Annotated in this window: 63 protein-coding genes, 1 pseudogene and 1 other annotated feature (2 of these 65 only partly in view); of the genes and pseudogenes, 35 read left to right on the top strand and 29 right to left on the bottom strand. The window is 67.1% G+C overall.

The features are described 5' to 3' along the window. The 6 genes from ACZZZD_RS13560 to ACZZZD_RS13535 form a co-directional block, all read left to right on the top strand. Window positions 1–197: the end of an acyl-CoA dehydrogenase family protein gene (locus tag ACZZZD_RS13560; RefSeq protein WP_463436136.1), read on the top strand. It extends 967 nt beyond the left edge of the window; 197 of the gene's 1,164 nt are visible here — the last part of the coding sequence; its start codon lies beyond the left edge, outside the window; it ends in the stop codon at window positions 195–197. A 15-nt stretch (window positions 198–212) separates the two neighbouring features. Further along, on the top strand, window positions 213–542 hold the full coding sequence (locus tag ACZZZD_RS13555; protein ID WP_463435683.1) for a hypothetical protein: 330 nt from the start codon (window positions 213–215) through the stop codon (window positions 540–542). Between the two features lie 110 nt (window positions 543–652). Beyond that, window positions 653–898, top strand: coding sequence for a type II toxin-antitoxin system Phd/YefM family antitoxin (locus ACZZZD_RS13550; protein ID WP_463435682.1), 246 nt, complete (start codon window positions 653–655; stop codon window positions 896–898). Then, window positions 895–1,149 (top strand): Txe/YoeB family addiction module toxin, encoded by a 255-nt coding sequence (locus tag ACZZZD_RS13545; protein WP_463435681.1) that lies wholly within the window; start codon window positions 895–897, stop codon window positions 1,147–1,149. The genes ACZZZD_RS13550 and ACZZZD_RS13545 overlap by 4 nt, the downstream gene beginning before the upstream one ends. A 4-nt stretch (window positions 1,150–1,153) precedes the next feature. Continuing rightward, the gene (locus tag ACZZZD_RS13540; protein WP_463435680.1) at window positions 1,154–1,897 is read left to right on the top strand and encodes a 16S rRNA (uracil(1498)-N(3))-methyltransferase; all 744 of its coding nucleotides are present in this window, start codon (window positions 1,154–1,156) and stop codon (window positions 1,895–1,897) included. A 201-nt stretch (window positions 1,898–2,098) separates the two neighbouring features. Further along, window positions 2,099–3,460: a glutamate--cysteine ligase gene (locus ACZZZD_RS13535; protein WP_463435679.1), complete on the top strand. Its 1,362-nt coding sequence runs from the start codon at window positions 2,099–2,101 to the stop codon at window positions 3,458–3,460. On the opposite strand, the gene ACZZZD_RS13530 is transcribed toward ACZZZD_RS13535, so the two are convergent. Next, on the bottom strand, window positions 3,457–3,894 hold the full coding sequence (locus ACZZZD_RS13530; RefSeq protein ID WP_463435678.1) for a hypothetical protein: 438 nt from the start codon (window positions 3,892–3,894) through the stop codon (window positions 3,457–3,459). The genes ACZZZD_RS13535 and ACZZZD_RS13530 overlap by 4 nt on opposite strands. A gap of 415 nt (window positions 3,895–4,309) precedes the next feature. Between ACZZZD_RS13530 and ACZZZD_RS13525 the strand changes: the two genes are divergently transcribed. The 7 genes from ACZZZD_RS13525 (at window position 4,310) to ACZZZD_RS13495 (ending at window position 10,030) form a co-directional block, all read left to right on the top strand. Beyond that, window positions 4,310–5,893 carry an ATP-binding protein gene (locus tag ACZZZD_RS13525; RefSeq protein WP_463435677.1) on the top strand — a complete coding sequence of 528 codons (1,584 nt, stop codon included), beginning with the start codon at window positions 4,310–4,312 and terminating at the stop codon, window positions 5,891–5,893. Between the two features lie 42 nt (window positions 5,894–5,935). Continuing rightward, entirely contained in the window at window positions 5,936–6,190 is a 255-nt protein-coding gene (locus tag ACZZZD_RS13520) for a type II toxin-antitoxin system ParD family antitoxin (protein ID WP_463435676.1), read from the top strand. Continuing rightward, the gene (locus ACZZZD_RS13515) at window positions 6,187–6,495 is read left to right on the top strand and encodes a type II toxin-antitoxin system RelE/ParE family toxin (protein WP_463435675.1); all 309 of its coding nucleotides are present in this window, start codon (window positions 6,187–6,189) and stop codon (window positions 6,493–6,495) included. Before ACZZZD_RS13520 ends, ACZZZD_RS13515 begins: the two co-directional genes overlap by 4 nt. Beyond that, the gene (locus ACZZZD_RS13510) at window positions 6,492–7,241 is read left to right on the top strand and encodes a DUF72 domain-containing protein (RefSeq protein ID WP_463435674.1); all 750 of its coding nucleotides are present in this window, start codon (window positions 6,492–6,494) and stop codon (window positions 7,239–7,241) included. Before ACZZZD_RS13515 ends, ACZZZD_RS13510 begins: the two co-directional genes overlap by 4 nt. Window positions 7,242–7,316: 75 nt before the next feature. Then, a complete protein-coding gene (locus ACZZZD_RS13505) occupies window positions 7,317–8,378 on the top strand; it encodes an NAD(P)-dependent alcohol dehydrogenase (protein ID WP_463435673.1) in 1,062 nt (353 codons plus the stop codon). 121 nt (window positions 8,379–8,499) lie between these two features. Continuing rightward, entirely contained in the window at window positions 8,500–9,225 is a 726-nt protein-coding gene (phbB, locus tag ACZZZD_RS13500) for an acetoacetyl-CoA reductase (protein WP_463435672.1), read from the top strand. 49 nt (window positions 9,226–9,274) lie between these two features. Then, window positions 9,275–10,030, top strand: coding sequence for a DUF4908 domain-containing protein (locus ACZZZD_RS13495; RefSeq protein ID WP_463435671.1), 756 nt, complete (start codon window positions 9,275–9,277; stop codon window positions 10,028–10,030). A gap of 265 nt (window positions 10,031–10,295) precedes the next feature. Here ACZZZD_RS13495 and gloB read toward each other — a convergent pair whose 3' ends face one another. Next, the gene (gloB, locus tag ACZZZD_RS13490; RefSeq protein WP_463435670.1) at window positions 10,296–11,018 is read right to left on the bottom strand and encodes a hydroxyacylglutathione hydrolase; all 723 of its coding nucleotides are present in this window, start codon (window positions 11,016–11,018) and stop codon (window positions 10,296–10,298) included. 46 nt (window positions 11,019–11,064) lie between these two features. On the opposite strand from gloB, the gene ACZZZD_RS13485 reads away from it, so the two are divergent. The 5 genes from ACZZZD_RS13485 to ACZZZD_RS13465 all read left to right on the top strand — a co-directional run bounded on the left by ACZZZD_RS13485 (window position 11,065) and on the right by ACZZZD_RS13465 (window position 15,730). Beyond that, window positions 11,065–11,808, top strand: coding sequence for a methyltransferase domain-containing protein (locus ACZZZD_RS13485; protein ID WP_463435669.1), 744 nt, complete (start codon window positions 11,065–11,067; stop codon window positions 11,806–11,808). Window positions 11,809–11,856: 48 nt separating this feature from the next. Continuing rightward, window positions 11,857–12,381 carry a SixA phosphatase family protein gene (locus ACZZZD_RS13480; protein ID WP_463435668.1) on the top strand — a complete coding sequence of 175 codons (525 nt, stop codon included), beginning with the start codon at window positions 11,857–11,859 and terminating at the stop codon, window positions 12,379–12,381. After that, window positions 12,378–12,722 (top strand): DUF952 domain-containing protein, encoded by a 345-nt coding sequence (locus ACZZZD_RS13475; RefSeq protein WP_463435667.1) that lies wholly within the window; start codon window positions 12,378–12,380, stop codon window positions 12,720–12,722. The genes ACZZZD_RS13480 and ACZZZD_RS13475 overlap by 4 nt, the downstream gene beginning before the upstream one ends. After that, the gene (locus ACZZZD_RS13470) at window positions 12,634–13,776 is read left to right on the top strand and encodes a quinone-dependent dihydroorotate dehydrogenase (protein ID WP_463435666.1); all 1,143 of its coding nucleotides are present in this window, start codon (window positions 12,634–12,636) and stop codon (window positions 13,774–13,776) included. Before ACZZZD_RS13475 ends, ACZZZD_RS13470 begins: the two co-directional genes overlap by 89 nt. A 70-nt stretch (window positions 13,777–13,846) precedes the next feature. Continuing rightward, entirely contained in the window at window positions 13,847–15,730 is a 1,884-nt protein-coding gene (locus tag ACZZZD_RS13465; RefSeq protein WP_463435665.1) for an ATP-binding protein, read from the top strand. Here ACZZZD_RS13465 and ACZZZD_RS13460 read toward each other — a convergent pair. Both ACZZZD_RS13460 and ACZZZD_RS13455 read right to left on the bottom strand, forming a co-directional pair. After that, window positions 15,706–16,134, bottom strand: a complete 429-nt coding sequence (locus ACZZZD_RS13460) for a very short patch repair endonuclease (protein ID WP_463435664.1) — start codon at window positions 16,132–16,134, stop codon at window positions 15,706–15,708. The two genes, ACZZZD_RS13465 and ACZZZD_RS13460, sit on opposite strands and share 25 nt — an antisense overlap. A gap of 54 nt (window positions 16,135–16,188) precedes the next feature. Continuing rightward, window positions 16,189–16,674 carry a redoxin family protein gene (locus ACZZZD_RS13455; protein ID WP_463435663.1) on the bottom strand — a complete coding sequence of 162 codons (486 nt, stop codon included), beginning with the start codon at window positions 16,672–16,674 and terminating at the stop codon, window positions 16,189–16,191. A gap of 126 nt (window positions 16,675–16,800) precedes the next feature. Between ACZZZD_RS13455 and ACZZZD_RS13450 the strand changes: the two genes are divergently transcribed. After that, on the top strand, window positions 16,801–17,370 hold the full coding sequence (locus ACZZZD_RS13450) for a YqgE/AlgH family protein (RefSeq protein ID WP_463435662.1): 570 nt from the start codon (window positions 16,801–16,803) through the stop codon (window positions 17,368–17,370). Window positions 17,371–17,390: 20 nt separating this feature from the next. On the opposite strand, the gene ACZZZD_RS13445 is transcribed toward ACZZZD_RS13450, so the two are convergent. The 3 genes from ACZZZD_RS13445 to ACZZZD_RS13435 form a co-directional block, all read right to left on the bottom strand. Then, complete coding sequence (locus ACZZZD_RS13445; protein ID WP_463435661.1) at window positions 17,391–18,227, bottom strand: outer membrane protein; 837 nt, start codon at window positions 18,225–18,227, stop codon at window positions 17,391–17,393. A 138-nt stretch (window positions 18,228–18,365) separates the two neighbouring features. Beyond that, the gene (locus tag ACZZZD_RS13440; RefSeq protein WP_463435660.1) at window positions 18,366–20,066 is read right to left on the bottom strand and encodes a bifunctional protein-serine/threonine kinase/phosphatase; all 1,701 of its coding nucleotides are present in this window, start codon (window positions 20,064–20,066) and stop codon (window positions 18,366–18,368) included. A gap of 78 nt (window positions 20,067–20,144) precedes the next feature. Next, window positions 20,145–20,672 (bottom strand): TetR/AcrR family transcriptional regulator, encoded by a 528-nt coding sequence (locus ACZZZD_RS13435; RefSeq protein WP_463435659.1) that lies wholly within the window; start codon window positions 20,670–20,672, stop codon window positions 20,145–20,147. A gap of 158 nt (window positions 20,673–20,830) precedes the next feature. On the opposite strand from ACZZZD_RS13435, the gene ACZZZD_RS13430 reads away from it, so the two are divergent. Next, window positions 20,831–21,184 (top strand): VOC family protein, encoded by a 354-nt coding sequence (locus ACZZZD_RS13430; RefSeq protein WP_463435658.1) that lies wholly within the window; start codon window positions 20,831–20,833, stop codon window positions 21,182–21,184. A 3-nt stretch (window positions 21,185–21,187) separates the two neighbouring features. Here ACZZZD_RS13430 and ACZZZD_RS13425 read toward each other — a convergent pair whose 3' ends face one another. The 3 genes from ACZZZD_RS13425 to ACZZZD_RS13415 are packed head-to-tail and all read right to left on the bottom strand — an operon-like array spanning window position 21,188 to window position 24,088. Beyond that, entirely contained in the window at window positions 21,188–22,855 is a 1,668-nt protein-coding gene (locus ACZZZD_RS13425; RefSeq protein WP_159846184.1) for a putative bifunctional diguanylate cyclase/phosphodiesterase, read from the bottom strand. 31 nt (window positions 22,856–22,886) lie between these two features. Further along, window positions 22,887–23,465, bottom strand: coding sequence for a GNAT family N-acetyltransferase (locus ACZZZD_RS13420; protein WP_463435657.1), 579 nt, complete (start codon window positions 23,463–23,465; stop codon window positions 22,887–22,889). 35 nt (window positions 23,466–23,500) lie between these two features. After that, complete coding sequence (locus ACZZZD_RS13415; RefSeq protein ID WP_463435656.1) at window positions 23,501–24,088, bottom strand: TetR/AcrR family transcriptional regulator; 588 nt, start codon at window positions 24,086–24,088, stop codon at window positions 23,501–23,503. A 65-nt stretch (window positions 24,089–24,153) separates the two neighbouring features. Between ACZZZD_RS13415 and ACZZZD_RS13410 the strand changes: the two genes are divergently transcribed. Continuing rightward, window positions 24,154–24,990 (top strand): metal-dependent hydrolase, encoded by an 837-nt coding sequence (locus ACZZZD_RS13410; protein WP_463435655.1) that lies wholly within the window; start codon window positions 24,154–24,156, stop codon window positions 24,988–24,990. A gap of 60 nt (window positions 24,991–25,050) precedes the next feature. Continuing rightward, window positions 25,051–25,114, top strand: a sequence feature (sul1 is cis-regulatory element that is thought to sense ions involved in sulfur or methionine metabolism; They are found in Alphaproteobacteria). Between the two features lie 63 nt (window positions 25,115–25,177). After that, on the top strand, window positions 25,178–26,662 hold the full coding sequence (locus ACZZZD_RS13405) for a SulP family inorganic anion transporter (RefSeq protein ID WP_463435654.1): 1,485 nt from the start codon (window positions 25,178–25,180) through the stop codon (window positions 26,660–26,662). A 7-nt stretch (window positions 26,663–26,669) separates the two neighbouring features. Here ACZZZD_RS13405 and ACZZZD_RS13400 read toward each other — a convergent pair whose 3' ends face one another. Beyond that, window positions 26,670–26,897 (bottom strand): hypothetical protein, encoded by a 228-nt coding sequence (locus tag ACZZZD_RS13400; protein WP_463435653.1) that lies wholly within the window; start codon window positions 26,895–26,897, stop codon window positions 26,670–26,672. Between the two features lie 237 nt (window positions 26,898–27,134). Here ACZZZD_RS13400 and ACZZZD_RS13395 point away from each other — a divergent pair, with 237 nt between their 5' ends. Together ACZZZD_RS13395 and ACZZZD_RS13390 are read left to right on the top strand one after the other, a co-directional pair. Continuing rightward, window positions 27,135–27,347 (top strand): cold-shock protein, encoded by a 213-nt coding sequence (locus ACZZZD_RS13395; RefSeq protein WP_008260410.1) that lies wholly within the window; start codon window positions 27,135–27,137, stop codon window positions 27,345–27,347. 128 nt (window positions 27,348–27,475) lie between these two features. Then, the gene (locus ACZZZD_RS13390; protein ID WP_463435652.1) at window positions 27,476–27,916 is read left to right on the top strand and encodes a hypothetical protein; all 441 of its coding nucleotides are present in this window, start codon (window positions 27,476–27,478) and stop codon (window positions 27,914–27,916) included. Here the strand turns inward: ACZZZD_RS13390 and ACZZZD_RS13385 are convergent. From ACZZZD_RS13385 to coxB, 11 genes and pseudogenes are all read right to left on the bottom strand, one after another. Next, window positions 27,913–28,466, bottom strand: a pseudogene (locus ACZZZD_RS13385) (NADPH-dependent FMN reductase). The gene ACZZZD_RS13390 and the pseudogene ACZZZD_RS13385 overlap by 4 nt on opposite strands. A 220-nt stretch (window positions 28,467–28,686) precedes the next feature. Next, window positions 28,687–29,901 (bottom strand): M16 family metallopeptidase, encoded by a 1,215-nt coding sequence (locus ACZZZD_RS13380; RefSeq protein WP_463435651.1) that lies wholly within the window; start codon window positions 29,899–29,901, stop codon window positions 28,687–28,689. Window positions 29,902–29,951: 50 nt separating this feature from the next. After that, window positions 29,952–31,247, bottom strand: coding sequence for an SURF1 family cytochrome oxidase biogenesis protein (locus tag ACZZZD_RS13375; protein ID WP_463435650.1), 1,296 nt, complete (start codon window positions 31,245–31,247; stop codon window positions 29,952–29,954). Then, entirely contained in the window at window positions 31,244–32,152 is a 909-nt protein-coding gene (locus ACZZZD_RS13370; protein WP_159846219.1) for a cytochrome c oxidase subunit 3, read from the bottom strand. Before ACZZZD_RS13370 ends, ACZZZD_RS13375 begins: the two co-directional genes overlap by 4 nt. Window positions 32,153–32,266: 114 nt before the next feature. Further along, on the bottom strand, window positions 32,267–32,968 hold the full coding sequence (locus ACZZZD_RS13365; protein WP_463435649.1) for a hypothetical protein: 702 nt from the start codon (window positions 32,966–32,968) through the stop codon (window positions 32,267–32,269). A 78-nt stretch (window positions 32,969–33,046) separates the two neighbouring features. Beyond that, window positions 33,047–33,445, bottom strand: a complete 399-nt coding sequence (locus tag ACZZZD_RS13360) for an NUDIX domain-containing protein (protein ID WP_463435648.1) — start codon at window positions 33,443–33,445, stop codon at window positions 33,047–33,049. A 29-nt stretch (window positions 33,446–33,474) separates the two neighbouring features. Next, a complete protein-coding gene (locus ACZZZD_RS13355; protein WP_463435647.1) occupies window positions 33,475–34,011 on the bottom strand; it encodes a cytochrome c oxidase assembly protein in 537 nt (178 codons plus the stop codon). Then, window positions 34,008–34,181, bottom strand: coding sequence for a hypothetical protein (locus ACZZZD_RS13350; protein ID WP_463435646.1), 174 nt, complete (start codon window positions 34,179–34,181; stop codon window positions 34,008–34,010). Before ACZZZD_RS13350 ends, ACZZZD_RS13355 begins: the two co-directional genes overlap by 4 nt. Window positions 34,182–34,185: 4 nt before the next feature. Further along, complete coding sequence (cyoE, locus tag ACZZZD_RS13345; protein ID WP_463435645.1) at window positions 34,186–35,151, bottom strand: heme o synthase; 966 nt, start codon at window positions 35,149–35,151, stop codon at window positions 34,186–34,188. A gap of 90 nt (window positions 35,152–35,241) precedes the next feature. Next, on the bottom strand, window positions 35,242–36,927 hold the full coding sequence (gene ctaD / locus ACZZZD_RS13340; protein WP_159846231.1) for a cytochrome c oxidase subunit I: 1,686 nt from the start codon (window positions 36,925–36,927) through the stop codon (window positions 35,242–35,244). Between the two features lie 15 nt (window positions 36,928–36,942). Beyond that, on the bottom strand, window positions 36,943–37,938 hold the full coding sequence (gene coxB / locus ACZZZD_RS13335; protein ID WP_463436135.1) for a cytochrome c oxidase subunit II: 996 nt from the start codon (window positions 37,936–37,938) through the stop codon (window positions 36,943–36,945). A 260-nt stretch (window positions 37,939–38,198) separates the two neighbouring features. On the opposite strand from coxB, the gene ACZZZD_RS13330 reads away from it, so the two are divergent. From ACZZZD_RS13330 to ACZZZD_RS13310, 5 genes are all read left to right on the top strand, one after another. After that, window positions 38,199–38,543 carry a PadR family transcriptional regulator gene (locus tag ACZZZD_RS13330; protein ID WP_159846234.1) on the top strand — a complete coding sequence of 115 codons (345 nt, stop codon included), beginning with the start codon at window positions 38,199–38,201 and terminating at the stop codon, window positions 38,541–38,543. Further along, on the top strand, window positions 38,540–39,139 hold the full coding sequence (locus ACZZZD_RS13325; RefSeq protein ID WP_159846237.1) for a DUF1700 domain-containing protein: 600 nt from the start codon (window positions 38,540–38,542) through the stop codon (window positions 39,137–39,139). Before ACZZZD_RS13330 ends, ACZZZD_RS13325 begins: the two co-directional genes overlap by 4 nt. Next, entirely contained in the window at window positions 39,136–39,918 is a 783-nt protein-coding gene (locus tag ACZZZD_RS13320) for a GIN domain-containing protein (protein ID WP_463435644.1), read from the top strand. Before ACZZZD_RS13325 ends, ACZZZD_RS13320 begins: the two co-directional genes overlap by 4 nt. Window positions 39,919–40,189: 271 nt before the next feature. Further along, entirely contained in the window at window positions 40,190–41,218 is a 1,029-nt protein-coding gene (locus ACZZZD_RS13315; RefSeq protein WP_463435643.1) for a UbiA family prenyltransferase, read from the top strand. A gap of 14 nt (window positions 41,219–41,232) precedes the next feature. Next, window positions 41,233–42,057, top strand: coding sequence for a DUF3298 and DUF4163 domain-containing protein (locus ACZZZD_RS13310; protein ID WP_463435642.1), 825 nt, complete (start codon window positions 41,233–41,235; stop codon window positions 42,055–42,057). A gap of 130 nt (window positions 42,058–42,187) precedes the next feature. On the opposite strand, the gene ACZZZD_RS13305 is transcribed toward ACZZZD_RS13310, so the two are convergent. From ACZZZD_RS13305 to ACZZZD_RS13295, 3 genes are read right to left on the bottom strand one after another with little or no spacing between them, the layout of a single operon-like run. Beyond that, window positions 42,188–43,135: an alpha/beta fold hydrolase gene (locus ACZZZD_RS13305; protein ID WP_463435641.1), complete on the bottom strand. Its 948-nt coding sequence runs from the start codon at window positions 43,133–43,135 to the stop codon at window positions 42,188–42,190. Between the two features lie 37 nt (window positions 43,136–43,172). Further along, window positions 43,173–43,373, bottom strand: a complete 201-nt coding sequence (locus ACZZZD_RS13300; RefSeq protein WP_463435640.1) for a helix-turn-helix transcriptional regulator — start codon at window positions 43,371–43,373, stop codon at window positions 43,173–43,175. Then, window positions 43,370–43,777 carry a hypothetical protein gene (locus tag ACZZZD_RS13295; RefSeq protein ID WP_159846252.1) on the bottom strand — a complete coding sequence of 136 codons (408 nt, stop codon included), beginning with the start codon at window positions 43,775–43,777 and terminating at the stop codon, window positions 43,370–43,372. Before ACZZZD_RS13295 ends, ACZZZD_RS13300 begins: the two co-directional genes overlap by 4 nt. A gap of 127 nt (window positions 43,778–43,904) precedes the next feature. Between ACZZZD_RS13295 and ACZZZD_RS13290 the strand changes: the two genes are divergently transcribed. Both ACZZZD_RS13290 and ACZZZD_RS13285 read left to right on the top strand, forming a co-directional pair. Beyond that, window positions 43,905–44,864, top strand: coding sequence for a fatty acid desaturase family protein (locus ACZZZD_RS13290; RefSeq protein WP_463435639.1), 960 nt, complete (start codon window positions 43,905–43,907; stop codon window positions 44,862–44,864). Further along, window positions 44,861–45,511: a class I SAM-dependent methyltransferase gene (locus tag ACZZZD_RS13285; RefSeq protein WP_463435638.1), complete on the top strand. Its 651-nt coding sequence runs from the start codon at window positions 44,861–44,863 to the stop codon at window positions 45,509–45,511. Before ACZZZD_RS13290 ends, ACZZZD_RS13285 begins: the two co-directional genes overlap by 4 nt. Here ACZZZD_RS13285 and ACZZZD_RS13280 read toward each other — a convergent pair. Beyond that, window positions 45,508–46,071: a type 1 glutamine amidotransferase domain-containing protein gene (locus ACZZZD_RS13280; RefSeq protein WP_463435637.1), complete on the bottom strand. Its 564-nt coding sequence runs from the start codon at window positions 46,069–46,071 to the stop codon at window positions 45,508–45,510. The genes ACZZZD_RS13285 and ACZZZD_RS13280 overlap by 4 nt on opposite strands. A 106-nt stretch (window positions 46,072–46,177) precedes the next feature. Between ACZZZD_RS13280 and ACZZZD_RS13275 the strand changes: the two genes are divergently transcribed. The 3 genes from ACZZZD_RS13275 (at window position 46,178) to pgm (ending at window position 49,173) form a co-directional block, all read left to right on the top strand. After that, the gene (locus ACZZZD_RS13275) at window positions 46,178–46,567 is read left to right on the top strand and encodes a hypothetical protein (RefSeq protein WP_463435636.1); all 390 of its coding nucleotides are present in this window, start codon (window positions 46,178–46,180) and stop codon (window positions 46,565–46,567) included. 77 nt (window positions 46,568–46,644) lie between these two features. After that, entirely contained in the window at window positions 46,645–47,499 is an 855-nt protein-coding gene (ypfJ, locus tag ACZZZD_RS13270; RefSeq protein ID WP_463435635.1) for a KPN_02809 family neutral zinc metallopeptidase, read from the top strand. A gap of 36 nt (window positions 47,500–47,535) precedes the next feature. Continuing rightward, window positions 47,536–49,173 carry a phosphoglucomutase (alpha-D-glucose-1,6-bisphosphate-dependent) gene (gene pgm / locus ACZZZD_RS13265; RefSeq protein WP_463435634.1) on the top strand — a complete coding sequence of 546 codons (1,638 nt, stop codon included), beginning with the start codon at window positions 47,536–47,538 and terminating at the stop codon, window positions 49,171–49,173. 324 nt (window positions 49,174–49,497) lie between these two features. On the opposite strand, the gene ACZZZD_RS13260 is transcribed toward pgm, so the two are convergent. Continuing rightward, the gene (locus tag ACZZZD_RS13260; protein WP_463435633.1) at window positions 49,498–50,442 is read right to left on the bottom strand and encodes a retropepsin-like aspartic protease; all 945 of its coding nucleotides are present in this window, start codon (window positions 50,440–50,442) and stop codon (window positions 49,498–49,500) included. A 333-nt stretch (window positions 50,443–50,775) separates the two neighbouring features. Here ACZZZD_RS13260 and thrC point away from each other — a divergent pair, with 333 nt between their 5' ends. After that, window positions 50,776–52,185 carry a threonine synthase gene (gene thrC, locus ACZZZD_RS13255; protein ID WP_463435632.1) on the top strand — a complete coding sequence of 470 codons (1,410 nt, stop codon included), beginning with the start codon at window positions 50,776–50,778 and terminating at the stop codon, window positions 52,183–52,185. Between the two features lie 6 nt (window positions 52,186–52,191). On the opposite strand, the gene ACZZZD_RS13250 is transcribed toward thrC, so the two are convergent. Further along, window positions 52,192–52,506 (bottom strand): CsbD family protein, encoded by a 315-nt coding sequence (locus ACZZZD_RS13250; RefSeq protein WP_463435631.1) that lies wholly within the window; start codon window positions 52,504–52,506, stop codon window positions 52,192–52,194. Between the two features lie 468 nt (window positions 52,507–52,974). After that, window positions 52,975–53,064, bottom strand: the end of a protein-coding gene (gene thrB, locus ACZZZD_RS13245; protein ID WP_463435630.1) for a homoserine kinase. It continues 864 nt past the right edge of the window; only the last 90 of its 954 coding nucleotides appear in the window; the start codon falls outside the window, past its right edge — the gene reads right to left on this strand; its stop codon occupies window positions 52,975–52,977.

The raw sequence follows: 53,064 nt of genomic DNA, 5'->3' as shown, positions 1-53,064 counted from the left end.
CCGCCACAGCCTCCATGGCCAAATACTGGGTCACCGACATCCAGGGCGAGACCATCGACGAGATGCTGCAACTGCATGGCGGCTATGGCTACATGAACGAATACGCCATCGCTCAGTTGTACAAGGACGCGCGGGTCCAGCGCATCTACGGCGGCACCAACGAGATCATGAAGCTGTTGATCGCGCGGACGCTTTAGGACGACGACAGTACGATGGCGCTGATCGAAAAGGGGCCGTTCGAACGCTTTGGAGATTGGTTGGGTCAGCGACTGAAGCCCGTCGCCAAACCCGTCGTCGCGCCGTTCGTCCACCCGCCACGGGACATACTCCGGCGGCAGGATGGTGCAGGGCCTGGCGAATGGACGGAACTGGTTTGCCGCGCCGATGGACTTTACAGTTTCGCCGACTGGAAGCGACAGACGGTGTCTGCGCCGGGGATCGCGCCTTGGGAGACAGAGTTTCCGGTCTTCGAATCCGGCCTCTACGGGACCGAGGATGAAGCGCGACAGGCGATGATCGACCACATGGCGATCACAGGCTAGGCTCGCAGTCTGGCAGTCTGGCAGTCTGGCAGTCTGGCAGTCTGGCAGTCTGGCAGTCTGGCAGTCTTGAAATCATGTACAAAATATCGTACATAGACGTCATGAACGCCATGTCCGTCACCGAATTGCGCAAAAACCTCGCCTCGGCCATCGACCGGGTGACGGCGGATCACGACTACACCATCATCACGCGCGAGGGCGGCAAGCCGGCGGCGGTATTGATGTCGCTGGAAGATTTCGCCTCCTGGCAGGAGACGGAATATCTGCTGCGCAGCCCGGCGAACCGCGAACAGCTGATGGCGTCCATCGCGGAACTCGAAGCCGGCAAGGGTCAGGTGCGCGAGCTGATCGAGTGAATGTCGTCTTTTCCGGCCGGGCCTGGAGCCAATATATCTACTGGCAAGAAACTGATCGAAAGCTTCTCGCCAAAATCAACGCCTTGATCAAAGAATGCTCGAGAACTCCATTTACGGGATCTGGCCTGCCGGAGCCGCTGAGAGGCGACCTGAAGGGATGGTGGTCCAGGCGCATCAATCAGGAACATCGCCTCATCTATCGCATGACCGAAACGGGCCTGGAGATCATCCAGTGCCGCTATCACTACTGAGCCGATGATACGTTTGCATGTGAAGTCGGCATTGGCGGAAGGGTCCCCCGTCGCGCCCACCCTCGACCAGTCCCGCTATCTGACCCAAGTCATGCGGTTGAAGGTCGGGGACGACCTGCTGGTGTTCAACGGCCGTGAAGGCGAATGGCGCTGCACCATCGCCGAGGTGCTGAAGAAGGGCGTCATCCTGCGCGCCGAGGAACAGGTTCGGCCCCAGGCACACGGTCCCGATCTGGAGCTGATCGTCGCCGTGGTGAAGAAGGCGCGGGTCGAGACCATCGTCGAAAAGGCCGCCGAACTGGGCGCGCGCCGGGTGCGGCTGGTCCTGACCAAGCGGACCAATGCCGACCGCATCCGCCTGGATCGGCTGGACGCCATCGCCGAGGAGGCCGCCGAACAGACCGGCCGCATGGACGTGCCCGCCGTCGACGACCCGATGAAGCTGGACGCCCTGCTGGACGGCTGGGAGGCCAGTCCCGATTCTGGGCGCCGGCTGATGTTCTGCGACGAGACCGGCGGCGCGCCGGCGATGTCGGCGCTACGCGAGGCAGGCGAGGGTCCCCAAGACCGGAAATGGTCCATCCTGATCGGGCCGGAGGGCGGTTTTTCGCCGGAAGAGGGCGAGCGGCTGCGGTCCCTGCCCTTCGCCACCGCCGTCTCGCTGGGCCCGCGCATCCTGCGCGCCGACACCGCCGCCATCGCCGCCATGACCCTGTGGCAGGCGGCTGTCGGCGATTGGGACCGCTGATTCTCATTCCGCTCATCCCCGCGAAAGCGGGGACCCAGTGCTTTGGGCGATAGCCGCCCAAGTCATGCGACGCCGCCGATCCCACACATCGGCGGCGCGAAAGAACTGGGTCCCCGCTTTCGCGGGGATGAGCGGATTTTATCCAGCCTCTTGAGGAACGCTGCATTAGCCGCCATCTAGCCGCGACAGCAGGGGTTACAGATGGCCGAAAACGCGCCGCTTTCCAGAGACGCTCTCATCGAGGCCATGTCCAAGGGGGCCAAGCCCAAGGACCAGTGGCGGATCGGCGCCGAGCACGAGAAGTTCGGCTTCGACAAGACCACCCTGGCCCGCCCCGGCTATGAAGGCCCGGGCGGCATCAAGGCCATGCTGGAGGGCCTGCAACGCTTCGGATGGTCGCCGGTCGAGGAGAACGGCTTCCTGATCGGGCTGGAGCGGCGCAACGCCGAGGGCTTCATCGCCTCGGTCAGCCTGGAGCCGGGCGGCCAGTTCGAACTGTCGGGCGCGCCGCTCCTCACGATCCACGACATCTGCAACGAGACCGGTCAGCACCTGATGGAGGTCAAGCAGGTGGCCGACCAGATCGGCGTCGGCTTTCTGGGCGCCGGTTTCGACCCGCTGTGGACCCGTGAACAGGTGCCGGTCATGCCCAAGGGCCGCTACGACATCATGCGGTCCTACATGCCCAAGGTCGGGACCCTGGGCCTGGACATGATGCTGCGCACCTGCACCATCCAGGCGAACCTCGACTTCGATTCCGAAGCCGACATGGTGATGAAGTTCCGCACCTCGCTGGCCCTGCAACCGATCGCCACGGCCCTGTTCGCCTGTTCGCCCTTCACCGAGGGGCGTCCGAACGGCTTCCTGTCGGCCCGGGCCAACGTCTGGACCGACACCGACGCCGATCGCACCGGCATGCTGGGCTTTGTGTTCGAGGAGGGCTTCGGCTTCGAGCGCTACGCCGACTATGCGCTGGACACGCCGATGTATTTCGCCAAGCGCGACGGCCGATACGTCGATGCCTCGGGCCAGTCGTTCCGCGATTTCCAGGCCGGCAAGCTGCCCGCCTTGCCGGGTCAGTTCCCCACGATCAAGGACTGGAACGACCACCTGACCACCCTCTTCCCCGAGGTGCGGCTGAAGGCCTATCTGGAGATGCGCGGCGCCGACGGCGGTCCCTGGAGCCGGATCTGCGCCCTGCCCGCCCTGTGGGCCGGCGTCCTGTACGACGCCCCGTCGCTGGCCGCCGCCTGGGACCTGGTCAAGGACTGGGACATCGCCGATCACGAGCGCCTGCGCCGCGACGTGACGCGCCTGGGCCTTAAAGCCGAAGTCGCCGGCCGCAGCGTGCGCGACATCGCCGTGGACCTCGTAAATATCGCCAAACAGGGCCTGAAGAACCGCGCCAAATTCTCGGGCGGCATGGTGGACGAGCGCGGCTATCTGTCGGAACTGGAAGACATCGCCGACAGCGGAATCACCCCGGCCGAGCGCCTGCTGGACCTGTATCACGGCGCCTGGCAGGGCGACGTGAAGCGCATCTACGCCGACTTCGCCTATTAGGGCACGGTATAGTCCGAGCAATCCGGCAGCTTGCTGTCCGGGCGGTATTCGCCCGCCGCCGCGTCGAAGGTGAACCGGCGGCTGTAGCTGCATTTCGGATCGCGCACGGTGACCAAGTCGGCGGGTTTCAGCGGCGGCTTCTCCAGCGAGTCCTCGGAACGCGAAGAGCCGCGCGGATAAGCGGTTGCTGTGGTGACGTAGTCGAGCACGGGCATGGCGCCCGCCTCGCCCGTCGCCGTCAGCGCAGCCTCGAACCCGTATTCGTCGTGACAGGCGCCGGCCCGCTGCGTCATGTCGTCTTCGCCGAAGCAGGCGCGGATCGTCAGCTCTGCGCGGATCGGCACGGCCAGCACGGGCGTCGCGCCAGCATCGCCGTTCGTATCCAGCCGATACAGGCGCAGTTCCGTGGCCTGACCCCCGCCGCCGGAATACATGCTGCTGGTCTCGACCTGAACTCCCGCCAGAACACCGCCGTCCGCCAGGGGGATCAGGTTGGTCCACGGCTGAAAATACTCGACCGCAGCGCCTCCCCCCTGTCTGCCTGCGGCGGTAAAGCGTCTGCGGCGCGCAGGATCGGTCGCGCGATCGGTTCGCCGTCTTCTCCCGTGTCTTTCGTCAGACCCACGCACCACGCCCCATCGCTTGTGCAGGCGCGATCGTCTGTGACGGTCAGAGTCTCCAGTCGATCCGCAGCGGGCGCAGACTGTAAGGCTGCGATCAGGGCAAGAGCGAAAATCATCGTCGCATCCTATCCAACGCGGCGCGCGACGCCATACCGCACTGGCACGCAATGCAAAGGCAAGCTTAACGCATACGGCCTAACATGGGTCTCAGTTGAGGGAGTGCGCCATGACCTGTCTGCCCGTTGCGGCCCTGGCCCTCCCTGCCTCCAGTGTGGATCTGGACACCTTCTTCGACGTATCGCTGGATCTGCTGGTGGTGCGCGAACTGGACGGAAGGGTGGTGAAGGCCAGCGCCTCCTGGTTCACCGTCCTGGGCTATCGACCCGACGAGATCGAGGGCCGCGACCTGCCCCGCCTGGTGCATCCCGATGATCAAGGCGTCACGCGCGACAGCATCGTCGAGGTCGAGAGCCGCCGCCCCGGCGATCCGGTGCTGGGTCAGGTCAACCGCTATCGCCACAAGGCCGGCCATTATGTCACCGTGGAATGGCGCGCGCACCGGCTAGGAAACCGCGTCTATGGCATCGCCCGCGACGTGACCGAAAAGGTCGCAGCCGAGCGGGCCCTGCGCGACGCCACCGCCGCCGCCGAGGCCGCCAACCACGCCAAGTCCGATTTCCTGGCCAATATGAGCCACGAGATTCGCACACCCCTGAACGGCGTCATCGGCATCGTCGACGCGCTGTCGCGCACCGATCTGACACCCGAACAGGCCGAGATGGTCGCCCTGATCGGCAGTTCGGGTGTGACGCTGGAACGGCTGGTGTCCGACATTCTGGACGTGTCCAAGATCGAGGCCGGCCATCTGGATCTGGAGACCCGCCCCTTCGATCTGGACCAGGCTCTGGCCGCGCCGCTGGATGTCATGCGCCTGCGGGCCGAGGCCAAGGGCCTGAGTTTCGACATCCGCCGCGACGCCGATGCGCGCGGCCTGTTCGTCGGCGACAGCACCCGCATCCGCCAGGTGCTGGACAATCTGCTGTCCAATGCGATCAAGTTCACCCATGCGGGCTCGGTCGGCGTCGCCATCGCCATTGACGAGGATTCCGACGGCCTGACCCAGCTGACTCTGCAGATCGACGACACCGGCGTCGGCTTCTCGCCCGATCATGCCGCCCAACTATTCGACCGGTTCAGCCAGGCGGATGCGACCATCACCCGCCGGTTCGGCGGCACAGGCTTGGGTCTGTCGATCTGCCGATCACTAGTCGAGTTGATGGGCGGGCGGATTTGGGCGGCTTCGACGCCCGGCGTCGGCAGTCGGTTCACCGTCGAGATTCCGCTGACGCGCGCCGCCTCCCTGACCGACCATGATGCGCGACAGCGCGCCCGCGCGTCGGAGGCCGAACGGCCCGTCGCCGCCCTACGCGTGCTGTTGGCCGAGGATCACCCCGTCAACCAGCGCGTGGTCCAGCTGATCCTGGCGGCTCACGCCATGCAGGTCGTCACTGTCGGCGACGGCGAACAGGCTTTGGCCGCCTTCCAGGCCGGGACCTTCGACCTGATCCTGATGGACATGCAGATGCCGGGCATGGATGGCCTGACCGCCACCCGCGCCATCCGCCAGATGGAGGCCGACCGACCGGCCAGCGCACGCACCCCCATCGTCATGCTCAGCGCCAACGCCATGGCCGAACACCGCGATCAGGCCCAGGCCGCCGGCGCCGACCTCCATGTCCCCAAACCCATCACGGCCGCCAGCCTGCTGGCTGGCATCCAGGCGGCGATGGCGGCCCGATCCGACGGTTGACAAACCTTGCCAAGCCCCCACTTTTTGGGGAGGAGGCCAACCATGGCGACGATGAACATCTCCCTGCCCGATCCGATGAAGGCCTGGGTCGAGGAACAGGCGAAATCCGGCCGCTACGCCAACACGTCCGACGTGGTGCGCGACCTGATCCGCCGCGAACAGGTCAGGGCCGACAAGATCGCCAACATGCAAAGGCTGATCGACGAAGGCCGAGCCAGCGGGATCAGCGACCGCACGCCTCGTCAAATCTTTGAGGATGTCAAAGCCGATTTCGAGCGCCGCAAGGGCGCCGCGTGAACGGCTATCGGCTCAGCACCGCCGCCGACATCGATCTTACGGCGATTTTCTGGGACGGAATGGAGCGGTTTGGGACTGCATCAACCGAACGATACTTGGAAAAGCTCGAAGGCCTTTTCGCACACATCGCCGAGTTTCCCCGTAGCGCCCGGTTGAGAACAGAACTGACACCGCCAGTCCACGTCTATCCGACTGAGGCGCATATGATCATCTACCAGATTGAGGATGATGGCGTGGCGATTTTACGCATCCGCTCGGTTCGTGAGAACTGGATTGCCGCGCCCTTGGAAGATGACCCACAATGACCCATTCCATCCATGTCGGCATCGGTGGCTGGACGTTTGAGCCGTGGCGCGGGGTCTTCTATCCCGAGGGCCTGGTCCAGAAGCGCGAGCTGGAATATGCCGCGTCGAAACTGACCTCGATCGAGATCAACGGCACCTATTATTCGACCTTCAAGCCCGACAGCTGGCGCAAGTGGCGCGACGAGACGCCGGACGACTTCGTGTTTTCGGTCAAGGCCAGCCGCTACTGCACCAATCGCAAGGTGCTGTCCGAAGGCGCAGAGAGCTTCGACAAATTCCTGTCCCAGGGCCTGACCGAGCTGGGCGACAAGCTGGGACCGATCAACTGGCAGTTCATGGGGACCAAGAAGTTCGACGCCGAGGACTTCGAGGGCTTCCTGAAGCTGTTGCCCAAGGAAAAGGACGGGGTGCGGCTGCGGCATGCGCTGGAGGTTCGGAACCCGACCTTCGCCACCGAACAGTTCTATGACCTGGCCCGCAAATACGGCGCGGCCATCGTCTATGCCGTCGATGACGAGGAGCCAACCTGGCCCCAGATCGACGAGGAAACATCTGACTTTAGATATGCCCGGCTGATGTCGAGCCGCGAGGACGAGCCGACCGGCATGACGGCGACCGAGCTGGATGCGGTGGCCGACCAGGCCAAAAGCTGGGCGAAACGCGGCGAGGTCTTCGCCTATTTCATCTCGGGCGCGAAGGTGCGGAACCCGGCGGCGGCCCAAGCGCTGATCGCCAAGCTGAAATAGCCGCCGCGCGCTTGCGGACCTGCGACTGCCGCCTCATCTGAGGCCGGCTCACTGCAAAGCCTGAAGGACATTCCCATGCCGATCGCCACACGCGCCTTCGCCGCGACCGCCGCCGACAAGCCGCTGACGCCCTACAGTTTCGACCGTCGCGACCCCGGCCCGGACGATGTGCTGATCGACGTCAAATACTGCGGCGTCTGCCACTCGGACCTGCATGCCGCGCGCAGCGAGAGCGGCCGTTCAACCTATCCGCTGGTGCCGGGTCACGAGATCGCCGGTCTGGTGAAGGCTGTCGGCGCCAACGTCACCCGCTTCAAGGAAGGCGACCGCGTCGGCGTCGGCTGCATGGTCGATAGCTGTCGCGAATGCGCCTCGTGCCAGGAAGGCGTCGAGCAGTACTGCATCCCCGGCTTCACCGGCACCTATGGCGGCAAGGACAAGAAGGGTGGCACGGCCGAGGCCATCACCCAGGGCGGCTATTCCGACCACATCACGGTGGATCAACATTTCGTCCTGTCCATCCCCGACAGCCTGGCGCTCGACGTCGCCGCTCCCCTGCTGTGCGCCGGCATCACCACTTATTCCCCGCTGAAGGAATGGGGCGTCGGCCCGGGCTCCAAGGTGGCGGTCATCGGCCTGGGCGGCCTGGGTCACATGGCGGTCAAGCTGGCGGCGGCCATGGGGGCGGAGGTCACCGTCCTGTCCACCTCGGACCGCAAGAAGGCCGACGCCGAGCGGATGGGCGCCAAACATTTCCTGATCAACTCCGACAAGGACGCGATGAAGGCGGCGGCCGAGAAGTTCGACCTGATCATCAACACTGTCTCGGCCACGCACGAGATCGCCAGCCATGTCCAACTTCTGGCGCGTGACGGCACCATGATCATGCTGGGCCTGACGACCGAGGGCCTGCCGGTCTTCGCCCTGCCGCTGCTGTGGCGTCGTCGCCGCATCGCCGGCTCGCTGATCGGCGGCATCAAGGAGACGCAGGAGATGCTCGATTTCTGCGCCGAGCACGGCATCGCCTGCGACATCGAAACGATCGCGCCGGACCAAATCAACGACGCCTATGAGCGGATGCTGAAGTCGGACGTGCGCTATCGCTTCGTGATCGACATGGAAAAGCTGGCCGCCTGACGCGCGACGACAGCATGAAACTTCCGTCGCGTCAGATTCACGCCTTGCGCCCTTTCCCCCGCTCGTTAACCTGAAACCCGACAAGGCCTTCCTAAGGGCCGGCGTAGGGACAGGAGACGACATGGCGCGCGTAGCTTTCGTGACGGGCGGGACCCGGGGCATCGGCAAGGCGATCGTTCAACGTCTGAACGAGGACGGCATCCGCGTCGCCGCCGGCTATTCCGGCAATGATGAAGCCGCCCAGGCCACGGCCAAGGCGCTGGGCGTCATGGTGGTCAAGGGCAATGTCGGCAGCTTCGACGACTGCGCCCGCGCGGTTCAGGAGGTCGAGGCCGAACTGGGGCCCATCGACATCCTGATCAACAACGCCGGCATCACCCGCGACGGCTTCTTCCACAAGATGAGCCACGACCAGTGGTCCGACGTGATCCGCGTCAACATGGACAGCGTCTTCAACATGACGCGCCAGGTCATCAACGGCATGCGTGACCGGGGCCACGGCCGCATCGTCAACATCTCCTCGATCAACGGCCAGAAGGGTCAGATCGGCCAGACCAACTATTCCGCCGCCAAGGCCGGGATGATCGGCTTCACCAAGGCGTTGGCGCTGGAGAATGCGCGCAAGGGCGTGACCGTCAACTGTATCGCGCCCGGCTATATCGACACCGAGATGGTCGGCGCCATGGATCCCAAGGTTCTGGAAAACATCATCAGCCACATCCCCGTCGGGCGCCTGGGCAAGGGTGAGGAAATCGCGGACATGGTGTCCTGGCTGGTGGGCGAGCGTGCCGGATATGTCACAGGCTGCACACTCTCGTTGAACGGTGGTCAATACCTGGTGGGTTGAGGCGAGCTTCGCCCAAAATCCGCCTCTCGCGGGTTTCATCAAGACAGTCATGAAGTTGTTGGGATCGGTCACGGCGAAAAAGTCGCCACGCGTGACTGCGATGGCGGTCGCCGCCATCGCAGTCATCGGCGTGAGCGTCGTCGCGCCTGCCGTTTCCCATGCCCAGTCCGGCCGCTCGGTCCCGCCGACGGCCCGCTATGTCACCAGCAACGGCCAGGGCTTCATCCTGGACACCTCGGGCTCGCGCGCCCTGATGCGGTTCGAGCGGTCGACCGAGGTCTGGGTGCTGCGGCCCACGCCCGCGCCGCGCGGCGACATCATCTATCGCAATGATAATGGCGATCAGGTGCTGCGCGTCACGCCGAACGGAGCCGTGACCCTCTATACGACCACCGCGCCCCAGGGCTCGCCCGCCTCGCGCGTCGGTGATGCGCAAGGGTTGGCCAATGCCGCCATGACCGGAGCCCAGCTGGTCGATTATTTCATGCGCCAGAGCTATCGCGCCAGCCAGGCGATGGGGCGGCTGATCGTCATCGACGTGAACATCCAGCCCGGCTCGGAACAGGTCGCCGCCGACACCGTCTCGGCCGCCAGCGACGCCATCGTGCGCATGGCGCGGTCGTCCAACCTGCGGTCTCAGGTCGAGCGGGTCCGCCGCGTGGTGGTGTCCGACCAGGGCCGCCCATCGGTCACCCTGGTCCAGGGCACGCTACGGATCGTCATCGACGCCGACGCCGGCATCGCCGGTCGCCCCTCGTCCGCCCGGATCGTGCGGGTCGTGGGCGGCGAGGCCCTGAACCGCTGAATTCTACTTTGGGCTCGGCGGAGGCGGGTCGATGAAACCCATTGGCGCGATTCAAAAAGGGGTTCATCACAGCGATCACGACGAGGTCACAACGACCACGACGGAGCCGTGCCGGTTCGGAAAATCTTGATGGCCTGCGGCGCGGCGAAGCCGCAGTGTCAGCGACGGCCTGGCCATGAGGTCGAGCAGCAGACGCGCGTTCGGCGCCGTCGTGGTCGTTGTGACCTCGTCGTGACCGTTGTGATGAACGCCTTCGCCAGCGCCTCTAAAAAGCGTCCTTTGCCGCCCGGCGCGCGGCGAACTGATCCGCGTCCGTCGCGGTCAGGAACGGATTGAACCGCTTTTCCACGCCCAGCGTCGTCGGCACGGTCGGTTCGCCCCGGTCCCGCGCGGCGAATATCGCCTCGGCATGAGCGGCGGTCTCGGACCGATCGTCCAGGCTCAGGGTGAAGCGGGCGTTCGACGCCGTATATTCGTGCGCGCACCAGATCACGGTCTGATCGGGCCAGGCCTTCAGGATCTGCAGGCTGGCGAACATCTGTTCGGGCGTGCCTTCGAACAACCGGCCGCAGCCCAGAGCGAACAGGGTGTCGCCGGTAAAGGCCAGTTCGTCCGCCGGCGCATGAAACACCACATGGCCCAGCGTATGGCCGGGCGTCAGCGTGACCTCGAACCGCGTCTCGCCCACCATGACAACGTCGCCGTCCGCGACCACGCGGTCCAGCGGCGCGACCTTGCGTACCTCCTCCGGCCCCACGATCTCGCAGCCCGTCTCGGCCTTCAGCCGGGCGTTGCCCTCGGTATGGTCGGGGTGCCAGTGGGTGTTCAGGATCAGGTCCAGCCGTCCCCAGCCCAGCCCCTCCAGCTCCGCCAGTATCCGCGCCGCGTCCGGCGTATCGACCGCCGCCACCACGCCCGTCGCGGCGTCGCGGATCAGGAAGCCGTAGTTGTCGCTGCGGCAGGGGAACAGATGAACATCCAGGGTCATGCGCGTATCCTAGCAGCAGGGCCGCCGACAGGCCTATAGTGCGCCCATGCGGCGCAGCATCGACGAGCTTCGAACCTTCTACGGCGAGCCGACCGGCGCCTTGGCGCGTCGGCTGGTGGCGCGACGGCTGGACGACGCCTGGGGCGAGGCGGCCGATTGCGACGTGCTGGGCATCGGCTATGCGACACCGTGGCTGGACGCCTTCGTCGGCGCCCGGCGCGTGGTCGCGGCCATGCCGGGCGGCCAGGGGGTCGAACACTGGCCGACGGTCGGGCGCAACCGCACCCTGCTGGTGGACGACCGCCGCCTGCCCTTCCCGGCCGGATCCTTCGACCGCATCCTGCTGGTCCATGCGCTGGAGGAGGCCGACGATCCCGCCGCCCTGCTGCTGGAGGCCGTGCGGGCGCTGTCGCCGACCGGGCGCATCATTCTGGCGGCGGCGGCGCGCGGCGGCCTGTGGGCGCGGGCCGACAACACCCCCTTCGGTCATGGGCGGCCCTTCACCCGACGTCAGCTGGAAGGTTTGGTGCGCGACGTGGGACTGGAGCCGATGGCCTGGTCCCAGACGCTGTATGCGCCGCCCTGGGGGCCGATGCTGGCCTTGGCGGACGGGTTCGAACAGATCGGCCGCCGCGTCTTTCCGGGCGCCGCCGGGCTGATCTTGCTGGAGGCCTCGCGCCAGAGCTACGCCCGCATCCGGCCCAGCGGCCATGCCCAGCGCGTCGCCGCCCCCGCCCTGACGCCCCAGCCTGCGGCCTCCGTGTCGTCGCGGCGCAAAGCGGACGACTGACGCGGAGTTGACCCCCGCGCCATCTGGTCGCGGAGGGGAAACCGCCTTATGGCGAAGATCATGCACCGACTGATCCTGATGCGGCACGCCCAGGCCGAACCGTCCGCCCCGTCCGGCGGCGGCGACGAGGCCCGCCCCCTGTCCGCCGCCGGCCGCGCCGAGGCCCGGCTGATGGGGCGCGCGCTGGCCGAGCGAGGGCTTAAGCCGGACCTGGCCCTGGTCTCCAGCGCCTTGCGCACGCGCCAGACCTGGGAGCAGATGCACGACGCCTTCGGCGACGTGGAGGTTCGCGACGAGGCCGCCCTCTACAACGCCGGCTCGGACGTGATCCGCAGCTTCGTCGAGGCCAGCGAGGACGAGGCCGGCTGCCTGCTGATCCTGGCCCACAATCCGGGCGTCCATGTTCTGGCCGCCGAATATCTGATCGAGAGCGCCGCCTCACCGGCCGTGGTGGACAAGCTGTCAGGCGGGTTCCCGACCGGCGCGGCCGCCCTGTTCACCGTCGATGCGGCGGGACGCTGCACCTACGAAGGCTTCCTGACGCCGCGTGCCTTGGGCGCACCCTCGGCATGACAGACGTCGCCTACAAGATCGTCGATGCCGCCGAATGGCGCACCGCCGTCGCCCAGGGCCGCTATGACGGCGCCCCGGTGGATCTGGCCGACGGCTACATCCACATGTCGGCAGAGGCGCAACTGGCCGAGACCGCGCGGCGTCACTTCGCCGGGCGCGCACACCTGCTGCTGCTGACGGTGGACCTGAGCCGGTTCGGCGACGATCTGGTGTGGGAGCCCTCGCGCGGCGGCGACCTGTTCCCGCACCTCTATGCCCCCCTTCCCGTCGTCGCCGCCACGGCGTCGCGCGCCTTCTCGGTCACGGCCGACGGCGAGATGGCGTTCGAGGACGACAAATGAGCCTGACCGACTTCCTGGCGGGGGGAGCGCCGCCCTGCTGCGACGGCTGGACCCGGAACAGGCGCACCAGCTGGCGATCAAGGGGCTGGCCTTCGCACCCCTGCCTTCGCCGCCCGCCGACGATCCGATCCTGCACACGCGTCTGGCCGGCCTGAGCCTGCCCAATCCGGTCGGTCTGGCGGCGGGTCTGGACAAGAACGGCGAAGCCCTGCGCGGTCTGTCGCGCCTGGGTTTCGGCTTCGTCGAATGCGGCTCCGTCACCCCGCGCGCCCAGGCCGGGAACCCCAAACCCCGCCTGTTCCGCCTCAGCGAGGACCGGGCCATCATCAACCGGATGGGGTTCAACAACGCCGGGCTGGACGCCTTCGCCGCGCGGCTGGACCACCGTCCATCGGGCGTGATCGTCGGCGCCAATCTGGGGGCCAACAAGGACACCGAGGACAAGGCGGCGGACTATGTGGCGGGTTTGACCAGGCTGGCGGGCCGGGCCTCCTATTTCACCGTCAACATCTCCTCGCCCAATACGCCGGGCCTGCGCGCGCTTCAGGGCCGTGAGCAACTGGACGACCTCTTGGGCCGCATTGACGCCGCCCGCCCCGCCATGGGCCCCGAGCGCGTTCCCGTCTTCCTGAAAATCGCGCCCGACCTGATCGCCGACGAGATCGGCATGATCGTCGAGGCCTCGCTGGTGCACCGGATCGACGGCCTGATCGTGTCCAACACCACGCTGGAACGCCCCGAGACCCTGCGCTCGCCTGACGCGTACGAGACCGGCGGCCTGTCCGGCGCCCCCATCCGTCCGTTCGCGGAAAAAGCCCTGCGCGCGGCGGCCGAGGCGGCGGGCGGTCGCCTGCCCCTGATCGCGGTCGGGGGCATCGACAGCGGGGCCGAGGCCTATGCCCGCATCCGCCTGGGCGCCACGGCGGTCCAGGTCTATTCAGCCCTGATCTACGAGGGGCTGGGCCTGATCGCCCGCATCAAGCGCGACTTAGCCGCCCGTCTGCGCGCCGACGGCTTTTCCACAGTGGCGGAGGCGGTCGGCGCGGGCCGTTGACGGAGCGTTAGGCTCGATCGGCATACTCTAGCCGATACGAACGACCGGCGTTCGTCATCAGAGGGCCTGCATGCATTCGACCATCGTCGATAATGCTGAAAGCGGTTGGACGGCCGCCGTGCGCCAACGTCGTGGCGCGCTGCTGCAACGCATCGCCTCGACCTGGGCGGTCGCTCTGGTCGTCACCCCGATGGTCGGGATCTGGTTCAGCCTGGGCTGGGTCGTCCTGTACATGGCTGTTCAGGGCGTCGAACTTGTGATCTTTGGCCCGGTCGCACGCGGCGACAAGGGCGAGATGTCCACGGCGCGCAAGATCGCCGGCTGCATTGCCCTGGCGGTCAGCGCCACCGTGTTCGGCGGCCTGTCCCTGGTGATGTGGCAAGTCGGTGGGCCGATGGGCGGGGTCTGTGCGGCCCTGATGCTGCCCGCGATCATGCTGTCGTCCATGATGACCGCCGCGCGGTGCCAGCCGATGATGATCGCCAGCCTGGCGCCGCAGATGATCTATCTGCTGGCCACGCCGTTCCTGGCACATGCGTTCGGCGCCCCGGGGCCGCTGGTGATGACCTCGGCGGCGACCGTCGTCCTCTATGTCTTCTACGTCGTCATAACCTGGCAGCGGATGAGCGACACCACCGCCGACATGATCCGCGCCCACACCCAGGCCGAGGAACTGCGCCTCAAGGCCGAGCGCAGCCTGTCGGACCACACCGCCTTCCTGGCCGCCGTGGGTCATGATTTGCGCACGCCGATCGGCGCCATCCTGGCCGGCGCCGCGGAATTGCGCGCGCCGGATTCGCAGTCTCGCGCCAGCGCCAGTTTGATCACCGACGCCGGCCTGATGATGAAGGCGCTGCTGGACGACCTGCTGGACCACAGCCGCATCGGGGCGGGCCGAATGACGGTCGAGGCGAACGATTTCGACCTGCGCCAGATGCTGGCCCAGACGCTTCAGCTGTGGCGCGGCTCGGCCGACGCCAAGGGCCTGAAACTGCGCGTCGAAGGCGCGGCCGTCGTCCCGCGTCAGGTCAAGGGCGACGTCATGCGTATCCGTCAGGTGCTCAACAACCTGATGTCGAACGCGATGAAGTTCACCGACGAAGGCCAGATCACCCTGCGGGTTCAGGTCTGGCCGGAAGAACCGTCGGGCTACGCCCTGCTGTTCGAGATCATCGACACCGGCCCCGGCATGACGCCCGAGCAGATAGCGCGCCTGTTCACGCCCTTCGACCAGACGGCCGACGGCGTGACCGCCCGCTACGGTGGTTCGGGCCTGGGTCTGGCGATCAGTCGTAATCTGATCGACCTGATGGGCGGCCGCCTGACGGTGCGCAGCGCGCCGGGACGGGGTTCGCGTTTCACCGTGTCTCTGATTCTGCCCAAGGGCGAGGATGCCGAACCGATCCTGGAGGTCGTTGAGGAAAGCCGCCTGGACATCGCCCGGTCGCTGACGCCCATCGCCCTGCCCGTGGCTCAGTCGGTTCCCGCAGTTGTTGCGCCGGAACCTGTCGCGGACCTCGCGCCCGCCGCCGGGCCGGACGAGACCGACGACCAGCCCCTGCGCCTGCTGGTCGTGGACGACCACGACATCAACCGCCGCGCGGTGCAGTTGATCCTTCAGCCGCTGGGCTGTGAGATAACCACCGCCGCCGACGGCCTGATCGCGCTGGAACGCTGCGACGAGGCGGTGTTCGATGTCATCTTCATGGATGTGCGGATGCCCGAGCTGGACGGGCGCGAGACCACGCGTCGCCTGCGCGCCGGCGGCGGACCCAATGCCCGCACACCGGTCGTCGCCGTCACCGCCGACACGGCTCCCGAGGATGTCGCGGCCTGTCAGGCGGCCGGCATGGCCTATTTCGTCTCCAAGCCGCTAACGCCCACGGCCCTGATCGGCGCCCTGCAGCACGTCCTGAACGACACCGCCGCTCAGACCCGGACCGAGGCCGCCTGATCCCTGACGGCGGCGACCAGGGTCGCGGCGAAACCGGGTTCTCGCATGTCGCATTCCCAGACCGTCACGACGCGCCAACCTGACGCCTCCAGCGCCTGAACGGCGGCGGCGTCGCGCACGCGATTGCGGGCGATCTTGGCGATCCAGTACTCGGCGTTGGTCTTGGGCTGGCGCGCCCCGCGCGGGCAGTCGTGCCCGTGCCAGAAACAGCCGTGGACGAACAGGGCGATCCGGCGGCCCTTCATCAGGACATCCGGCCGACCGGGCAGACCCGCCCCGCCCAGCCGATAGCCGATCCCGGCCGTGCGCAGGATCCTGCGCACGGCCAGTTCCGGCGACGTATCCTTGCCCTTCACGCGACGCATCACGGCGCTGCGCTTCTCGGGGCTGAACACATCGGTCATTGCTAGCGTCGACCCAGGCTCAAGTAGCGAAGCGATAGCCTGGATCGACAGACATCAGAGCTGCGCGAGCAGATGCTCGGCGGAAGACACCTTGAACTCGCCGCCCTGTTCGATGTTGAGCTGCTCGACCACACCGTCCTTGACCAGCATGGAATAGCGCTGCGAACGCTCGCCCAGGCCGAAGCCCGACCCGTCCAGCACCAGGCCCAGGGCCTTGGTCAGTTCGCCGTTGCCGTCGGCCAGCATGACGATGCTGTCGTCGGTGATGTCCTGGCTGTCGGCCCAGGCCTTCATGACGAATGCGTCGTTGACCGAGATGCAGGCGACCGTATCGACGCCCTTGCCCTGGATATCGGCCAAGTGATCCTTGAAGCCCGGCAGGTGGCGCGCCGAGCAGGTCGGGGTAAAGGCGCCGGGCACGGCGAACAGAGCCACGGTCTTGCCCGCAAAGATGTCGGCGGTGCTGACGGGTTTGGGCCCTTCGGCGGTCGCCTGGGCGAGGGTCGCGTTCGGGATGCGATCGCCGATCTGAATGGTCATGTCTGTCTCGTTAAGGTTGGGGCTGACGGGATTGAAAACACCGTTTGCGACACATAGAGACGCGCGCCGGGACCGCAAGCGCCGGGACGGCTTGCTTGCGCCGCTTTCGCGACCGATGATTGGATCATGAGCCAAGCCTCCCCCCTGACCGGCCGTCTGCTGGTCGCCATGCCCGGCATCAGCGATCCCCGGTTCGAACATGCCGTCATCCTTATCTGCGCCCACGGTCCCGACCATGCGATGGGGCTGCGGCTGGACCGACCGGCGCCGGGCGTGGATTTGAAGACTGTCCTGGACAAGCTGGAGGCCCCGGCCCCGGATCAGTCGATCGGCCGCGCGGTGCTGATGGGTGGGCCAGTCGAACGCGAGCGCGGTTTCGTCCTGCACACCGACGACTGGATGATCGGGGATGACAGCCTGCCGTTTGGCGACGGCCTGGCCATGACCGGCACGCGCGAGGCCCTGGCCGCCATGACCGACGCTGTCGCGGGTCCGCGCCGTTCGGCCCTGCTGCTGGGCTACGCCGGCTGGGGCGAGGGGCAGTTGGAAGAGGAGTTGGCCGAGAACGTCTGGCTGACCGCCGACGCCGATCTCGATCTGATCTTCGACGGCGAACACACGTCGAAATGGACGCGCGCCCTGGCCCAGATGGGCGTGGACGCGGCCATGCTGTCAAGCCAGGGCGGCCGAGCGTAAGCCCGACCGCCCGTTAAGGCCTAGAATCGGTAGTTCATGCCGATGCGGAACATGTGGGTTCCGAACTTGCCGTTGCTGCGGATCATGTCGGTGCCCGTCGTGTTCGGGGCCGAGATGAACGGGTTGGCGGCCGGGGTCGTGCCGGTGTTGCCGACGCGGATCACCGGGCTTTCGACGTCCAACGAGGTGTACAGGTATTCGCCGTTGACGGTCAGGCCGCGACCCAGGGCGTATTCCACGCCGCCGCCGGCCTGCCAGCCGTCGCCGTCATCGCTTTCGCTGGTTTCGGTGAAGCTGTTGGCCTGGTTCGAGGTGCGGAACTTGTTCTCGAACTTGCCATAGGCGTAACCGCCGGTGCCGTAGATCAGGGCGGGGCCGTAGGCGTAGCCCAGCTTCAGACGGGCGGCCGCCGTGCTCTCCAGCTCGCGCGTGAAGGTGTAGAAGGCGGGGGTGGTTGAGAAACCGGTCACCGAGTCCTGCACATTGTTGACGCTGTATTCGGCCAGGGCGCCGACGACGAAGTTGCCGAACTGCATGTCGTAACCGGCGCGCACGCCCGCTTCGACACCGTCGTTGTCGTCACGGCAGCCCGTGCCAGGCGCGGTGCTGGTCGCCATGCCGCCGCAGAAGCCGGGGCTGAAGGCGTTGTCGCCGGCGGCGGTCGAGACCTGGTCGCCGTAGCGGCCGTCCAGATTGCGGTCGAAACCGAGGTTTTCGTCTTCGTCCTCGTTCGACTGGTTGTAGCCGCCGAAGATGCCGACGTAGGGGCCGGACCAGTCAGGAGCGACCGACTGCGCCAGGGCGGGGGTGGAGACCATGGCCAACGCGAGGGCGCTGGATGCGAGTGTCTTGATCATGGGGGAGGCTTTCGTGCCAAACTTGCGGGCGCGACGTCCCCGCTCGCCGTCACAAAAGCCGAAGTCGATCAGGCGTTCCGGCCCCCGTGCGCCGCTATATGTCGCACATCCAAAAGCTGTCTTGCGACGTATGGGGGCCTAACGCGTTGTCATCGACACCAGCAGCGCCAGCAGAAGCAGCAGGCTGACCCCCTGCCAGAATCGCACCGGATCGCGCTCGATCAGGGACAGTTGGCGCGGCGGCGGCGCGGCCACGGCGCTGCCGGTTTCCAGCACATGGATCAGCTCCTCCACGTCCTCGAACCGCTCGTTCGGATCGACGGCGACGGCGCGCATGATGGCCGCCTCCAGCCAGGCGGGCATGTCCGGCCGATGTCGCGTCGGCGGAACCGGCGCCCGGTCGAAGCGCGGCGCATCGGCTGGATCGACCTCGCCCCACGGATATGTGCGGGTGAACAGCCGATACAGCGTCACCCCCAGGGCGAACTGGTCGGTGGCGGCGTTCCCGCTCTCGTCCGCATACATTTCCGGAGCCTTGTAACCGGCGGTGCCGGGCGCCTCGGCCTCGGCGAACTCCTCGGCCAGCCGCAGGCGCGCTACCCCCAGATCGACCAGTTTCAGCCCGCTGTTGGTCTCCAGGATCACATTGTCCGGCTTGATGTCGCGGTGAGTCACCCCCGCCCGGTGCAGGGCCGACACCGCCCGCGACAGACGCAAGGCCACGCCGATCCCCTCGGCGATCTCGAACGGTCCCTCCTCCGCCAGCTGCGCATGCAGGGTCTGACCGGCATAAAAGGGCTGGGCGATATACAGACGGCTCTGGCGGCCAGCATCCAGGCTCAGCACCTTGCCGACGAAGGGGCTGTCGATGCGCCGACCGATGAAGGCCTCACGCAGAAAGGCGGTGCGCGCGCCGCGCTCGGACACCACGGCGGGCTTGGGGAACTTCAGCACCACCATGCCTCCGTCGCCCAGGGTATCCTTGCCCAGGAACAACCGCGTATAGCGCCCGTCCGCGACCAGCCGCTGCAAGGCGAAGCTGTCGACATTGTCGCCCACGGCGGGCGGCGGCAGGATCGCCAGCCCCTCGGCCTCGGCCGTAATCGCTTCCCAGTCGGGCGCGCCGGTTCGGATCACGTCGATGACGATGGCGGTGGCGTTGTCGCGCGCGCCCGCCGCCTCGACCTCGGCCAGGATCGCGTGTGCGTCCGCGTCGGGCGAACTGCGTCGTCCCAGCAGGCCCGCGATCACCGCATCGGCCAGCACCCCATGCACTCCGTCGGTGGTCAGCAGCAGCCGGTCGTGCGGCTCCAGCCGGACCTGACGCACGTCCAGCTTCACGTCCGCCTCGATCCCCACCGCGCGGTACAGCACATGGCTGAGCCCCTGCTGAGAACGGGTATGATCCTCCGTCAGCCGCGTCAGCACCCCGTCGCGGAAATGCCACGCCCGGCTGTCGCCCACGTGCAGGGCCGTCGCCTCGCGCCCGCGCAGGATCACCGCCGTGAACGTGGTCGCCGCCCCCTCCATCGCCGGATCGATCCGACCGCGCGAATGGAGCCAGCGGTTGAAGCCCCTCAACGCCTTGATCCCATTCGCCGCGATGCCGTTCAGCGGGTTCTGATCCAGATAGCCGTCGATGAAGCTGCGCGTCGTCAGCTCGGCCGCCATCCGCCCGGCCTTCGACCCCGACACCCCATCGGCGATCACCGCCACGACCCCATGCTCGCGCTGCTCGGCCGCCGTGCCGATATGGACGCCGCCGAAATCCTGATTGTCCACCTTTGGCCCCTGCAAGGTCGCAAAGCCGGCGGCGATCTCCAGTCTGGCGTCGGTCATGGGCGCACTGTCAGACAATCGGAGCCATATGACCAGATCACGAGAGTCTTCAGTGAGTGGGATCGACCGCAATGCGGGTCAACGGCGTTGAACGCCCACCAGCGCGTTCGCCAGATCACCGGAATGGCACGAGGCCTCGCCGGATAGCCACATCTGCAATATCGCAAACTGGCCGGCCGCCGCGCCTCTCGCAATCAGTGAAGATGGAAGAGCGTTGTCGGCGCGATCCGAAATCTTCGCTTCGATCATCGCCGCCAGCCTGCGTTGCAGTTTCGTCTGCAACGGCGCCTCGAACAGATGGCGTGTCAGGGCGCGACGATCCCACAGATGGTCCAGCATGACCTTCAGCCGCGCCGTATTGCCCTGCCCGGCGCCGGCCTGCGCCAAAGGGATCAGGATCGGCTCGACGACGGCTTCGAGCACCGCCGCCTTGCTCTGAAAATGCTCGTAGAAGGTCGAACGGCCCACGGCGGCGGCCTGGATCAGATCCGTCGTGCGGATGGCCGAGTATCGTCGATCGGACATCAGCCGGATCAGCGCATCCGTGATCGCCTGCCGCGTCCGCGCGCGGCGCCCGTCCCTATCCTGCGTCTCGCCATCGATCATGCCGACAACCTAGCCCACGCAGGCCAAGCCAGGCAGGGCTTTCCGAGGCTTGCGGACAAGATGGCCCCACTGTCCGGAAACGGCCGAAAGCCGGACGTTGCGGGTTTCGCGAGGGCCGAGCGAAGGGCATCATCGCCCCCTCATCCAGAGAGGTTCCAATGACTGCACAGCACCGCGCCGTCGCCATCGTGCCCGCACGCGACATGGACCTCAGCGAGGCCTTCTATCGCCGCCTGGGCTTCGACGTGGTCAGCGACTATGGCGACTATCGCATTCTGGAGGATGGGCGCGGCGGCCATCTGCACCTCAACGCCACGCCCGGCTGGCCCGCCCGGATCGAGGACAACGCCCTGGGGCTCTACCTCTATGTCGAGGATGTCGACGCCGCCGCCGACCGCGTGCGCGAGCTCATCATCGGCGCGGGGCCTGAGAAGAAGCCGTGGGGCACGTATGAGTTCGCCGTCAGCGACCCCAATGGCGCGCTGGTGCGTATCGGACGCCCCGTGGATTGAAGACTACGCCGACCGCTGCTTCAACGGCGCCGTGCCGTCCGCCAGGCTCTCGGCCAGATAGACCTCGGCCTCTTGGGCCGGCAGGGCGGGCGCGTAACCGAAGCCCTGGCCGTAGTGGCATTGGGCGTCCAAGAGCAGGCGGGCCAGTTCGGCGTTCTCGACACCCTCGGCGACGACTTCCAGCGACAGGTCGCGGCCCAGGTTGACCACCGACTTGACGATCTTGGCCGAGCCTTCGTCCTTGTTCATCGTCAGCACGAAATAGCGGTCGATCTTCAGCGTATCGAACGGCAGGCGCGCCAGATAAGACAACGACGAGAAGCCGGTGCCGAAGTCGTCCAGCGCCAGGGACGCCCCCACATCCTTCAGCGATTGCAGGACCTCGGCGGCGTGCGCGGTGTCGCGCATGATGTCGCCCTCGGTGACCTCCAGCTTCAGCGCGCCCTTGGGCAGGCCGGTTTCCTTGATGATGCGCGCCACGTCCTCGCACAGGTGCGGGCGTTCGATCTCGCCGACCGACAGGTTGACGCTGCAGAACATCTTGCCCGCCAGCGGATGGCGTTCGATCCATTCGGCCAGTTGCCGCGCCGACTGGGTCATCATCAACAGGCCCAGGTCGTTCATCATCCCCAGGTCGGCGGTCAGGCCCAGGAACTCGTCCGGCGGCACCAGGCCGCGGCGCGGGTGACGCCAGCGCGCCAGGGCCTCGAAGCCCGCCACCGCCCCGGTGTTCAGGTTCACGATGGGCTGGAAGAAGGGCACGATCTCGCCGCGCACGAAGGCGTTTCGCAGGTCCGCTTCCAGGGCCAGACGACTGAGGCTGTCGCTCTCCAGCGCCCGGCCATAGGCGGCCGATCCGCCGCGCCCGGCGCCCTTGGCCGATTCCACCGCCAGCTCGACCCGACGCAACAGTTCGGCGGCGTCGGGCGCATCGGGCCCGCCCTCCACCATCACCGCCCCGATGGAGACGGTCGGATAGATGTCGAAGCCCGCGACCCGCAGCGGCTGCTCCAGCGCGTCGCGCACGCGGTAGCTGGTGTGCGAGGCGGTCTTGGGCACGATGATGGCGAACTCGTCCTCGCCGATCCTCGCCGCCGAGGCGTCCTTGTTGAAGGCGGCGGCGAGACGCGAGCCCAGGGCCGACAGCACCAGGTCGGTGCGCTCATGCCCCAACGCCTCGTTCAGGCGCCGCAGCCGGTCCACGTCGCCGACCACGATCTCGTATTCGCCCGGCTGGGTCAGGACCTCGCCCACGCGCGCGATGAAGGCGCGACGGTCCAGCAGGCCCGTCAGCGTATCCCGATCCGATCCGGCGAACTTGGTCTCCAGCGCTACGACGCCGGCGGCGCGCAATCCGTCCTCCAGCCAGACGCCGCGCCACAGGCAGGTCTCGGACCCGCGCATCCGCAAACGCACGGCGACCTCGGCCCCCTCGTCCTGCGGTTTCAGCATGCGTTCGGCCAGGCTGCGATCCTGGGGCATGGCCAGGGCGACGAAGCCGGCAGCCGTGCATTCCGGGGCCAGCGGTCCAAGGCCCAGCGACCGCGTCGCGCCGGTGAAGCGCAGCTCGTCCGTCGCCGGCGTCCAGACCCACAGCGCCGTATCGGCGGCGGCCAACGCCTCGATGGCGGTCGTGGCGTCCCAGGCCAGCGATCGGGATCGTGGTGTCACGCGTCTCGCCCTTCCAGACGGCCCCCGGCCGTCAACGCTCGTCCTCGACCAGGCCGAACAGCAGATGATCTGCCCACTCGCCGTTAATTTTCAAATAAGCGCGAGCCCGTCCTTCGTTGCGAAAGCCCGATTTCTCCAGCACCCGGCGCGAACCGTGGTTGCTGGGCAGGCAGGCCGCCTCAAGACGGTGCAGCTTCAGCTTGTCGAACGCATAGCCGACCACCGCCTGCACCGCCGCCGTCGCCACGCCCTGGCCGGAATGGGGTTGGCCGATCCAGTAGCCCAGCGTCCCGGTCTCGGCGACGCCGCGCCGCACGTTCGACAGGGTCACCGCCCCCGCCAGGGTCTTGCCGCCGTCCACCAGCACGAAAAAGGGCCAGGCGTGGCCCAGCTCCATCTCGCGCGCATAGATCGACAGCCTGCGCCGGAACGCCGCCTTGGTCAGGTCGTCCTCGGGCCAGGCCGGCTCCCACGGCTGAAGATAGTCGCGCGATCCGTCGCGCAGTGCGGACCAGGCGGCGTAGTCGGCCGCGCGCGGCGGCCGCAGCAGCACGCCGTCGCCCCGGACCACCGGCCCGGCCACATCGCTCATCCAGTCCAACAGGGCCATGACGCCTCATACAACAGGACGACTGTGGCCTGAACTCACGGTTCCGCCAAGACGGTCGCCGTCAGCTTCAACGCCAGTTCGCGGCCCAGACCGTCGGGCGCGCCCAGCATCGGCGTCAATATTTCGCCGATCAGCCCCTCGGCGAAGGCCATATAGGCCGCCGTCATGACCAGGGACCGCGCCCGGTCCGCCGCACGGGGATCGTCCGGCGCCATGGCCGCCAGCCGGTCGGCCAGATCCCGCACCACCCCGCCGAAGCTTTCCGCCCGCCCCTGTTCGCGCGCCAGCGCCAGCCAGGCCGCCATCTGCGACGCCCCGCCCTTGCCGAAGGCGTCGAAGACGACGGTCATCAACCGATCCGGCTCCACCCCCTCGCGCCCTTCGCCCGATCCTTCGTTAAGGCCCGCCTCGATCCGCTCGGCCAGGTCACGCACCATCGCATCCATCAGCGCGCCCTGAAGCCCAGCGGCCGAGCCGAAATGGTGGATCAGATTGGCGTGGCCCACGCCCATCCGCTCGCCCACGGCCTTCAGCGTCACCGCCGCCGGGCCGCCGAACAGCAGAAGGTCGCGCGCCGCCTCCAGCGCCTCTTCACGCGCCACCGCCCCACGCCGCCGCTTCATCGGACCATTAGTTGACATTGATGTCAGTTAACTCCATATTCCTCTCGAAATCGAGGAGCAGAACCATGGCGAAATCCGCCACCCCCGCCGACCTCCAGATCAAGCCGCGTGACCTGCATATCGACCGCGAGGCCCCGACGCCACGTTGGTGGCTGAACGGCGACCCGTTCGGCACCGCCGTGATGAACGCCCTCAGCCTGACCTTCCCCGACGGCGAGCGGTTCTTCATCCAGTCGGTCAAGCGGTTCGCCAAGGATACGCCCGCGAACCTGGCCGCCGACATCCGCGCCTTCACCGTCCAGGAAGGCGCCCACACGCGCGAACACATGGCCTTCAACGCCATCACCGCCCGCGCCGGCTACGAGACCGCCGAGATCGAGGCCTATGTCACGGCCCGCCTCGATCTCGCCCGCGCCCGCCCGGCCATCGCCCAGCTCGCCGCGACCATGGCGCTGGAGCATTTCACCGCCGCCTTCGCCCATCGCCTTCTGGCCGACCCGGATCTGCTGAAGGGCTCGCCCCATGACCTGGCCCGCCTGTGGCGCTGGCACTCCATCGAGGAGATCGAACACAAGGGCGTGGCCTATGACGTCTTCCTGCACGCTGCGCGCGATCTCAGCCCGCTGAAGCGCTGGCGGCTGCGGCGCTGGGCCATGTTCCTGACGACCCTGCTGTTCACCAAAACGGTGCGCGAGACGACCCTGATGCTGCTGAAACAGGACGGCATCGTCGGCTGGAAGGCGCGTTGGGGCCTGTTCCGCTGGCTGTGGCTGAAACCGGGCCTGTATCGCCGCATGATCGGGGACTATGTCGCCTTCTACAAACCCGACTTCCACCCGTGGCAGGTCGACGATCGCGACCTGATCGCCAACGCCGAGGCGGGGCTGGCCCAACCGGCCTGATACGCGCCGCACGGCGTCGCTTGCTTTTCGCGACGCCGCGCCGCATGAGGGCGGCCTCACCTCGGACCCGGCCCTGTTCGCAGGCGACGGGTGGCTATCCCGGCCGCCGATCCGCCGGGAAACCAAACCGTCGTTCCGATCCACGGCTGCGCGCCGGATCGTCGGCGGACCTGAAGTCGAACCCCTCATGTCCATCATCGCCTCCGCGCGCCAGCAATGGCTCGCCAATCCTCGCCGCGACCTGCTGGCGGGGACCGTCGTGGCCCTGGCCCTGATCCCCGAGGCCATCGCCTTTTCCATCATCGCCGGGGTCGATCCGGCCGTCGGCCTCTACGCCAGCGTCGTCATCGCCGTGACCATCGCCTTCGTCGGCGGGCGCCCGGCCATGATCTCGGCCGCCACCGGCGCCATGGCCCTGTTGATGGTCACCCTCGTGCGCGACCACGGCATAGAATATCTGTTCGCCGCCTCCATCCTGTGCGGGGTGTTCCAGATCGTCATCGGCCTGCTGAAACTGGGCCGCTACATCAAGTTCGTCAGCCGCAGCGTCATGACGGGCTTCGTCAACTCCCTGGCCATCCTGATCTTCCTGGCCCAGATGCCCGAGCTGATCGGCAGGGGCTGGATCACCTACGCCCTGGTCGCGGCGGCCCTTGTCGTCATCTACGGCTTTCCCCGCATCACCAAGGCCGTGCCGTCGCCCCTGGTCGCCATTATCCTGATCAGCGTCTTCGTGGTGATGACGGGCCTGGACGTGCGCACCGTCGGCGACATGGGCCAGATGCCCACGACCCTGCCGATGATCCACCTGCCCGGCGTTCCCCTGACGTGGGAGACGCTGGCGATCATCGCCCCCATCTCGGCGACCCTGGCCTTCGTGGGATTGCTGGAAAGCCTGCTGACCGCCAATCTGATCGACGACATCACCGACACCCCGTCCGACAAGGACCGCGAGACCCGCGGTCAGGGCATCGCCAACATCCTGTCGCCCCTGTTCGGCGGCATGGCGGGCTGCGCCATGATCGGCCAGTCGATGATCAATGTGGGGTCTGGCGCGCGCGGGCGGCTGTCGACCCTGTGGGCCGGGCTGTTCCTGTTGTTCCTGATGCTGGTGCTTCAGGACTGGGTCGCGCAGATCCCCATGGCGGCCCTGGTCGCGGTCATGATCATGGTCTCGGTGGGGACGTTCGACTGGAGCTCTGTGCGGAACCTGCGCACCCTGCCCTTCCAGTCGTCTCTGGTGATGGTCGCCACGACGGTCACGGTCGTCCTGACCCACGACCTGTCCAAGGGGGTGATCCTGGGCGTGCTGCTGTCGGCGGTCTTCTTCATGCGCAAGGTGGGCAAGACGATCACCGTCACCGAAATCGAGACGCCAGAGAACGGCGTGCTGCGTTACCGCGTGTCAGGCCAGCTTTTCTTCGCCTCGGCCGACCTGTTCGCCGCCAGCTTCGAACATCATGGCCATCCCACGCGCGTCGAGATCGACCTCAGCGACGCCCATCTGTGGGACCTGACCGGCGTCGCCGCCGTGGACAAGGTCGTCTTCCGCTATCGCCGTCAGGGCGCCCAGGTCGAGGTCGTCGGCTTGAACGACGCCGCCCGCACCCTGGTCACGCGGGTGGGGCGGTTCGAGAAAATGCACCTGCCGGACGGGGCGGGCGCGCATTGAGGTCGCGTCAAGCGGCGTCGGATGTCGCTTCCGCCTCGACGTTCGCAGCGGCGTCCGGCTTGGGCATCTTGCAGATGCGATTCAGGTCGGCACGGATCGAACTGCCTTGGAAATGCGAGATCTCGGCGCCGGAATAACCTTCTCCAGACAAGGCCTTGACGACATCGCCGGTGTTGAGACAATCGGGCGAACGAGCGAGCTGGTAGGCGCGCTCCACGACGTGGGTGCGGTTCATGAGGGAAGCCTTTCGTATCCATCTTTAACGCGCGCCAAGCTAAACCGTTCCGATTGCTGGATTTCCTTCGCGCGAGCCGCGCTTGCATCTGTCACAAATATCTGCGCACATAGGCTTCGTCGATCTCTCTGCGTAACGCCCACTCTCTCTGCGAACGCACGAGTCCAGGCCGCTCCCATTCAGACCCGACAGGCCGCAGGGGCGTTCCCTCGGTCAACTTCTAGCGGAGGTCTAATCATGGCTACCGGCACTGTTAAATGGTTCAACCCGACCAAGGGTTACGGCTTCATCCAACCCGACGACGGCGGCAAGGACGTCTTCGTCCACATCTCGGCCGTCGAAGGCGCTGGCCTGCGCGGCCTGGATGAAAACCAGAAGGTTTCCTACGAGCTGGAACGCGACAAGCGTTCGGGCAAGGAATCGGCTGGCCAGCTGCAAACCATCGGCTGATTTCAGCTTCACAGCTGATTTGGCGACGGCGGCTCCTCACGGAGCCGCCGTTTTCAATTGCGGCGGCAGTGTATGACGTCGCCGCCAAACCGCATGACAAGGTGAAAGCTTGGCTTTAGCTTCAAGCCATGAAGCTAGAAATCGCATTTCTGGTGGTCTGGGCCATCGGCATCGTCGTCATCTGGCCGCTGATGATCCGCAGATCTATAAATAGCCGACGCGCTCACGGCGAAGCTCTGGTCCCGCGGCCACCGACTGGTGCGATGTATGTGGATCGAAATGCGTCGGGCCATCAGAAAGGCAAATGGGGCGGCGCGAGCAACTGCTTGCTGGTCGTGGTCAGCGCAGATACCCTCTGGCTGTCTCCGATTTTCCCTTTTACCCTTTTCTTTCCTTACGGCTCCTACGGCCTCGATCTGAGACGGCGCCTCAACGAAATCTCCGTCGAACCTCGCAAGGATTGGACAGGCATGAACGTAAGGTTGACGGTTCGAAGCATTGAAACGCCGATGATCATCGACCTCCGAGTACGAGACCCGGAAAAATTCATCGATGCTCTGCGTCACTAAGCCTTCGTCTTCCCGATCCACGCCTCAAAGGCGTCCGTGAAGCTTTTCAGGAAATCGCGCGTGCCGTCGGTCTTCAGCTTGCCGTCGTCGTCCAGCAGGTCGGCGACGTTGCCGATGTAGGCTTCGGGCTGCTGCATCGTGGGCATGTTCAGGAAGACCAGAGGCTGGCGCAGGTGGTGGTTGGCGCCGAAGGCTCCGATGGCGCCGGGCGAGACGCTGACGATGGCGGCGGGCTTGCCCTGCCAGATGCTGTGGCCATAGGGGCGCGAGCCGACGTCCAGGGCGTTCTTCAGGGCTCCGGGGATGGAGCGGTTGTATTCCGGCGTCACGAACAGGACGGCCTGCGTGGTCTCGACCTCCTCGCGGAACCGCACCCAGGGGGCCGGGGGGCGTCCGTCTCAAGATCGGGATTGTAGAGCGGCAGGTCGCCGATCTCGATCAGCTCAAGTTCCAACTCCGGCGCGGCGATGGCCCTCATCTCAAGGCCAATGGCGCGGGAATAGGCGCCTTCGCGCAGGCTGCCGACGATCAGGGCGACGCGGACGGGCATGGGAAGTCTCCGGGCTGGACGGGTTCAAGCGCCAGCATAACCGATCCCGGTGGTCGGATGTTCCACGCCCAGGAGCCGTCACCCTCGGGCTTGTCCCGAGGGCCCACGGCGGATGCGGTCGCGGGCCTCCAGCACGTCGCAACATCAGCCAACCGTGTCTGATGACAGGTAGCCCCTCGGGACGAGCCCGAGGGTGACGGGAATTTGGAGGTGGAACCTCTTACCCTTTGAACAGCGCCGTCGCGAACGCCTCGCCCGCCGGCCCGGCGGACTTCGGCCCCAGCACGGCGCTGGCCGCCTTGCCGCCCGCCAGCAACCGCCCGCCGACCGCTCGCACGTCCGCGACAGTCTGGGCCTCCAGCTGTTCGGTCATCGACAGGCTGGAGCGCGGCGCGCCGAAGATCAGGGTCTGGGCGGCGTTTCGCCCCGCCCGGCTCATCGGGTTTTCGTCCGACATCCACAGACCGGCCTTCATCACCGCCTTTGCCCGCGACAGTTCCTTTTCGGTCGGCCCGGTCTCGGCCATGGCCCGCACCTCGGCCGCCGCCACCTCGGCCAGTTCCCTGGCCCGATCCGCCGCCGCCCCAGCGTAGATGCCCAGCACGCCCGTGTCCTCGTACGGCTCCTGATAGGCGTCGATGGCGTAGGCCAGGCCCCGCTCCTCGCGCGCGCTCTGGAACAGGCGCGAGGCCATGCCCCCGCCCAGGATCTCGCCGAACAGCCGCATGGCCGACAGGGCCGGATCGGTCGCCGACAGGGCCGGCAACTGGAACACCAGATTGGCCTGTTCGATCTTGCGCGTCAGCTTGGCATGACCGCCGACGAAGACCGCAGGCGCCGGTGCCTCGACCGGCGTCGCGACCGCGTCGCCGAACCAGCGCTCGGCTAACGCCAGCAGCTCGGTCTCGTCCACCGCGCCCGACACCGACACCACCATCCGGTCGGGCGAATACAGCCGCGCGCGCCAGGCCTCGACGCTGGCCTTGTCCGCCGGCTTCAGGCTGGCGATCGAGCCCAGGATCGGCCGGCCCAGCGGCTGTCCTGTGAAGGCGCGCGTCTGCACCATCTCGAACACATGGTCGTCGGGCGTGTCGAAGGCCTCGGCGATCTCCTGGGCCACCACGTCCTTCTCGCGCTCGATCTCGGCGGGGTCCAGAGTGGGGTGGAACACCAGGTCCGACAGCACCTGCATGGCCAGCGGCAGCGATCCGTCCAGACCCCGCACCTCGAAACTGGTCCGCTCGTATCCGGTGGAGGCGTTGATCGTGCCGCCCTCGGCCTCGATCCTTTCGACGATCTCGCGCGCGGCCATGTCGCCAGCGCCCTTGAACACCAGATGCTCCAGCAGGTGCGACCAGCCGGATCGATCCTCCGCCTCCCACCGCGCCCCGCCCTTGACGGTGACGACGACGGCCAGGGTCTTGAGCCCCGGCATGGGATCGCAGACGACGCGGACGCCGTTCGACAGGGTGTGCAGGGAAGCGGTCAGGACTTTTCTTCTTTCCTATCGCCTCGCACGCGGTGCGAGGCTTCTTGAGGAACGTCTTTCTTGGTTCGACGCCGAAGCAGGGCCACATAGAAACCCACCAGCGCAATCGCCAGTCCGAACCATGTCATCGCATAGCCCAGATGATTGTTGGAGAAGGCCGCAGGCGGCGCGGACGGCCTCAGGGCCGGGAACTCGGGATTGACGGCGGTGACGGCGAAAACGGCCTCGGGACGCACCGGCCCGACGACGTTCAGCGCCTTGGCCATGGCGGCGGTGTCGCGGGCGTAGAAGCGGCCGTCCCTTGGCGCAGGGCTCATCGCGCCCGGCTTGTCGAAGGTGCGGAACTCCCCGACCATCACCAGCGGCAGGGTGGTCTCGACCACGCGCGGCCGCGCCGTCACGCCATCGCCGACGAAGCCCCGGTCGATCAGCAGGCTGAAATCCGCCCCCGCCGGCTTGCACGCCGAGATCAACCGCACGCCGGCCTCGCCGTCATGAATGCTCTGCAGCTCGATGAAGGACGCGCTGGCCAGGCCCGGACAGACCATCAGCGCCTTGCGGAACTCCAGATCACCCTCCGACATCACCTGATCCAGCGGCGCGGGCGGTTCCGCCGCCGCCGCATCGGCCGCCGCGATCAGGCCTTCCTTCCACTTCAGCCGCTCGACCTGCCACACGCCCAGGCCGATCAGCAGGATCAGGGCCAGGACCGTCAGCACGGTCAGTATCCAGGGAAAGCGTCTCATAAATCCTCCTCCGTGGAGCGCAGCGGAACGGGGGAGGGGGACCGCGAAGCGGTGGAGGGGGCGAAACCTCGCACCGAGTTCTGGGGTCGCCCCCTCCACCACGCGAGGCGTGGTCCCCCTCCCCCGCTCCGCAGGGGAGGATCCATCCACCTGATTCCGGTATTGCAGCCCGATCATCAGTCCCCGTCCCGGCCGCATCAAGGCCAGCGACAGGGCGACGACCAGGGGCAGCCAGACGATCAGATGCACCCACATGGGCGGATGGTATTTGATCTCGACGAACAGGGCCGAGAACCCGACGATGAAGCCGGCGATCTGCATGATGAAACTGGCCGGCCCGTCGCCCGTCTGGATGGTCGAATAGTCCAGGCCGCAACTCGCGCAGGCGGGCGCCACCTTCAGAAAGCCCGCGAACAGCGCCCCCTTGCCGCACCGGGGACAGCGCCCCCGCATCGCCGTGCGAACCGGGGTGTCGCAAACGACGACGGCGCGGGACGATCCCTCGTGCCGCGCCGTCTCAAGGTCTTCAGGACCGTCTTGGATCAACCGAAGACGACATAGACGAAGGCGAACAGGAACAGCCAGACCACGTCGACGAAGTGCCAATACCAGGCCGCCGCCTCGAAACCGAAATGCTTCTGCGGGGTGAAGTCGCCGGCCAGCAGACGGATCAGGCAAACCGCCAGGAAGATGGTGCCGATCAGGACGTGGAAGCCGTGGAAGCCCGTCGCCATGAAGAAGATCGAACCATACAGGCCCGAGTTCACGGCCTCTTCGTTGAAGAACAGGTGTTCGTGCAGGATGTGGTGATATTCATAGGCTTGGACGCAGGTGAAGATCACGCCCAGCGCCACGGTGATGCCCAGGGCGATCTTGGCGCCCTTGCGATCGCCGACCTGGATCGCGTGGTGCGCCCAGGTGACGGTGCAGCCGCTCAGCAGCAGGGTCACGGTGTTCAGCAGCGGCAGCTGCCAGGGGCTCAGCACCTCGACGCCCTTGGGCGGCCAGGTCGACCAGGCCTTGGCGGTGTCGGCCCAGGTTCCGACTTCCGGCGTCAGCGCCCGCGATTCATGGAACAGGGCCATGTCGAAGAACATCCAGAAGAAGGCGACGAAGAACATCACCTCCGACGCGATGAACAGGATCATGCCGTAACGCAGGCCGATGGACACGACCGGCGTATGGTCGCCCGCCTTGGACTCCTTGATCACGTCCGACCACCAGCCGAAGGCCGAGATCAGCACGCCCGCCAGACCGGCGAAGAAGACGCCAGGCTTGCCTTCGGCCAGGAAGTTGGCGGCGATCGGGCCGCCGTCCGCCGGGGCCAGACCCTTCATCCAGATCACCGCACCGATGAACATGATGGTCGCCGCAACGGACGACAGCAGCGGCCAGGGGCTGGGCGGCACTAGGTGGTAGTCGTGCTGCGGAGTGGCGTGGGCGTCAGCCATGTATCGCGTCTCTTCGTCGGCCAGAGTCGGTTGTTATAGCGGCTATAGCGTCCCCGTTTGCCCGACGCCAGAGCCGCGCCGCCTTTCGGCCTTGTTCGAAAGCGTCGGCCCGGCTCAACCCCTGTGTACAGGCGGATCGGCCGGGTCGTCAGGGGTCGAGCCCATGCCGCCGCCCATGCCCATTCCTCCGCCCATGCCGCCTCCCATACCACCGCCACCTCCGCCGGCGCCGCCTCCCCCGCCGCCAGCCCCGCCGCCCCGACCTCCGCTAGACGACGGTCGCGTCGGTCCTTGCAGGGGAATGTCCGGCCCGGTCGGCACGGGCGCCAGGTCCAGGGCCTGGCGGATGAAATCGCGTAAGGACACCACCAGCTCATGCGTCCGCACCGGCCGCCCGGCGACCAGCTCTCGCGCCGCCTGCTGCGCCAGCCGCACCTGCTCTTCGGTGCCCAGCAGGATGATGTCCGTTAGGCACGCCTCGACGGCATCGCGGATGCGTCGGGTGCGGTCCGAGCCAGCCGACGCCTCGACGCTCAGGTCCAGCCCCGCCTCGTCGTCAGACGCATTGCGGCGGCTCAGGTCGCGCTTGTGCGTCGGATCGACGGTCAGGTCGCCGGTGAACGATCCGCCCAACACCTTATAGGCGGCGATCAACGTCTTGAGCCGCTCGTTGATCTGGCGGTTCATCCGCTCGCGCCGCTGCTGGATGGTGAACATCATCACCAGCCGGATTCCCATGCCGATCAGGGTGACCAGCGCCAGCCCGACCAGGGTGATCAGCAGACTGTGCCAGTTGGTGAAGTCCAGACCGCGCAAATCTCGTCTCCGTCAGTTCGCCATGCAAGCCGCACGCTGGAACGGAACGCGCGCCGACGCAAACGGGCGCCGGTGTCGTCAGGCCGTCATCGCCGCGAACGCCTTGGCCGAAAAGGCCGACAACGGCTGGGGCAGGTCGTTCAGGTCGAACCAGCCGATGTCCGACAGCTTGTCCGGCTCGGTCAGCGTCGCCTCGCCGGTGAAGTCGCGCGTGACATAGATCAGCGACACCCAGTGCTGGCTGTCGGCGGGGATGATCTCTTCGGCTAGGCACAGGAAATCGACGGCGCCGATCTTGAGCCCGCTCTCTTCCTCGGCCTCGCGGCGCGCGGCGTCGATGCTGGGCTCCATCAGGTCGACCTTGCCGCCGACGATGTTCCAGAACCCGGCCTCGGGCGCCCTCAGCCGCTTGCACAGCAGCACCCGCTCATCGTCGCGCTGGATGACCAGCCCGCAGCCGACGCCGGGAAAGTCCACGCCTGGCCCACTTTTTTTAGCTTGGGGCGTCACGCCTTGGGCGCGTCCGGGGACGGATAGAAGGTGTAGCTCAGGGTGATGTCGCGGGCGCCCTTGGACTCGCGGTCCGTGGCCAGTTCCGGGGCGATGAAATACTGCATCGGGAACTGACGCGTTTCACCCGCCGCCAGCGTCTGGTCGGTGAAGCAGAAGCATTGCAGCTTCAGGAAATACTGCCCCGTCTGTTCCGGCGAGACATTGTAGCTGGCCCGCACGAAGAGCGGCTTGTCCGAGGTGTTGGTCACGTCGAAATAGGCCAGGCCCGTCTCGCCGATCCGCACGCGTTGCGTCGACTGTTCGGCCTTGAAGGTCATGGGCAGGCCCCGGACATTGGTGTCGAACCGCACCAGCACCGTCTCTTCCAGCACCGTGTCCGAGGCCTTGTCCGCCTTCATCGTCGTGCCGCCGAAGCCGGTGACCTGGCAGAACATCCGATACAGCGGCACCGCCGCGAACGCCGCCCCGGTCATCCCCATCACGCCCAGGACGCAGGCGATGGCGATCAGATTCTTTCGGCCGGGGTTCATTTCGGCGCGGTTCCCGTCGCCGCCTCCAGCAACGCCCGTTCGGTCGCCTGGTTCTGCTGCAGCCGCAGGACGGTGGTGGTGAAGACCAGCACGATGAAGGCGACCAGCGCCGCCGCGATCCAGACGTTGCGGCGCTTGCGCGCGCGAAGTTCCTCAGGCGTCAGACGCATGGTTTTACGCTCCCAGACCGGACAAGGCCTCGACCAGAAGGGCCGAGAACAGGGCCATCAGATAGAGGATGGAAAAGGCGAACAGGTCTCGCGCCGGTTTGGCCTGGGCGCGCACATCATACAATGCGGCCTCGCGTCCCACGGCCTCGGCCTTGTCAGGCTCGTCGCCCGCGCGCGAACGATAAAGGCGCAGCGCCAGACCGAGGAAGCCCAGGCCGCCTGCAACCGACACCACCAGATAGATCAGGCCGCCCAGGCCCACGGAGGCCGGAGCGATGGCGACCGGCACGAAGACCAGGGTGTAGAGCAGGATCTGCAACCGCGTGGATTTTGCGCCCTTCGCCACCGGCATCATCGGAATGCCCGCCTTGGCGTAGTCGCCGGCCGAATACAGCGCCAGCGCCCAGCTGTGCGGCGGGGTCCACAGGAAGATGATGGCGAACAAGAGCCAGGCCTGCCACGGCGCCTGGCCCGTCGCCGCCGCCCAGCCGATCACGGGCGGAAAGGCGCCCGCCGCCCCGCCGATGACGATGTTCTGGGGCGTCCTGCGCTTCAGCAGCAGGGTGTAGAAGCCGGCGTAATAGACGATCGTCATGGCTAGCAGCCCCGCCGCCAACCAGTTTGTGTTCATGCCCAGCAGCATGACCGAGAACAGGCTCAGGATCACGCCGAACGCCATGGCGTCGTTCTTCTTGACACGCCCCGCCGCCACCGGACGGCCGCGCGTGCGCCGCATCAGGGCGTCGGTCTCGCCTTCCAGCGCCATGTTCAGCGCCCCGGCCGCCCCGGCCCCCACGGCGATGCACAGCACGGCGATGGCCGCCACCAGCGGATTGATCGATCCCGGCGCCACCACGAGGCCGGTCGCGGCGGTGAACACCACCAGCGACATGACGCGTGGCTTCAACAGCTGGAAGAAGTCCTCCGGCTGGGCGGTCGAGATGGCGGGTTGGGTTTGAACGTCAGTCATCTGTGCGCGCCGCATAGCACACCCAAAAGCAGAAGGCCGCCCCTTCCGATGGAAAGAGCGGCCCGCTGTTTTAGATAGGCAGGAAAGGGATCAGTGTTCTTCTTCTTTAATCACCGGCAGCTCGTTGAACTGGTGCGTCGGCGGCGGCGAGGACAGGGTCCACTCCAGGGTCGTGGCGCCTTCGCCCCACGGGTTGGCGACGCCTGGACGACGACGGATCGCCGCCTCGGCCAGCATGATCAGGAAGACCAGCACGCCGAAGGCCGTGATCGCATAGCCGACCGACGACACGTGGTTCCACAGGGTGAACGCCTCGGGATAGTCGATGTAGCGACGCGGCATGCCCTGCAGACCCAGGAAGTGCTGCGGGAAGAACACCAGGTTCACGCCCACGAACATGATCCAGAAGTGGGTCGCGCCCAGGAACTCGTTGTACTTCACGCCGAACATCTTCTCGAACCAGTAGTAGAAGCCCGCGAAGATGGCGAAGACGGCGCCCAGCGACAGCACATAGTGGAAGTGGGCCACCACGTAATAGGTGTCGTGCAGGCTGTAATCGATGCCGGCATTGGACAGGACCACGCCGGTCACGCCGCCGACGGTGAACAGGAAGATGAAGCCGATCGCCCACAGCATGGGCGTCTTGAAGCTGATGGATCCGCCCCACATGGTGGCGATCCAGCTGAAGATCTTCACGCCCGTCGGCACCGCGATGATCATGGTGGCGGCGATGAAATAGGCGCGCAGATTGATGCTCATGCCGACCGTGTACATGTGGTGCGCCCACACGATGAAGCCGACGAAGCCGATGGCCACCATGGCGTACGCCATGGCCAGATAGCCGAACACGGGCTTGCGGCTGAAGGTCGAGACGATGTGGCTGATGATGCCGAAGCCCGGCAGGATCAGGATGTACACTTCCGGGTGGCCGAAGAACCAGAACAGGTGCTGGTACATGACCGGATCGCCGCCGCCGGCGGGATCGAAGAAGTGGGTGCCGAAGTTGCGGTCCGTCAGCAGCATGGTGATGGCGCCGGCCAGGACGGGCAGGCTCAGCAGCAGCAGGAAGGCGGTGATCAGCACCGACCAGGCGAACAGCGGCATCCGGTGGATCGTCATGCCCGGCGCGCGCATGTTCAGGATGGTGGTGATGAAGTTGATCGCGCCCAGGATCGAGCTGGCGCCCGCGACGTGCAGGGCGAAGATGGCCAGGTCGAAGGCCGGCCCGACGTGGCCGGTGGTCGACAGCGGCGGATAGGCCGTCCAGCCCCCGCCGAAGCCCTTGCCTGGCCCCCCGTCGACGAACATCGACAGGATCAACAGACACCAGGCCGCGACCAGCAGCCAGAACGAGATGTTGTTCATGCGCGGGAAGGCCATGTCCGGCGCGCCGATCATGATCGGCACGAACCAGTTGCCGAAGCCGCCGATCATGGCGGGCATGACCATGAAGAAGATCATGATCAGGGCGTGGGCCGTGACCACGGCGTTATAGCCGTGCTTGGACTGCTCGACGAGACCCAGCAGCTGGATCGACGAGCCTTCCTTGAAGATCTGGATGCCCGGCTCGGCCAGTTCCCAGCGGATCAGTCCCGACAGGGCGCCGCCCACGATGCCCGCCATGATGGCGAACATCAGGTACAGGGTGCCGATGTCCTTGTGATTGGTGGACAGGAACCAGCGGGTGAAGAAGCCCACCTTGTGGTCGTCGTGATGATGGTGGTCGTGAGCGTGACCGAGGTCGGTCGCGTCGCGGGTTACGGTAGCGTCAGCCATATGTCTGTTCGCCTCTTACTGGGCGGCCGGCGCGGCGGGCGCCGCGGCGGGAACGGGTTGGGCGGCAGGGGCGGTTGCGCCCGCCTCCGGGGTCGCGGCGGCTTCGCCGGCGGCGGGCGTCTCGGCGGTCGCAGCCGCCGGAGCGGCGGCGGCCGGCGCGGGCTCGGCGACCTTGGGGGTCATCGATCCGCCCTTGGAGGCGATCCACTGTTCGAACTGGGCCTGGTTCACGACCCGGATTTCCAGCGGCATGAAGGCGTGATCGACGCCGCACAGTTCCGAGCACTGGCCGTAGAAGACGCCGGTGCGCTCGGCCTTGAACCAAGTGGTGTTGATCCGGCCGGGAACGGCGTCGGTTTTCAGGCCGAACGCCGGCAGGGCGACGGCGTGGATGACGTCGGAGGCGGTGATGACCAGTTGCACGGTCTTGCCGACCGGCACGACCATCGGCTCGGTCGCAGCCAGGCGATAGGGCACGCCCTTGGCCTTGGCTTCCTCTTCCGGGAGCATGTTGGAGATGTATTCGGCGACGCCCTGGTCCGGGTACTCATAGGCCCAGTTCCACTGGTTTCCGGTCACCTTCACCGTCAGGTCCGGCGACGGCATGTCGTGATAGGCGAACAGCAGGCGGAACGAGAACAGCGAGATGAAGACCAGGATCACGACCGGCAGCACGGTCCAGACGATCTCGACCGCCGTGTTGTGGCTCCAGCGCGCGGGCGTCGGATTGGACTTCTTGTTGTAGCGGATCGCGATCCACGCCAGCAGGCCCAGCACCAGCAGGGTGATGGCCGTGATGATCGGCATCAGGATGATGTTGTGGAACCAGATGGCATCGTGCTTCAGCGGCGCGGCGGCCGGCTGAAGATCGATGCCGCCGGGTGTCGGCTGGCCCATCAGGTCCTGCGCCCACGTCGGCGCCGCAGCGAACATCGCCAGTCCGGCGCCCAGAACGATCGAAGACGCGCCAGTCACAGCGCCCTTCAACGTTCCCCGGGCTCGCTTGCCCATCCCCATATGAGACTTCCCCATAAAACCGTTTAGCAGCAGATACTTGCGAATGGCTCGCAAGAAATCACACTGGCGCGATTCCCACGCCCGGCGATCTCGGTCACCTATCGGATCGCTTTCGGCTTGCCAAGCGATCAACGCCATCGACGCCCCGAAGCCGCCCCGATCGCGCCTCGATTAAATCGCTGTCATGTTTTGCATGCTACCTTGCGTCACAAGATACCTTGCCGTAGTCAATGGACATCAACGGGAGAGCCGAGGTGCCTGAAACCATCGAGATACAGCTGAAGAAGGGAGTGCTTGGACTGTGTGTCCTGGCGCTTCTGAACCGGGCGGACAGCTACGCCTACGAGATCGCCAGCCGCCTGTCGGACGCGATCGATATGGGGGAAGGAACCATCTATCCCCTGATGCGCCGCATGCAGTCGGACGGACAGGTGGAGACCTATCTGGTCGAATCCTCCGCCGGGCCTTCGCGCAAATACTACCGACTGACCGAAGCGGGCCGGGGGGCCCTCGCCGCCCAGACTGCCGAATGGTCCGCCTTCACCAAGGCCGTCGACGCCATCGTGGCGAACGACGCCGATCAGGGAGCCGCACAATGACGCGCGCCGAGTTCATCGATCGTCTGAAGGAAGGCCTCGTCGGCCTGCCGACCGCGACCGCCAACGACATCATCGCCGACTATCAGACCCATTTCGACGACGGCATCGCCGCCGGCCGGACCGAGGCCGAGGTCGCAACCGCCCTGGGCGATCCGATCCGCCTGGCCCGCGAGCTGAAGGCCGAGGCCGGCATCCAGCGCTGGCATCAGGAGAAGAACCCCTCCGCCGCCGCCGCCGCCGTCTTCGCGGTCCTGGGCCTGGGGGCGCTGGACATCCTGATCCTTCTGCCCTTGCTGATGGGCGTGGTCGGGACGGTGTTCGGCTTCTTCATCGCCGCCATCGCCCTGTTCATTTGCGGCGGCGTGATCATGGTCGCCGGACCCTTCGCCGGTTTCCCCGGCGGACCGTTCGCGGCGATCCTGATGGGTCTGGGCCTGATGGCCGGGTCCGTCTTCATCGGCGCGCTGCTGGCGATCTTCACCATCTGGCTGGTCAACGGCGTCGTCTGGTTCGCCCGCCTGCACTATCGCCTGCTGAAGCCGGCGCTGGAGTCCTCACCCGTCCAATCCACCTCGACCTCGGGAGTTTCGGCATGATCCGCACCCTGTTCATCATCGCCGGCGCCGCCCTGGTGCTGTGCCTGGTCACCGTCGGCGGCGCCCTCGCCATCGGCGGCCACGATCTCCAGCGCCACGGCTGGGCCTGGACCTTCAAGGACGATAACGGCGAAAGCGTCCGCTTCGAGCGGGTCAAGGGCGGCGGGACCGACGACCTCGGCCCCCTCACCACCCGCACCCTCCCCTGGACCGGCGGCGAGAGCCTGACCGTCGATTCCAGCATCGACGTCGAATACATCCAGGGCGACGCGAACACCGTCGTCATCACCGGGCCCAAGGGTCTGACCGACCGGGTCCGCCTGGTCGATGGCCGGCTGGACTTGGGCGACGGCGACGAGCGGGTCGTGTTCGGCTGGAGCAGCGGCAACTTCACCGCCCGCTCAGAGCGTGACGAGCTGAAGGTCGTGATCACCGCCCCGAAAGTGAACCGCTTTAACGCCAACGGTTCGGGCGACCTGCTGATCAACGCCTATGACCAGCCGTCGCTGGCGGTGGACATCGCCGGCTCGGCCGAGGTCACGGCCTCGGGTCGCACCGACGACCTGAAGGTGGACATCGCCGGCTCGGGCGACGCCTCCCTCGGCGACCTGTCCACCCGGGACGCCTCGGTGGACATCGCCGGTTCCGGCGACGCCCGCATCGCCCCGACGGGCCAGGTCAAGGTCGTCATCGCCGGCTCCGGCGACGTCGCCCTGGCCACCCGCGCCGCCAATGTGAACAGCACCGTCACCGGCTCCGGCGAGGTCTATCAGGACTGAACGACACAAAGCGTCGAACCAAAGGGGGCTGGATCCATCCAGCCCCCTTTTTCTTTTCGTCATCCTCCGGCAAGCCGCGCCTTCGCGGCGCAGACCGGGGGACCCAGCGGCGCCGAAGGCGATGCGTCCACCGCGCCGTCGTCAAACGGCGAACGCTCGACAGGTTCGCGCTCACGCGCGCCGCTGGGTCCCCCGGTCGCTTCGCGCCGGAGGATGACGAAAGAAGGGGTCACGCCTTCACCCCCCGCCCCATTCCCGCTAAGTCACCCGCATGACTTTCGCCCCCCTTCCCGACGCCGGCGCCAACTGGGTGGACCGGCACGCGCCGGAGGGGCTGAAGCCGTGGCTGAAGCTGGGGCGGTTCGACCGGCCGATCGGCATCTGGCTGCTGCTGCTGCCCGGCTGGCAGGGGATCGCCCTGGCGCTGGCCCAGTATCGGCAACCGCCCGGCCTCTATGACCTGTGGCTGTTCGTCGGCTTCGCCATCGGCGCCTGTCTGATGCGGGCGGCGGGCTGCGCCTTCAACGACATCGTCGATCGTGACTTCGACGCCCAGGTCGCCCGCACCGCCCAGCGCCCCATTCCGTCGGGTCGGATCTCAATGAAACAGGCCTGGGCCTTCGTGGTGGCGTGCAGCCTGATCAGCCTGTTGATCCTGCTGACCCTGCCGACCGTCGCCATCCTTCTGGGCGTCGGGTCGCTGGCCTTGGTCGCCGCCTATCCCTTCATGAAGCGGATCACCTGGTGGCCCCAGGCCTGGCTTGGCCTGACCTTCAACTGGGGCGCCCTGATGGGGTTCGCCGCCGCCCTGCCGCTGGCGGCCGCCGCCCTTCTGCTGCCCGCCGACATCGCCGGCGAGTTCCGCCCCTTCCTGTGGTCCCCCAGCAGCGACAGCGGCAATGCAATCGCCCTGGCCTGGCAGGCCTATGTCCCCGCCGTCCTGCTGTGGATCGGCGGCGTCTTCTGGACCCTGGGCTACGACACCATCTACGCGCTTCAGGACATCGAGGACGACGCCATGATCGGCGTGAAGTCTTCGGCCCGCCGCCTGGCCTCGGCCGTGCGGCCCGGCGTGGCGATCTTCTATGTCCTGACCGTCGTCATGGCGGCCCTGACTGGCCTCGCCGCCGGCCTGGGCCCGCTGTTCTGGCTGGGCCTGATCGCCTATGCCGCCCATCTGGCGCGTCAGGTCGTCCGGCTCGACCGCAACGACGGCGCCCTGGCGCTGAAACTGTTCAAGTCCAATCGCGAGGCCGGCTTCGTCCTGCTGGCCGCCATCGCGCTCGGATCCCTGGTTTGATGAAGGAGCCTCTCATGCCTCACCCCGCCCGCCTCCTCCTGCTGTCCGTCGCCGTCGCCGCGACCCTGGCCGCCTGCCAGCGCAAGGAGGACAAGGCCCAGGCCCCGGCCAAGGCGGCCCCCGCCGCCGTCGCGCCAGCCGTCTCCAACACCCCCGTCGGCTATGACAGCAAGACCCCCTACGCCACCGTCAAACTGACCCTGCCCCAGGCGGTCAAGACCACGCCCGCCCTGCACGCCGCCCTCTATGCCGACATGGTCCGCGACCTGAAGCAGTTCGAGGAAGGCGCCCAGGCCGATCTCAGCGAGGCGGGCGGCGGCCCCAACCCCTATGAGAAGACCATCTCTTTCGCCCCCGGCGCCGAGACCGGCAAGCTGGTCAGCCTGGCTCGCACCGACTTCGAGTTCACCGGCGGCGCCCACCCCAACACCAGCTTCGCCTCGGTGATCTGGGACAAGACGACCAACAAACGGCTGGGCTTCGCCGACCTGTTCCGGCCGGGCGCCGACCTGTCGGTGCTGGACAAGGCCCTGTGCGCCGCCGCCAACGCCGCCAAACAGGCCCGCTCGCCGGGGTCGGAAACCGCCACCCTGGACGGCAAGATGTGGACCTGCCCCAAGGCCGTCTCCACCCCGTTCGTCCTGACGCCGGGCACGACGCCGGGCAAGGCGGGGGGCGTCACCTTCCTGATGGGGCCCTATCAGATCGGCCCCTATTCGGACGGCCCCTACTGGATCGCCCTGCCGCAATCGGCCTTCCGCGCCCTGCTCGCCCCCGCCTACGCCGACCAGTTCGACGGCGCCCCCGCCAAGGCCGGCGACGTGACGCCGAAGACCTGAGACCATTCAAGGCCCGTCATCCTCGCCCTTGCGGCGAGGATCCAGAACTCCCGGTCCACACCGTGGATCACCGTCATCGACGGAGCGTATGGATCCTAGGCACAAGGCCTAGGATGACGGGTCTAGAGGTTCACTCCGCCAGGAACGCATCCACCAGCTCGGCGAACCGTTCGGGCTGGTCCGCCATGATGAAATGCCGCGATCCATCGACCCGGATCAGCGTCACGCCCGGCAGGGCCGCATACTCCCGCCCCCACATGCCGTCGGCCATCGCCGCCGGCGCGCCGCCGTCCGCATCGGCGGCGTAAAGCGCCGTCACCGGCGTCGTCATGGCCGCCAGCCCCGGCCGCGCATCGGTGGTCATCACATCCTTCATGGCCGAGGCCATGGCGGGGCGGTCCGTCGCCATCGACCAAGCCACGATCCGCGCCTGTTCCGACGGCGTCCGTGACAAGGCCCGCGCCGTCGCCTCCTGCTGGGTGCGGAAGCTCGCCTCGTCCGCCCCCAGGATCATGCCCGCCGCCTGATCCGCGAACGGTCGCGCGCTCTCGGCCGTCGCGGTCGGTCCGAACATGGCGCTGTAGAAGGGCAGCGAATCCACCGTCATCAGCCGCCCGACCAGACCCGGCTGCTGCTGCGCCAACAACAGACCGCTCAACCCGCCCATCGAATGGCCGATCACCGCCGGCCGATCCAGTCCGGCCTCGCGGATATAGCGCGCCAGTTCCTCGACCTCGGGCTGGACGAAGGCGCCGTCGCCATGAGTCCAGGGCTCGCCGCCGAACCCGGCGAGCTGCACCAGATGCACCCGGTGCGTCGCCTTCAGCCGACCCGCCGTCGCCCGCCACACTTCGCGAGACGAGGCCAGGCCGGGAATCAGGATCACGTCAGGCCCCGCCCCCACGACCTCGACCGATAGCCGGTCGGAGACGAAGGGCGCGGCGGCGGACGCCACGGGGGTCGCGGGCTGAGCGCGGGCCTGATCGTTCGCGACGGCGCAGGCGATCAGAACGCCGAGGATGACGGCCAGGCGCGCAGGGGCGAAGACGCCCCGGCAGGGGCGAATGAGGTTCGACATCACAGTCTCCAATTGTAAGGTTATTCTGACTTTTCGGTCAGGCCGCGTGCGGGTTCTCGAATATCTCTTCGACCGGCCGTTCGAACACGGCGGCGATGCGGTAGGCTAGGTCCAGCGACGGATCGTGCCTCTCGGTCTCCAGGGCGATCACCGCCTGGCGCGACACCCCCAGCGCCTGCCCCATCTGTTCCTGGGTCCAGCCGCGCTCGACCCGCAAAAGTTTCAGACGGTTCTTCATCGGCTGGTCTTTATGAAGGGCGACACGACGCCATACATCGCCCAGAACAACGGCACGATCAGCCAGGTCTGCATATGGGGCGCTCGGGCGAAACTCTCGCCAAAGCCCCAGAACGTCGCCACGGCCATCGCCAGGCCCGCCGCCACGATGAACTGTTTGGCGGTCACGCCGCGCACGAACTCGTCGCTCTCGCGCATCAGGGCCAGGGTCGCCCAGATCTGACCGATCACCGGCGCCGACAACACCGCCGCCAGCCCCCAGGCCGCCGGCGTGCCCATGACCTGATCGAACGCGTCCGTCGTCATCATCGATATGCAGATCGCGACATAGGGCACGGAAAACGCCATCGTGCGGATGATATAGCGTCGGTGCGCCGGCGTTCCGTTCTTCCAGGCGGCAAACATCTTGGCTCTCCTTGTGTAAGGATAACCTGACACCAAGCCAATGTCGTGTCAACCTGACTTTTTGTCAGGCGCGCCCCACATTCATCCGTTGCTTTTCCAGACGCGCTTCAGGAGCTAGACTTGCCCCATGTCCGCCGCCCCGCGCATCGCCCCGTCGGCCCTGTTCACGCCTCAGGAATGGGCGCCGTTCCAGACCCGTTCGGCCTGGGCTGGCTCGCTTCTGGTCGCGCATTGCTGGGTGGTGATCGCGCTGGCGGTCGTCGCGGGCGTCCTGATCCCCTGGCTGATCCCGCTGTGCATCATGATCGTCGGCACACGTCAGCTGGGTCTGGCCATACTGATGCACGAGGCGGCGCACGGAGGCCTGTCGAAAAACGGGCGCCTGAACGATTTCCTGGGCCACTGGCTGTGCGCCGTCCCGATCGGCGCCAGCCTGAAGGCTTATCGCCCCTATCACCTGACCCACCACCGCTTCGCCCAGCAGGCGGAGGATCCCGACCTGATGCTGTCGGCGCCCTTCCCGGTCGCCCCCGCCTCGCTGCGCCGCAAGCTGATCCGCGACCTGACCGGCCAGACCTTCTTCAAGCAGCGGCTTCTGCTGCCGCTGGCGCAAACCAGACACCAGCCGCGCTCAAGTAGCCCGAAGGGCGGTAGCGCTCACCAATATGAATCCATCGTCACCGGCCGATCCGTCCTGCCCTTCCTCGCCTTCAACGCCATCCTGCTGGCGGGCTTCATCGTCGCCGGGGTCTGGTGGGCCTTCTTCGCCCTGTGGCTTCTGCCGATGGCGACCTGGTTTCCGATGGTGACGCGGCTGAGGAACATCGCCGAGCACGCCTGCGTCGAGGGTTCGGCCGCCGATCCCTTCCGCGCCGCTCGCACCACCCGCGCCGCCTGGTGGGAGCGCGTCTTCATCGCCCCCTACTGGGTCAACTTCCACGCCGAGCACCACCTGTTCATGCATGTGCCCTGCTGGAAGCTGCCGCGCCTGCACCGGGCCATCCACACCCGGCCCCAGGCCCATGCGATGGAGGTGGCGCCGGGCTATGCCGACGTGCTGAGGGCCGTTACACGCCGCCCTGAATGACCATCCTCGATCCCGCCGCCTTCATCCGCGCCAACACGCGGCTCCAGCCCGTGCCGCATGCGCCGGAGATTTCGCTGTGGCTGGCGGACGAGATCACCCCGATCTGGCGGCTGACGGAGGAGGAGCTGGGCGAGATGGGCGTGCCCCCGCCCTTCTGGGCCTTCGCCTGGGCCGGCGGACAGGCGCTCAGCCGCTATATCCTGGATCATCCGCACGAGGTGGCGGGCAAGCGGGTGCTGGATTTCGCCGCCGGCTCGGGCCTGGTCGGCGTGGCGGCGATGCAGGCGGGCGCGGCCTCGGTCCTGTGCGCCGACATCGATCCCTTCTGTCGGGCGGCTGTGGCCGCCAATGCGCGGGCCAACGGCGTGACGCTGGACTTCACCCAGACCAACCTGCTGGACGCCGCCCCGCCGGATGTCGAGGTCATCTGCGCGGGCGACATCTGCTACGAACGCCCGATGACCGACGCGGTCCTGGCCTGGCTGGCCCAGGCCCGCGCCAGGGGCACGCGCGTCCTGATCGGCGATCCGGGACGCACCTATTTCCCACGCACGGGACTGGACTTCCTGGCCGAATACCGCGTCCCGACCTCGCGCGAGCTGGAGGACCAGGAGATCAAGCGGTCCTCCGTCTGGGCCATGCCTTAGGCTGTTTGGCCGTCGTGCCGCCCCTCGCCGAACTCCTCGATCATCTTGGCGTTGAAGGCCGGGATGTCGTCGGGCTTGCGGCTGGTGACCAGCCCTTGGTCCACTACCACCGCCTCGTCGACCACATTGGCCCCGGCGTTCTTCAGGTCGGTGCGGATGCTCTCGAACGCCGTCATCGTGCGCCCCTCGACCACGCCCGCCTCGATCAGCAGCCAGGGCGCGTGACAGATGGCGGCGACCGGCTTGCCCGCATCGAAGAAGGCCCGCACGAACGCCACCGCATCCGCATCGGCCCGCAGCAGGTCCGGGTTGGCCACCCCGCCGGGCAGCAGCAGGGCGGAGTATGACGCCGCATCCACCGCCGCAACCGCCTTGTCCGCCGTCACCTTGTCGCCCGGCGTCAGATGGTCGAAGCCCTGGAAGTCGCCGGCCTTCAGCGACACGATCTCGACCACCGCCCCGGCATCCTTCAGCGCCTTCATCGGTTCATTCAGTTCGATCAATTCGACGCCGTCGGTCGCCAGGATGGCGACGGTCTTGCCGGAAAGGGATTGGGCCATGGGAAGGTCTCCGTTCGAGAAAGGGGTTCGGCGCGATGAACCCACAGAAACTCAAAGGGTTGCGGCTCCGCTTGGCGCGACCGGCCCGCGCCCCCACATCCCTTCCATGCGACGCATCCTGACCCTGACGGCCCTGCTGGCGGCGACCGCGACGCCCGCTCTGGCCCAAACCTATCCCCAGCCCGGCCGGCCCTACGGCGCCTATCCCGGCGGCGTCCCTGCGGCCATCGCCGACCAGCATCGCTACGAAAACGACCGCCTGCGCACCCAATCCCAGTCCAACGCGAACGAAGCCCGCCAGCAGCAGATCGAGACCCAGCTTCGCCTGCGCGCCATCGAATCCGCGCGCGAACCGGCGGCGTCCTACGCCCTGCCGCCCCGCCCGCTCTACAGCCCCGAGCAGGAGCGGGCCTTGCGCCAGTCCGCCACCGAACGTCGCCAGCAGACCGCCCAGGGCATGAGCCAGATCGACGACTGGCTGAACCGTCCCCAATGAAGCGTCACCCTGACGCATCCCTTCCCTTGCCCCTGCGTTCCGGCCTAGCTTAGGGGCGATCAGGCGGAGAACGACACATGCGCTGGCAGGGCGGACGACAGGGCGGCGGCGGCGTCGAGGATCGGCGCGGAATGGGCGGCGGGGCCATCGCAGGCGGCGGCCTGGGCGTCGGGGTGCTGGCCATCATCGGCTACCTCGTCTTCGGCATCGATCCCTCGACCACGACCCAGCTGGCCAGCCAGTTCGGCGGCGTCGGCGCGGAACAGCAGCAGGGCCAGGTCGGCACGCCTCGCGACGAAGCCGGCCAGTTCGTCGATGTGATCGGCGGCAACATCAACGATGTCTGGGCGCAGAAGCTGAACGGTTATCAGCCGCCCAAGGTCGTCATCTACGAACAGGGCACATCGACCGGCTGCGGCATGGGCCAATCCGCCATGGGCCCCTTCTATTGCCCGACCGACAAGACCGTCTATCTGGACCTCGGTTTCTGGCAGGAGATGGAGACCCAGCTGGGCGCATCCGGCGCCGACTTCGCCCGCGCCTATGTCATCGCCCACGAGTTCGGCCACCACATCCAGACCCTGACCGGCACCTCGGAACAGGTCCGCCAGGCCCAGCAGCGCGCCAGCGGTCAGGGCGAGGCCAACCGCTATTCCGTCGCGCTGGAGCTTCAGGCCGACTGCTACGCCGGCGTCTGGGCCAAGAACGCCTCGGCCGTCTCGAACGGCCAGGTCGCTCTTGATGCGGGCGAGTTTGCGGAAGGCATGAAGACCGCCCAGGCCATCGGCGACGATACCCTGCAACGGCGCGGCGGCGGACGGGTCTCGCCCGAAAGCTTCACCCACGGCTCCTCGGCCCAGCGGGTCGAATGGCTGCAACGCGGCTATCAGTCGGGCGACCCCGCATCGTGCGACACCTTCAGCGGCGCCTGATCGCCCCTTTTCCCGACAACGATTGATTGACTGACGATGCATGATCGCGCCGGCCTTACGGCTCGCCCCGAAGACCTGATCGACCTCGACGCCCTGCTCGGCGCCTACGAGGCGGTGCGGCCGGACATGACGGACCCAATGCAGCGGGTGGTGTTCGGCACCTCGGGCCACCGGGGCTCCAGCCTGGACGGCGCCTTCAATGAACCGCACATCCTGGCCATCGCCCAGGCCGTCGCCGAATACCGCGCGGCCCAGGGCGTCGACGGCCCGCTGTTTCTCGGTCGCGACACCCACGGCCTGTCCGAGCCCGCCTTCCGCACCACGCTCGAAGTCCTGATCGCCAACGGGGTCGAGGTGCTGATCGACGCCCGCGACGGCTTCACCCCCACCCCCGCCGTGTCGCACGCCATCCTGACCTACAACCGCACGAACGCGCGGCAGGCGGACGGCGTCCTGATCACCCCGTCGCACAACCCGCCCCGCGACGGCGGCATCAAATACAATCCCCCCTCGGGCGGCCCGGCCGGGGGCGAGGCCACCGCCGCCATCGCCGCCCGCGCCAACGCCATCATCGAGGGCGGCCTGACCGAGGTCCGTCGCGTCCCCTTCGCCCAGGCCCATGCGACGGCGGGCCGGTTCGACTACCTGTCCGCCTATATCGACGACCTGCCCCGCGTGCTGGACCTGGACGCCATTCGAAACGCTGGCGTCCGCATCGGCGCCGACCCGCTGGGCGGCGCCGCCGTGGCCTATTGGGGCGAGATCGCCACGCGCCACCGGCTGAACCTGACCGTAGTCAACGACGCCGTCGATCCGCGCTGGGCCTTCATGCCGCTGGACGCCGACGGCAAGATTCGCATGGACTGTTCGTCGCCCTGCGCCATGGCCGGTCTGATCGGCATGATGAAGGGCGGCTCGGCCTACGACGTCGCCTTCGGCAACGACGCCGACGCCGACCGCCACGGCATCGTCACCCCGGACGCCGGGCTGATGAACCCCAATCATTTCCTGGCCGCCGCCATCGCCTATCTGTTCGCCAATCGACCCGGCTGGGGCGCGGACGTGGCGGTGGGCAAGACCCTGGTTTCTTCGTCGATGATCGACCGCGTCGTCGCCGGCCTGGGCCGCCGCCTGTTGGAAGTCCCCGTCGGCTTCAAGCATTTCGTGCCCGGCCTGCTGGATGGAACCGTCGGCTTCGGCGGCGAGGAATCCGCCGGGGCGTCCTTCCTGCGCCACGACGGCACGGTCTGGACCACCGACAAGGACGGCATCATCCTGTGCCTGCTGGCGGCCGAGATCCAGGCCCGCACGGGCCAGAGCGCCAGCCAGCTCTACGCCGGACTGACCGACCAGTACGGCGCGCCCGCTTACGCCCGCGTCGACGCCCCCGCGACCCGCACGGAAAAAGCCCGCCTCGCCGCCCTCAGCCCCTCGGACATCACCGCGACCACCCTGGCCGGCCAGCCGATCACCGACATCCTGACCAAGGCCCCCGGAAACGGCGAGGCCATCGGCGGTCTCAAGGTCGTCACCGCCGACGCCTGGTTCGCCGCCCGCCCCTCGGGCACCGAGGACGTCTACAAGATCTACGCCGAATCCTTCCTCGGCCCCGACCACCTGACGACCGTCCAGGCCGAGGCCAGGGCCGTGGTGGCGACGGCGTTGGCGGGCTGAGGCCATGCCATCCGACCAGCGATGACCTGGCCCCCTTCCATGTTTCGGTCGCTTCGCTGGCGCGCCGCTGTTCGCAAGCATAACGCGGTCGTGGATGTCGTCCTTTGGTGCGTCTGCGGCCTTGTGGCCGTGGTGTACGGCCTCGTTATCGGCGGCTACGACCCGTCTGCATTCTGGCTTCCGGCCGCTCTGACGGTCGGCGGAACAGTCGCCATCGGCCTCGGTCTGAACCTTGCGTGCATGAACGCAATGCGTCGCCGCAGGATCAGGCGGTCAGGCCACGCCCCATCCGCCTGGTCTGGCCTCAAGAAGCGAAAATAACACCTACCCGACCGTGATCTCCATCGGCCGTTCCACGAACAGGCCCGGTCCGCCCAGGTCCAGCGCCAGACGCCGGTTCTCGAACGCCGCCATCCCCACCAGCGCCTTGGGAAAGCCCGGCACGGCGACGTCGTCATAGATGGCCACCGCCGCCTGGCGATACAGTTCGTCGCCAATCGTCAGGGTACGGACGATCACCGTTTCCGCCCCCACGACGCCGCCCAGGACGATGCTCTGGCCCGCCGTCCGGTCGCGCCCGTCCAGCAGACCCGCCGCCTGCGCCGTCTCGCGCGTCACGGCCAGCACCGCCGAGGCGCCGGTGTCGATCACCGCATTGACCGTCGCCCCCTCGACCGTGATCGCCGCCTGCAGCGCCTTGCCCGCGCGGGTCACCGTTATGGGCGCCAGCGACGGCGGCGGCGTCCAGCCTTCGCGCGCCAGGAACCGCATCCGATGCTCGGCCGTATCCAGCTCCAGCACCAGCTCACGCAGCACGTCCTGGCCCAGGATCAGCGCCGCCCCCAGCCCCTGTTCGCTCGCCAACGGCCCCAGCCCCAGGATCGCCGCCCGCAACCCGTCCAGCCGCAGGCCACCTACCACGACATCCAGCGTCGTCCCGCGTCCGACCTGCGCATCGCCGCCGACGCCATACGCCACCATCGGAATATTGAAGACGTTCGTCAGCCCCAGCGTCTCGACCAGCGAACGATCGATCACCGAATACTGCGCCCCGGAATCGATCAGCGCCCGCACCGGCTTTGCGTTGACCGTCACCTCCACCGTCGGCGTCGCCGCCCGACGCTCGGCATAGGCCAGCCAGCCGGTCGATCCGCCCGCGGAAAAGACGACCGTCGGCCCCTTCCACACCACATGGTCGCGCAGCCACCAGGCCCCGCCCATCCCGCCGGCGACCAGCCCCAGCCGGATCAGAAGATCGCGTCGTCTCATCGCCCAGACATGGACCGTCGCGACGACCGGCGCCAGCGGGGGAATGGTCGCAACGCCCCAACTCTCTCCCTCTCCCTCTCCATCATCCTCGCCCTTGTGGCGAGGATCCAGACTCCCGGTCTTCCCGCAGCCCGCACTGCCGTCATGCACCGGGAGTTCTGGATCCCAGGGACAAGCCCTGGGATGACGGAGTATTTTCGCGACAGCCTTGAGGAAAACTCGGCATAGATTTGTCGCATACGCCTGCAACCGCCTCCCAGACGACAATTTCGTTCCCCGAACGGCCAAAAACCGGGTGACGCAGCGTCCTCCGCTGGTTACCACCAAACCGCCATGACGACTTCCAGCGCCCGCTACGTCTCGACTCGAGGCCAATCGCCCGAAACCGATTTCGCCGACGCCCTGCTGCGCGGCATCGCCCCCGACGGCGGCCTCTATATGCCGACCGCCTGGCCCACCCTGTCGCCCGAAACCTGGACCGGAAACGCCGACTACAAGTCCATCGCGCTCCAGGCCATCGCCCCCTTCATCGGCGACGCCCCGCCCGCGGGAACCATGCCCGCCGGCGCCCTTGACCGGGCGCTGGACCGCCTGACCGCCGGCTTCGACCATCCGCTGGTCACGCCTCTGGTCGAGCTGGAGCCCGGCCTGTTCGTGCTGGAGCTGTTCCACGGCCCGACCGCCGCCTTCAAGGACCTGGCGATGCAGCTGGTCGCCAGCCTGACGGACGAGGCGTTAGCCGCCTCGGGCGAGCGCCTGACCATCCTGACCGCCACATCGGGCGACACCGGCGCCGCCGCCGTGCGCGCCTTCGCCGGCGCGAAATCCGTCGATCTGGTCGTGCTCCACCCGCTGGACCGCGTCTCGCCGATCCAGCGCAAGCAGATGACCACGGTCGAGGCCGACAACGTCCTGAACCTGGCCGTGCGCGGCGACTTCGACGACTGCCAACGCCTGGTGAAAAGCCTGCTGGCGGACGAAAACCTGCGCGATCGCGGTCGCCTTTCCTCGGTCAATTCGATCAATTGGGCGCGGCTGGCCGGCCAGATCCCCTATTACGTCTCCGCAACCGCCCAACTGGGCGAGGCGGCGACCTTTGTCGTCCCGACCGGCAACTTCGGCGACGCCTTCGCCGGCATCGCCGCCACCAAGATGGGTCTGCCGTCCAACGGCTTCGTCGCCGCCGTGAACCAGAACGACGCCTTGGCCCGCGCCATCAACGACGGCCTCTATTCGCGCCGTCCGGCGGTCGAGAGCGGCAGCGTCTCCATGGACGTCCAGGCGCCCTCCAACTTCGAACGCCTGGTGTTCGAGGCCACCGGCCGCGACGCCGACGCCACCCGCACCGTGTTCGAAACCTTCGCCCGCGACGGCGCCGTCGCCTTCGATCCCGACTTGCTGGCGGCTTTGCGCGCCCAAGTCTGCGCCGTCTCAATTGACGAGACCGAAACCCGCGCCGAGATCGCCCACGCCTACGAGGCCTGGGGCCGCGTCGTCTGCCCGCACACGGCCGTGGCCCTCGCCGCCGCCCGTCGCCAGGACCGCTCCAAGGGCCCCGTCGTCGCCCTGTCCACCGCCCACCCGTCCAAGTTCGGCGCCTTCGTCTCGGACGTCCTGAGCTTCGAACCCGAACCCGCAAACGTCATCGCCGCCCTGGGCGACAAGCCCGAGCGGTTGACTGTGATCGATGGGACGATGGAGGCGGCGGTGAACGCCGTGGCGGCCTTTTCAGGCCGCCACTAACGCGGCTTAGCGACGGCCGCCGCGCGTCAGGGCGCCCAGCAGCATCAGGCCGACGCCGGCGACCGACAGGGTCGTGACCAGCGGGCGCTTGCGCGCTTCGGCGGCGACCGTGCGGGCCTTGTCGCGATAATCGGCCGGGGTCTTCTCGACCAGGCGATCGACGGCGTCCATGGCCTTGCCGAAGGTTTCCAGCGAGCGGCCCTTGGCGTCGTTATAGGCGCCTTCGACCTGCATCTTCTGGTCGCCGACCAGGTTGCCGAAAGCCTTTTGCGTCTTGCCTTGAGCTTGCGAGGCGGCGCCATTGATTTGTTCGTCGGTCATGATGTCGTCCTTGGGGAGAGAGCGGCGGTCCTCGCCGTTGCTGCATCAAAAGCCCGGTTACGCTTTCGGTTCCAGCGACGCGGGGCCGCAGGGCGTCTCATCACGCGCTCGCTGCATTCTCCCGTCATCCTCGGGCTCGACCCGAGGATCAGATATGGATCGGGCTGTGCGTCACCCTTGGCGCAAGGCGGCGTAAAGTCCGGCCCTCGGGTCAAGCCCGAGGGTGACGACCCAAGAGCACACCTGTCATATTCAGACGATCAAATCGCTGCTTTAACAACCACATAGTCATCGACCGCGGCATTCGACCATACAGCCCCAAAACAGTGAGACACTGTCCCTCCGGTCTTTGACATCGCCGCCGCCCACAATTGCACTGTCTTGCACTTTGCACGCGCTTTCCGGGTGCAGTGCAATTTCCAGATTGAGACGAAGTGCACACATTGCACTGTGTTTTTCGCGTCAGCCTCAGGCAGGCTCCACCGCCCGCCAATGGTCCATGCGGCGCAGGAAGACCGCCGGATCCTTGGGCGTCACCAGGTTGGCCGGGTCGTGGAA

The sequence above is a fragment of the Brevundimonas sp. AC546 genome (genome assembly GCF_979258305.1).
Note: the sequence above shows the minus strand (reverse complement) of the source record. Positions and strands in the feature narration are given on the sequence as shown.

Bases quoted from the DNA above. Each gene is read 5' to 3' on its own strand.
- ACZZZD_RS13555 (WP_463435683.1), top strand. From the start codon at position 213: ATGGCGCTGATCGAAAAGGGGCCGTTCGAACGCTTTGGAGATTGGTTG.
- ACZZZD_RS13550 (WP_463435682.1), top strand. From the start codon at position 653: ATGTCCGTCACCGAATTGCGCAAAAACCTCGCCTCGGCCATCGACCGG.
- ACZZZD_RS13540 (WP_463435680.1), top strand. From the start codon at position 1,154: ATGATACGTTTGCATGTGAAGTCGGCATTGGCGGAAGGGTCCCCCGTC.
- ACZZZD_RS13535 (WP_463435679.1), top strand. From the start codon at position 2,099: ATGGCCGAAAACGCGCCGCTTTCCAGAGACGCTCTCATCGAGGCCATG.
- ACZZZD_RS13530 (WP_463435678.1), bottom strand. From the start codon at position 3,894: ATGTATTCCGGCGGCGGGGGTCAGGCCACGGAACTGCGCCTGTATCGG.
- ACZZZD_RS13525 (WP_463435677.1), top strand. From the start codon at position 4,310: ATGACCTGTCTGCCCGTTGCGGCCCTGGCCCTCCCTGCCTCCAGTGTG.
- ACZZZD_RS13520 (WP_463435676.1), top strand. From the start codon at position 5,936: ATGGCGACGATGAACATCTCCCTGCCCGATCCGATGAAGGCCTGGGTC.
- ACZZZD_RS13510 (WP_463435674.1), top strand. From the start codon at position 6,492: ATGACCCATTCCATCCATGTCGGCATCGGTGGCTGGACGTTTGAGCCG.
- ACZZZD_RS13505 (WP_463435673.1), top strand. From the start codon at position 7,317: ATGCCGATCGCCACACGCGCCTTCGCCGCGACCGCCGCCGACAAGCCG.
- phbB (WP_463435672.1), top strand. From the start codon at position 8,500: ATGGCGCGCGTAGCTTTCGTGACGGGCGGGACCCGGGGCATCGGCAAG.
- ACZZZD_RS13495 (WP_463435671.1), top strand. From the start codon at position 9,275: ATGAAGTTGTTGGGATCGGTCACGGCGAAAAAGTCGCCACGCGTGACT.
- gloB (WP_463435670.1), bottom strand. From the start codon at position 11,018: ATGACCCTGGATGTTCATCTGTTCCCCTGCCGCAGCGACAACTACGGC.
- ACZZZD_RS13485 (WP_463435669.1), top strand. From the start codon at position 11,065: ATGCGGCGCAGCATCGACGAGCTTCGAACCTTCTACGGCGAGCCGACC.
- ACZZZD_RS13480 (WP_463435668.1), top strand. From the start codon at position 11,857: ATGGCGAAGATCATGCACCGACTGATCCTGATGCGGCACGCCCAGGCC.
- ACZZZD_RS13475 (WP_463435667.1), top strand. From the start codon at position 12,378: ATGACAGACGTCGCCTACAAGATCGTCGATGCCGCCGAATGGCGCACC.
- ACZZZD_RS13470 (WP_463435666.1), top strand. From the start codon at position 12,634: ATGCCCCCCTTCCCGTCGTCGCCGCCACGGCGTCGCGCGCCTTCTCGG.
- ACZZZD_RS13465 (WP_463435665.1), top strand. From the start codon at position 13,847: ATGCATTCGACCATCGTCGATAATGCTGAAAGCGGTTGGACGGCCGCC.
- ACZZZD_RS13460 (WP_463435664.1), bottom strand. From the start codon at position 16,134: ATGACCGATGTGTTCAGCCCCGAGAAGCGCAGCGCCGTGATGCGTCGC.
- ACZZZD_RS13455 (WP_463435663.1), bottom strand. From the start codon at position 16,674: ATGACCATTCAGATCGGCGATCGCATCCCGAACGCGACCCTCGCCCAG.
- ACZZZD_RS13450 (WP_463435662.1), top strand. From the start codon at position 16,801: ATGAGCCAAGCCTCCCCCCTGACCGGCCGTCTGCTGGTCGCCATGCCC.
- ACZZZD_RS13445 (WP_463435661.1), bottom strand. From the start codon at position 18,227: ATGATCAAGACACTCGCATCCAGCGCCCTCGCGTTGGCCATGGTCTCC.
- ACZZZD_RS13440 (WP_463435660.1), bottom strand. From the start codon at position 20,066: ATGACCGACGCCAGACTGGAGATCGCCGCCGGCTTTGCGACCTTGCAG.
- ACZZZD_RS13435 (WP_463435659.1), bottom strand. From the start codon at position 20,672: ATGATCGATGGCGAGACGCAGGATAGGGACGGGCGCCGCGCGCGGACG.
- ACZZZD_RS13430 (WP_463435658.1), top strand. From the start codon at position 20,831: ATGACTGCACAGCACCGCGCCGTCGCCATCGTGCCCGCACGCGACATG.
- ACZZZD_RS13420 (WP_463435657.1), bottom strand. From the start codon at position 23,465: ATGGCCCTGTTGGACTGGATGAGCGATGTGGCCGGGCCGGTGGTCCGG.
- ACZZZD_RS13415 (WP_463435656.1), bottom strand. From the start codon at position 24,088: ATGAAGCGGCGGCGTGGGGCGGTGGCGCGTGAAGAGGCGCTGGAGGCG.
- ACZZZD_RS13410 (WP_463435655.1), top strand. From the start codon at position 24,154: ATGGCGAAATCCGCCACCCCCGCCGACCTCCAGATCAAGCCGCGTGAC.
- ACZZZD_RS13405 (WP_463435654.1), top strand. From the start codon at position 25,178: ATGTCCATCATCGCCTCCGCGCGCCAGCAATGGCTCGCCAATCCTCGC.
- ACZZZD_RS13400 (WP_463435653.1), bottom strand. From the start codon at position 26,897: ATGAACCGCACCCACGTCGTGGAGCGCGCCTACCAGCTCGCTCGTTCG.
- ACZZZD_RS13395 (WP_008260410.1), top strand. From the start codon at position 27,135: ATGGCTACCGGCACTGTTAAATGGTTCAACCCGACCAAGGGTTACGGC.
- ACZZZD_RS13390 (WP_463435652.1), top strand. From the start codon at position 27,476: ATGAAGCTAGAAATCGCATTTCTGGTGGTCTGGGCCATCGGCATCGTC.
- ACZZZD_RS13380 (WP_463435651.1), bottom strand. From the start codon at position 29,901: ATGCCGGGGCTCAAGACCCTGGCCGTCGTCGTCACCGTCAAGGGCGGG.
- ACZZZD_RS13370 (WP_159846219.1), bottom strand. From the start codon at position 32,152: ATGGCTGACGCCCACGCCACTCCGCAGCACGACTACCACCTAGTGCCG.
- ACZZZD_RS13355 (WP_463435647.1), bottom strand. From the start codon at position 34,011: ATGAACCCCGGCCGAAAGAATCTGATCGCCATCGCCTGCGTCCTGGGC.
- ACZZZD_RS13350 (WP_463435646.1), bottom strand. From the start codon at position 34,181: ATGCGTCTGACGCCTGAGGAACTTCGCGCGCGCAAGCGCCGCAACGTC.
- cyoE (WP_463435645.1), bottom strand. From the start codon at position 35,151: ATGACTGACGTTCAAACCCAACCCGCCATCTCGACCGCCCAGCCGGAG.
- ctaD (WP_159846231.1), bottom strand. From the start codon at position 36,927: ATGGCTGACGCTACCGTAACCCGCGACGCGACCGACCTCGGTCACGCT.
- coxB (WP_463436135.1), bottom strand. From the start codon at position 37,938: ATGGGCAAGCGAGCCCGGGGAACGTTGAAGGGCGCTGTGACTGGCGCG.
- ACZZZD_RS13325 (WP_159846237.1), top strand. From the start codon at position 38,540: ATGACGCGCGCCGAGTTCATCGATCGTCTGAAGGAAGGCCTCGTCGGC.
- ACZZZD_RS13320 (WP_463435644.1), top strand. From the start codon at position 39,136: ATGATCCGCACCCTGTTCATCATCGCCGGCGCCGCCCTGGTGCTGTGC.
- ACZZZD_RS13315 (WP_463435643.1), top strand. From the start codon at position 40,190: ATGACTTTCGCCCCCCTTCCCGACGCCGGCGCCAACTGGGTGGACCGG.
- ACZZZD_RS13310 (WP_463435642.1), top strand. From the start codon at position 41,233: ATGCCTCACCCCGCCCGCCTCCTCCTGCTGTCCGTCGCCGTCGCCGCG.
- ACZZZD_RS13305 (WP_463435641.1), bottom strand. From the start codon at position 43,135: ATGTCGAACCTCATTCGCCCCTGCCGGGGCGTCTTCGCCCCTGCGCGC.
- ACZZZD_RS13300 (WP_463435640.1), bottom strand. From the start codon at position 43,373: ATGAAGAACCGTCTGAAACTTTTGCGGGTCGAGCGCGGCTGGACCCAG.
- ACZZZD_RS13295 (WP_159846252.1), bottom strand. From the start codon at position 43,777: ATGTTTGCCGCCTGGAAGAACGGAACGCCGGCGCACCGACGCTATATC.
- ACZZZD_RS13290 (WP_463435639.1), top strand. From the start codon at position 43,905: ATGTCCGCCGCCCCGCGCATCGCCCCGTCGGCCCTGTTCACGCCTCAG.
- ACZZZD_RS13285 (WP_463435638.1), top strand. From the start codon at position 44,861: ATGACCATCCTCGATCCCGCCGCCTTCATCCGCGCCAACACGCGGCTC.
- ACZZZD_RS13280 (WP_463435637.1), bottom strand. From the start codon at position 46,071: ATGGCCCAATCCCTTTCCGGCAAGACCGTCGCCATCCTGGCGACCGAC.
- ACZZZD_RS13275 (WP_463435636.1), top strand. From the start codon at position 46,178: ATGCGACGCATCCTGACCCTGACGGCCCTGCTGGCGGCGACCGCGACG.
- ypfJ (WP_463435635.1), top strand. From the start codon at position 46,645: ATGCGCTGGCAGGGCGGACGACAGGGCGGCGGCGGCGTCGAGGATCGG.
- pgm (WP_463435634.1), top strand. From the start codon at position 47,536: ATGCATGATCGCGCCGGCCTTACGGCTCGCCCCGAAGACCTGATCGAC.
- ACZZZD_RS13260 (WP_463435633.1), bottom strand. From the start codon at position 50,442: ATGAGACGACGCGATCTTCTGATCCGGCTGGGGCTGGTCGCCGGCGGG.
- thrC (WP_463435632.1), top strand. From the start codon at position 50,776: ATGACGACTTCCAGCGCCCGCTACGTCTCGACTCGAGGCCAATCGCCC.
- ACZZZD_RS13250 (WP_463435631.1), bottom strand. From the start codon at position 52,506: ATGACCGACGAACAAATCAATGGCGCCGCCTCGCAAGCTCAAGGCAAG.